The sequence below is a fragment of the Bacteroides sp. 519 genome, assembly GCF_010500955.1.
Taxonomy (GTDB): domain Bacteria; phylum Bacteroidota; class Bacteroidia; order Bacteroidales; family Bacteroidaceae; genus Bacteroides.
On sequence record NZ_QVMJ01000001.1, the window covers coordinates 57672 to 115342 of the forward strand.

The window sequence follows — 57671 nt, forward strand, 5'->3', positions numbered from 1 at the left end:
GAACCGGACATTCGGACTTGGGCGATGTACTGATAATTCCTACCACCGGCGAACTTAAATTAAATCCCGGAACAGCCGATAACCCCAATAGCGGGTACCGTTCGCGTTTCTCGCATAACACAGAGAAATCGACTCCCGGATATTACGAAGTACAACTCGATGATTACGGAGTGAAAGCGCAGCTTACTGCAACCCAGCACGTTGGCGTGCATAAATACACATTCTCACCAAATGCGGATGGACGCATCATCCTTGACCTCAATCATGGAATATACAATTACGATGGCAAAACACTATGGGCCACATTGCGTGTAGAAAACGATACACTATTAACCGGATACCGCATAACCAACGGTTGGGCACGCACCAATTACACTTATTTTGCCATCTCCCTATCTCAACCTATAACTAACTACGGGTATAAAGATCACCAAAAGATATTGTACAACGGATGGTGGCGTAAATTTCCCGTAAACAGCAACTTCCCCGAAATGGCGGGACGTAAACTGGTATCATACTTTGAGTTTGATACAAAAAACAATCCCGAGCTCATTGTTAAGGTGGCATTATCGGCCACAAGTACAGAAGGAGCATTAAAAAACTTACAAGCCGAAGCGCTTGCAAAAGACTTCAATCAGTTGGTAGCCGAAGCCTCAAATCAATGGAATACCCAACTTGGTTCTATCGAAGTACAGGGTACGGAAGATCAGAAGGCAATGTTTTACACCTCTTATTACCATACCATGATTAACCCCTCTGTTTACATGGATGTAGATGGTAGCTACCGCGGACTGGATCACAACATTCACAAGGCCAACGGCTTTACAAATTATACTATCTTCTCTTTGTGGGACACCTACCGGGCCGAACATCCTTTTCTTATGCTGATGAAACCACAGCAAGCCACGGATATGGTGAAATCAATGATTGCACATCAACAACAAAGTGTTCACGGAATGCTTCCGGTATGGAGCCACATGGGCAACGATAACTGGTGTATGAGTGGATACCACGCAACCTCTGTACTGGCCGATGCCATTGTTAAAGGTGCAAATATAAATAAAGAAGAGGCGTTGCGTGCCATGGTTGCCACCTCTAATGCTGGCTATTACGATGGTATAGAAGATTATATAAAGTTGGGATATGTTCCTCTTGATAGAAGCGGAACAGCAGCTTCGACCACATTGGAATACTCGTATGATGACTGGACTATTTATCAAACAGCCCTATTGATGGGACAGGAAGATATAATAGCACAATATAAAAAACGAGCATTAAACTACCGTAACATTTACGATACAGAGTTAGGCTTTGCCCGTCCACGTTATAAAGACGGTTCATTCAAAAAGGAATTTGATGTGTTACAAACACATGGCGAAGGATTTATTGAAGGCAACTCGTGGAACTTCTCATTCCATGTTCCGCACGATGTTTACGGAATTATGAACCTGATGGGTGGCGAAAAAGAATTTATCAAGAAACTGGATGAACTATTCAGCATGCACCTACCCGAGAAATACTATGCCGATAACGAAGACGTTACAATAGATTGTTTGGTAGGAGGATATGTACATGGAAATGAACCCAGTCATCATATACCTTATCTGTATGCATGGACTTCAAACCCATGGAAAACCCAATATTGGGTGCGCAATATTATGAACAAGATGTACAAAAACAACATCCGCGGATTGGGTGGGAACGACGATTGCGGACAAATGTCGGCATGGTACCTTTTTACAGCAATGGGATTCTATCCTGTGTGTCCGGGAACAGACCAGTACATATTGGGTGCTCCGTATATGCCTTATCTGAAATTAAATCTTCCCAACGGTAAAACTTTCGAGATCAAAGCACCCGGAGTGAGTGATAAAAAGCGATACGTAAAATCGGTTAAGCTAAACGGCAAACCATATTCTAAACTATACATCACCCACAACGATATCGTAAACGGTGGCGTTCTGGAGTTTGTTATGAGTGCTTCACCCAATCAGAAGAGAGGACTGGATGCAGTAGATAAGCCTTATTCAATGACACATTGTTCGGAATGATTATACTATAATTAAAAAACAATATCGATATGAAAAAATTGACTTTACTTAGTTTTATATGTTTATGTGTAATCATGGTTTCATGTGCACTAACATCTTCAAAAGCAGAAAAAGAGGTTTCTACAGCGAATAAAGAAACAGGCAAGGATGTATGGAAAGATTATTTTGTGGGCAATATTCTTTTTGAAGACAAGGCTCCCGAAAGTGGTGGTTCTAAAATATATAAGAGTATAATATCCAACCCTGATGCTTATATCTCCGAACAGGCCCGTACAGTATTGAATACCTTATATTACAGTCCGGCCGATAGTATTGTACCGGTTTATAATCTGCATTACACCCTCGAAGATACCGACGGAATCTCTGCCAAAGGCGGTAGCGCAGGCGAGATTGCTATTTTCTACAGTACCCGCCACATTGAAAAATCGTTTGCCAACAAGGATACTGCCAAAGTGTTTTTTGAAACCAGAGGCGTATTGTTGCACGAGTTAACCCATGCTTATCAATTAGAGCCGCAGGGCATTGGGTCGTATGGTACAAACAAAGTATTTTGGGCATTTATTGAAGGAATGGCAGATGCTGTACGTGTAGCAAACGGCGGATTTAATGGCGAAGCCGACCGCCCTAAAGGAGGTAATTATATGAATGGTTATCGTCATGCCGGATATTTCTTTGTATGGCTACGCGATAATAAAGATCCGGAATTCCTGCGTAAATTCAATAGAAGTACATTGGAAGTTGTACCTTGGTCGTTCGACGGTGCCATTAAACATGTACTGGGAGAAAAATATACGACCGACGAATTATGGGAAGAATACCAAATTGCTGTAGGAGATAAATAGGCAATCTTTATGCAAAAATATGTTTTTACTCTATTGTTAATTTTTCTTTTCACGGCTTGCGAAGTAGCCGACAAAAAAGACAATGCTGTTGACACACAGTTAAACAGTTATGTCAATCCTTTTGTCGGCACTTCCGGCTTTGGAAATATTTATCCGGGGGCGCAAATACCATTCGGGGGCATACAGATGAGCCCCGACACCGACCGCGATTACTATGATGCTGCCTCCGGATATAAGTATGATCACCCCACCTTGATGGGTTTCAGCTTGACGCATCTTAGTGGTACAGGTATTCCCGACTTGGGCGATTTTTTGTTTATCCCCGGCACAGGTACCAAAAAGCTTATTGCCGGCACACACGATAACCCCGACGAAGGCTATCGGTCGCGTTATAGTCATGACAGGGAGTGGGCATCGCCCAATTATTATGGCGTTGACTTGCTCGATTACGGTGTAAAGGCAGAGATGACTTCGGGCGTACGTTCGGGTATATTCAAGTTTACGTTTCCCAAATCGGAAGAATCATTTGTAATGATTGATATGGATCATGTACAATGGTTTAAAACCGCATGGTCACAGCTTCGTATTGAAAACGATTCGGTTATATCGGGCTTTAAACTGGTTAACGGATGGGGACCGGAACGCTATGTGTATTTTGTGGCCGAGTTTTCTAAACCGTTTCTCCGTTCGGGCATTATGCAGGAAGGTAAACCGGTTATTTATGATACGAAACGTTTCCGCAGCGACAGAGTAGCTTATGGAAATAAAATTATGGGATGGTTTGACTTCAACACTTCGGCTGGTGAAGAAATAGAAGTGAAGGTAGCCATTTCTTCTACAGGAACAGCCGGTGCATATACAAACTTTAAAGAGCTGAACAACCAGACCTTTAACAGTTTAAAATCGGCAGGTGAAGAACTGTGGGCTAAAGAACTGAATAAGTTTAAAGCAAAAGGTACAAAAGAGCAATTGGAAACATTCTATACCTCTGTTTACCATGCTGCATTACATCCTTTTATCTATCAAGATAGTGATGGAAAGTATAGAGGACACGATTCTAACCTACATTATACAACCAACTTTACCAATTACACCGTTTTCTCTCTTTGGGACACTTACCGGGCGCATCATCCGTTACTGAACCTGATTCGGCCTGACCAGAATGCCGACATGATAAATTCAATGCTGGCCCATTACGATCAGAGTGTGGAACGGATGTTACCTATATGGTCGTTCTACGGAAACGAAACCTGGTGTATGATTGGCTATCATGCCGTATCTGTTATAGCAGATGCAATAGTGAAAGGCATTCCGGGTTTTGATTACGAACGCGCTTTCGAGGCAATGAAAACAACTGCAATGAATCCGCATTACGATTGTTTACCCGAATATACAACGATGGGTTGGGTGCCTTTTGACAAAGAACGAGAGTCGGTATCTAAAACCTTAGAGTATGCTTATGATGATTATTGCATAGCCATGGCAGCTCAGGTGTTGGGTAAAGAAGAGGATTACTACTATTTCCTCAACCGGTCATTGGCTTACAAAAATCTTATCGACCCGGAAACTAAATTCATGCGTGGCAGAGACTCACAAGGCAACTGGCGTACTCCTTTTGACCCAACTGCTTATACGGGTCCCGGTTCTGTGCACGGGTGGGGCGATGTTACCGAAGGGTTTACCTACCAATACACATGGTATGTACCACATGATGTACAAGGATACATAAGTGCTATGGGCGAGGATGCATTTATTCAACGGCTCGATTCGATGTTTACCATTGAACTTCCCGAAGATATTCCGGGAGCACACGATATACAGGGACGTATTGGTGCATACTGGCATGGAAACGAACCTTGCCATCAGATTATCTACCTGTACAATTACGTGAAACAGCCGTGGAAAGCTCAGGAGAAAATACGTTATATACTCGATACATTCTACGGTAACGCGCCCGATGCACTGAGCGGTAATGATGATTGCGGACAGATGTCGGCATGGTACATTTTCAATTCCATGGGATTTTACCCTACCTGTCCTTCGAGCAACATATATGCAATCGGATCTCCTGGATTGGAGGCTGTAGAAATGACGTTGGGTAATGGAAAGAAGATAAACGTAACAACCGAGAACTACAGTAAGAGTAACGTGTACATTCAGGCAATGTATCTGAATGGAAAAGAATACAACAAAACGTATATTACTTATGATGATATAAAGAATGGAGCGGATATAAAATTTGTTCTGGGTCCCAATCCTAATACCTCTTGGGGCGCTGTTAATGAATCGGTGGCACCATCGGGAGTAGGATTAAGAAGTAAATAATGATACTACTTAAAAATACTTAATTTTAAGCGTTTCATAAGTAGATAAATATCAGTTAATGATTACTTTACATTATAATTATAGAGCAAAGAGACACATAGGCACTGAGTTTTTGTATTAGAATTTATAGACAGGTTTAATTAAAAAAACTCTGTGCCTCTGTGTTTCTGTGTTCTAAAAAAATAATAAACAATGAAAAAACTACAACTAATTGTATTAAGCATCTTTTTGAGCATAACCTACAGCTCCGCACAAAAGCCGGAATTGATAGATTATGTAAACCCATTAATGGGTACTCTATCTAAAATATCGTTATCCACAGGTAATACTTACCCGGCTATTGCTATGCCTTGGGGAATGAATTTCTGGATGCCCCAAACCGGAAAAATGGGCGATGGATGGGCGTATGTGTATACAGCCGATAAAATCAGAGGGTTTAAACAAACTCACCAACCAAGTCCGTGGATAAACGATTACGGACAATTCTCCATTATGCCTATTACCGGAAAAGTAATATTCGATCAGGAGAAGCGGGCCAGTTGGTTCTCGCACAAAGCCGAAGTTGCCAAACCTAATTACTACTCTGTATATCTTGCCGATTATGATGTAGTAACAGAAATTACTCCTACCGAGCGTGCTTCCATGTTCAGATTCACTTTTCCCGAAACAGACAAATCGTATGTAATTGTTGATGCATTCGACAGAGGATCTTACGTGAAGATTATTCCCGAAGAGAACAAAATAATTGGTTACACCACCCGTAACAGTGGTGGAGTACCTAAAAACTTTAAAAATTATTTTGTTGTAGTGTTCGATAAACCTTTTACATACAAAGCAACTGTTGGCGATAGCGAGATACGGAAAGGTGAAACAGAAGCCCAAGAAAACCATACAGGTGCAATAATTGGATTTAGCACAAAAAGAGGCGAAAAGGTACATGCCAGAGTGGCTTCCTCTTTCATCAGCCCGGCACAAGCAGAACTAAATCTGAAAGAACTTGGAAACAATACATTTGATGAACTGGTACAGCAAGGTAGGAAAAAATGGAATGATGTTTTGGGCAGAATAGTGGTTGAAGACCAGAATATTGATAATTTACGCACATTCTACACTTGCCTTTACCGTTCAGTATTGTTTCCTCGTGGTTTCTACGAGATAGATGAACAGGGAAATACTGTACACTACAGTCCTTATAACGGTGAGGTTCTTCCTGGTTATATGTTTACTGATACTGGTTTTTGGGATACATTCCGCTGCTTGTTTCCTTTTGTAAACCTGATGTATCCGGAAATGGGTGCAAAGATGCAGGAAGGTTTGGTTAACACATACAAAGAAAGTGGCTTCTTGCCGGAATGGGCCAGTCCTGGACACCGTGGATGTATGGTGGGTAATAACTCAGCATCTGTAGTTGCCGATGCATACCTGAAAGGTTTAAGAGGTTATGATATTGAAACACTTTGGGAAGCAGTAAAACACGGAGCCAATGCCGTACACCCCAAAGTTAGTTCTACAGGCCGGTTGGGTTGGCAGCAGTACAACGAATTGGGTTATGTACCTTATGATGTGCGAATCAACGAAAGTGCAGCCCGTACCCTTGAATATGCGTATGACGACTGGTGTATTTATCAACTGGGTAAAAAACTGGGTAAACCCGAAAGTGAAATAAACATATACGCTCAGCATGCAATGAATTACAAGAACCTGTACGATCCTACTCATAAACTGATGCGCGGTAAAAATCAGGATGGTAAATTCCAGTCACCATTTAATCCTTTGAAGTGGGGCGATGCATTTACCGAAGGAAACAGCTGGCATTATACATGGTCGGTATTCCACGACCCTCAGGGATTAATCAATTTAATGGGAGGTAAGCAGGGCTTTAATCAGATGATGGACTCTGTATTTAATGTACCACCTCTTTTCGACGATAGCTACTATGGTGGAGTTATTCACGAGATTCGGGAAATGCAAATCATGAATATGGGTAATTATGCACATGGCAATCAACCTATTCAACACATGATTTACATGTACAACTACTCAGCCGAACCTTGGAAAGCCCAATATTGGACAAGAGAAGTTATGGATAAGTTGTATGCCGCTACTCCCGATGGTTATTGTGGCGATGAGGATAACGGACAAACATCTGCATGGTATGTGTTTTCTGCTCTTGGCTTCTATCCGGTTTGTCCGGGAACAGATGAGTATATTATGGGCTCTCCATTATTTAAGAGTGTAACCTTGAATTTATCAAATGGTAAGAAGGTTATTCTTAAAGCCGATAATAATAATGTAGGCAACCGGTATATTGAATCTGTACGGATGAATGGCAAGAATTACACCAAAAACTATTTCAAACATGGTGATATGCTGAAAGGGGCAGTTATAAATTACAAAATGTCTGATAAGCCCAACAAGCAAAGGGGAGTACAAGAGGCCGACTTGCCTTATTCGTTTACCAATGAACTAGAGGCTGGGAAGTAGAGGCAAACAAAAAAAACTCTGTGTTTTTCTTTACTTTAATACAACGTTCTCTTTTTCTTCCTCTATACTCTTTATTAAGGGAGACGTGCATCTCACCATACCCGAGATGCACATCTCCCTATTGCCGAGATGCGCATCTCCCTTATGCTGAGATGTGCATCTCCCACAACCAAAACGCCGGTTCTTTATAAACAAAAGACCGGCGTTTGATTTGGAAAAGTTTGTAGAAAAGATTCTTTATTTAAAGCAACGTATTCCCGTTGATATTAAGTTTAAACTCCAATCCAAGAAATCCGGCTGCTTTGCGCGATAGCAACATTCTTTCCAAAAATATTTCGAAGTAATCCATCACTGGGCAGATGTGGGTATCAATGGTTAGTACCAGCGTAACAGTTTTATCTTGTTTGTTAAAACACACATCGGCTTTCTCAACAGCATAGTTTACACGGTCGTGTATATCAGTATAAATGGTTTCTTTATTACGTACCCTGCTGCGGCGCACATCTGTTTTATCGGCAATGATAAGGGCAGCGGCAATGGCATTTACCGGGAAAGCAGTCGATTCATCATGATTGCCAATAGCGGTAACTACGGTTGCAATATCTTCGGGTGGCATTCCCATCTTATCCAGTAAACGGAAAGCCATAACAGCACCGCTTTGTGCATGGTCTACACGGTTAATAACGTTTCCTATATCGTGCATGAAGCCAGCAATCATGGCCAAATCTATTTCATGGTCACTATATCCCAGTTCTTTTAAAAGTCTGCCTGCAACCTCGGCGCACTTAGTACCGTGTGCAAAGTTATGTTCGGTAAATCCCATTGCTTGCATGGAAGCATCGGCCTGTTTGATATAGGTTCTTATCTCAGCAGACTCCTTTATGTCTTTAAATGTTATTGGAGAGCGCATTTATTTCTGGGTAATATTTATCAGTTCTTCCGGCGAAACAAGATTTTGTTCTCCTGTTTCCATATTTTTGAGCATCACTTTGCCTTCGTTCATTTCATTTTCGCCAACAATAGCTACATACGGTATTTGCTTGGTGTTGGCATAGCTCATTTGCTTTTTCATTTTAGCAGCATCTGGATAGATTTCAACGCTAATTCCGGCAGTTCTTATCTTCATTAAGATAGGAAGAATATAGCTCATTTCCTTTTCTCCGAAATTTACAAAGAGCAATTGTGTACCGTTTACCGCTTCTCTGGGATAAAGTTCCAATTGGTTAAGCACATCGAATATACGGTCGGCACCAAAAGAAATACCTACTCCCGATACACCCGAAAGTCCGAATACGCCTGTTAGGTTATCATAACGGCCACCACCAGTAATGCTACCTATTTGTACATCACGGGCTTTTACTTCGAATATAGCACCTGTATAGTAATTTAATCCACGGGCAAGTGTAAGATCAAGCTCTATCTCGTTGTTAAGCTGCATATTCTGCAAGGTGTTGAGAATAAACTCACATTCCTCTACTCCCTTCAGGCCGGTTTCGCTGGCTGCCAACACTTCTTTCAAGGTTGCTATTTTCTCCGGATTGCTTCCGCTTAACAGGATAATAGGCTGTAGTTTGGTTATGGCTTCTTCGCTTATTCCTTTTTCCCGGAGTTCATTGTTCACATTATCCAAACCTATTTTGTCTAGCTTGTCAATGGCTACGGTAATATCTACTATCTTATCGGCCTCACCAATAATCTCGGCAATGCCTGTAAGTATTTTGCGGTTATTCAGTTTAATAACTACACGCACATTGAAACGAGTGAACACAATGTCCACAATCTGCATAAGTTCCACCTCGTTCAGTAGCGAATCGCTTCCCACTACATCTACATCACATTGATAGAATTCGCGGTATCTACCTTTCTGCGGACGGTCGGCACGCCATACCGGTTGTATCTGGTAACGTTTGAAAGGGAATGTCAATTCATCGCGGTGCATAACCACGTAGCGGGCAAAAGGAACAGTTAAATCATAACGTAAACCTTTCTCGCAGAACTTGCTTGCTAGTTTGGCAGCATCCCTATTTAGGAGTTCTTCATCGGTTATACCTTTAAAGTAGTCTCCGGAGTTTTGTATTTTGAATAGTAGCTTATCTCCTTCTTCGCCATACTTCCCCATCAGGGTAGATAACATTTCCATAGATGGAGTTTCTATTTGCTGATAACCGTAGAGACGGAAAACTTCGCGGATTGTATTGAATATGTAATTCCGTTTTGCCATCTCGATGGGCGAAAAGTCACGGGTTCCTTTGGGTATGCTTGGTTTTGCTGCCATAATATCATGTTTTAAAAAGAAAGTGCAAATATAAGCGTTATTTTTGTAAATCGGTTTAGTTGACTTATATTTGCGTGTAAGAGTTTTACTAACCCAATTTATAACATGAAAAAAAGTTTATTTTTAAATCTCTATGTAACATCATTGTTACTACTAACAGCGTGTGGATCGCCACAAGTTAACAATGCCGACTATAATGTAGTTCCGTTGCCGCAAAAAACAGAGCCGGCTCAGGGAGCATCCTTTATAATGAACAGCAATACAACAATTGTTTATCCCGAACAGGATGAAAACCTTAAACGTATTGCCAACTTCCTTTCAGATTATATCAAGTTTTCAACAGGTTACTCTCTTCAAACATCCGATAAAGAAGGTGCAAACAGTATTGTTTTGCGTAGTAACTTAACTCACACTAACAAAGAAGCCTATACACTTACAGTAAATAGTGAACAAATAGTTGTTAACGGAGCTTCCAGTGCAGGTACTTTTTATGGTATTCAAACATTGAGAAAATCAATACCGGCAGCCTCTGATGGGTGTGCAGTTTCGTTCTCGCCTGTAACTATTGAAGATTATCCCCGTTTTGGCTATCGTGGTATGATGCTGGATGTAGGACGCCACATGTTTCCTGTTGAATTTATCAAAGAATACATTGATATTATTGCCTTGCACAATATGAATACATTCCACTGGCACATAACTGATGACCAGGGATGGCGTATTGAAATTAAAAAGTATCCGGAGTTAACAGAAAAAGGTGCTTTCAGAAAGAAAACGGTGATAGGACGTAACACCGGCGAGTATGACGATAAGCCGTATGGTGGTTTTTATACTCAGGAAGAAGCCAGAGAGATTGTAGCCTATGCCAAAGACCGTTTTATAACCATTATACCCGAAGTAGATTTGCCCGGACACATGCTGGCAGCACTGCATGCTTATCCGCATTTGGGATGTACAGGCGGTCCGTACGAAGTATCTCCCGAATGGGGAATATTTGATGATGTACTATGTCCTGGCAACAGCGATGTATATACTTTCCTTGAAGATGTATTTACAGAAATAACAGATATATTCCCCTCCGAATATATTCATATTGGTGGCGACGAATGTCCGAAAGTACGATGGGCTAAATGTCCGAAATGTCAGGCCAAGATTAAACAGTTAGGCATTAAAGCAGATAAAGAACACAGTGCAGAGGAAAAACTCCAAAGTTACGTGATGTCTTATGTAGAAAGCTTCCTGAATAATAAAGGCCGGAAGATTATTGGTTGGGACGAAATTCTTGAAGGAGGTTTGGCACCCAATGCAACTGTTATGTCGTGGAGAGGTACCGAAGGAGCTATTGCAGCAGCCAAACAAGGGCACGATGCTATTATGGTTCCAACATCTCATCTCTATTTCGATTATTACCAAACAGCAAATGTTGAAAGTGTACCATTGTCGATAGGTGGTTATGTGCCATTGAGCAAGGTATACAGTTTCAACCCTATTCCTAAAGAATTAAGTGAAAGTGAAGCCAAACACATACTGGGTGTACAAGCCAATCTCTGGACCGAATATGTTACCACCACCCAACAAGTTGAATTTAAAGTATTGCCTCGTATGGATGCATTGGCCGAAATACAATGGTGTTTGCCCGAAAACAGAAACTATGATGCTTTCTTGAAACGTTTATCGAATATGATTAAGCATTATAATAAGAAAGGATATAACTATGCCAAGACGGTGTACGAAATAAATGCAAAAACAAATTCCAACAGCGACAAAGGCGTAATAGAGTTAACCCTCTCTACTATAGATGATGCTCCTATTTATTATACACTTGATGGTAGTACCCCTACACAAGAGAGTACAAAATATGCAGGTACATTATCTTTCTCGGAAGGAACAACAATTATGGCTAAAGCTATACGGCCCGATTTTGAAACACCTGTTTATACCAATACCTTCAGTATTAATAAAGCTACTATGAAGCCTGTTACTATCAGTCAGGAACCGCACAGATCGTATACGTTTGGTGGCGCGCCGGTGTTGGTCGATGGTATGTCGGGCAACAAAGGAAATTACAAAGATGGTTCGTGGCTTGGTTTCAGTCGCAGCGATTTTGAAATAGATATTGATTTGAAAGAACCAACTTCCTTTTCGGAAGTATCGTTAAACAGCTATGTATGTACAGGCGATTGGATTTTCGGTATAAAGGAATTAGCCATATTGGTATCGGAAGACGGAAAAGTGTTTAAACCTGTTGCCACACAAACGTTTCCCGATCCGGCAGAACATACCGAAAAAGTATTTGAGAATAAAGTAACTTTTGATACAACTCAAAGCAGGTATGTGAAGATACTGGTTAAGAAGGAAAACAGTATGCCCGCATGGCATGGAGGGGCAGGTAAGCCCGCATTTGTGTTTGTTGATGAGGTAAGTATAAACTAAATTTTGCCCTCCAAAATAAGGAGGGCAAAATAACAAATCTTCTGGCAAAATCTCTTGTGTTAAATTCTTGTACAAGTGCTTTTTTATTTTAAATAGTCTTACCTTGTACAATTAGTGATACTGAATTTTTCGAGTGTTTTATAGTAAATACGATATTTGTATACAGTTCTTGATTAGAATTATTATTATTTTTGCGATTGAATTCTTTTTAGTAACGATAGAATATAGCATAAAACGACATAATAAATGAATTTAAAAAAAACACATCTTTTCTTTGTTGCAGTTTCTTTTTTATTTCCATATTCAATTTTAGCACAAAGTAATACACAATCTCAGTCTTCTGATGAAAATGTGATAGCCCAAATGAATTACTGTATCACAACATTGACTAATATACTGAACAATAAATCAATGGTTGTTCTAGAACATGAATCTGATCAGATTGTGAATAATTTAACAATGAAGCAAATTGTTGGATTAGACGAAATAAAGGATTTTAGAATTGAACTGCTGGACGCTATAAGTAAGTTTGAAATTACTGAAGAAGAGCGTGCGCTTATGAGAAGAATACAGTCTATAAAAAAGGACAATTTGAAGTGGAATGCTCTTTCAAATGCTTTAAATCCAACAATGTTATTAACGGGGAAAGCAGGACCAGGAATGATCTATCAGATGGCATTTCAAGTGTTGCTAACAGCTGCTCGTTCAGTCGTTGAATATAAATCCATGTCAGGCGAACAAAATATAGAAGAACTTCGTGCGATGTGGGATTTACGAAAAGAAGATTTAAGAACAATAAATGAGGTCCGCAAATCGGCTCAAGATATTATATTCAATCTTTACAACAAATACGATTTAGATGAAGATGACCGCTTGACTGAAGCTACTGCTAATTTGTTTAGTAACTATATATCCGAAATAGATGCTGCAAAAAGAATCCGGTTATTAGAGGATAATTATGATACATATAAAAAAGTAGCTGCTTATTATTATTATTTAGGTATGGCATATATTGATTTGGGACAATATGCGAAAGCCAAACCCCAATTTGATATATACTTAAACATGTATCAAACTGCACCAATATTAAGATGTGACGAAAAAAGTGGGTGTATAGCATTGACGGTATTATTATACGAAAAGCATCTTTTAAATTCGGAAAAAGAGAATTTAATAAATATTGCTATAAAGAATTTGCCCGGAAATAGTGCTGCTGTACTTCAATGTGTTATGGTGTATTTGTATGAACTTCAACAAGAAGAAAAAGGTTTGCAATTACTCCGTTCAGGGATAGATGATCCTAAAGCATCTGATCGTGATTTGTTATTCATGGCAGCAGCTAATCTTTTTGAAATAATAGAAAAATATGATGATGTTAGTACAAGCATCAAAAGTTTATTTGCTCAAAATACACAAATGAATATTTGTTCTTATGTAACATATCTTTTGAATTCTCAAACTGAATATATATGGGAAGAGTTAGTTGATATTATTTCTTTTAGCAAAGTGACATATAAAAAGTGGTATAAATTATGGATTGGTTCAAGTTTTAATGATGCTCTTCATATCATTTTTCCAGAACGATTTTCCTGTAATAATGAAGAGTTTAATCTTTATTTTGAAGAACATTCGAAAGATAAAGTGTTGATTAAACAAATGAATATTAATTATGCGAATGGTATATTAGCTAAGAAAGTTGAAAAAGTCAATTGTTTTAAAGCAAATAAGAATCTTAAATATCTGTTTTTAGAAGTTCTTATACCCAATAAAGTATTTACAGTTAAATCTAACTTGAATTATGAAAAAATCAGAAATAGTGACTGGCCAAGAATGAGTGAGTTTATTCTATCAGAAGATGATATAGATGATATTATAAAATTTTGTAAAAAGTACACTCCAAAAGAAAACAAAACAATTTTAGAATGTGAGAATATTGATAGTAAATATGTTGAATTGGATTCCTTAAATGGTGCCGAAGTCACGTTTTTAGGTGATACCTTGAAATACCAACCTCATCATTCTGTAAAGCAAATAGGTCATTATTTACGAATGGTATTTCCTAATGCAATCAATATTATATATAAGTACGATGAGGAAGCAAAAGGAATGAAGCCTTATTTATGTGAGAAAGCTGAAAAGACTATTTATTTTGATGATATATGTAAGAATGAATACGAATATATGGAAATATCTGTAGAAGAAATAGAAACAGAAGAAATAGAAACAGAAGAAATAGAAACAGATCCATGGTGGATACGTTGGTGGACTGCTATCACGAAATTTATAAAAGGACTGAAATTATAAAATCGCTTTTACTTGGATTATTCATTGGTTTTGAAAGAAAGTTATTCAGGTTGTAAATGTTCTTATGGTTTAAATCTAATATGAGCGATAAATATTTTGAGTATGAATCTAAATTATAATAGATGAGAATAGTACATTATTTGGTAATATTTGCATTTTTGAAGATAAATGTAGCTGATATATATGCTCACAAAAAATGTGCAGAACATGTAGACGATATGATTGCCGTCTTTGGATTCGAAGAGAATAATAAGCTAAAAGAATGGATGCAGTTTATCAGCTCTGACATGATTGATAAACATGAACCATTTTATTCTACATTATGTAATAATCATTTGGGATTTAAATGTAAACACCGCCTTTTATTTCATTGGGCATACAATGCGCGACCCTGGAGTTCTGAATTAGAGAAACGAATAAAAAAATATTGTGAAGAATATGATTTAAATGTAGAATCTAATTTGAGGATATTTAAATCTGAAATTAAATCTGAACAGATAAAAAGAAATAGAAAAATAAATGAAGAAACAGAAAAAATGTTTGGATTTGCTCATGGAGGACGAGATGCTGCATATGCTCGTTTTTTTGCATCTATTGCTTACAATGTACATCTGATTGGAGACTATACTTCAGATAATACTGACTTGGATGGACTACAAAGTCTAAATGAGATTATTAGTTCTATAATAATTGAATTGAGAAATTTGGATAATATTAAATGTAAGAATATCATAAGAGGAATTACCCAGATAAATAATTGCTATTCTGATTCTCAAAAAAAAGCAGATGCATTAATGGAGTATTTGAAAAAAAATGTCCCTACATTTATAAAAGAAGCACAAAATGGAAGCATTAAGCGAAGATTATCCAAACATGGTTTTATTTTGAAATAATAACTCATCATATTATTATCACATGAAGCACCCCATCCTGATTTTATTATTAATCTTGTTTCCGTTTGCATTAACTGCAAACGGACAAGATAAACCGCTGAAAGTTATTGAGCCCACACTTAGGGGTACACCCATTCTGAACGAAAGTGTGGTTAAAAAGGAATTGAGCAAAATAGAAGAGATCTATGCAACCTACAATGATGCCTATGAACGTTTAACCGAACGGCAAAAACAAATTTGGCATCATGATTATCCTGATAGAGAGAATATTTGGGATGTTAGTGAACTTGGTGACGGTTGGTACAATTGTGGATGGGTAGAGCAAGTTTCGGCAAGTTCGGAGTTAAAACCTGTAAGCAGTAGTTTGGACTATAAAGCAGAAAATGCACACGATTTTAGTTTATATACTGCATGGGTCGAGGGTGTTGATGGATATGGAATTGGAGAAAGCATAACATACCTGTTTCCCGAAGGTAATCCACCTGTTACTCTTGTCGAAATATATAATGGTTATATGAAGTCTGACCAAGCATGGCAGAACAATTCAAGGGTAAAACAGCTGAAATTTTATATCAATGGAGAACCTTATGCTTTATTGAATCTGAAAGATACCAAGGCATTACAAGTTTTCGAAATTGGCACCCATCATGTAGAAAAAGGTCGGCTTTGCTTTAAATTTGAAATTACCGATGTGTACAAAGGCGACAAATACGATGATGTTGCTATCTCTGAAATAGAATTCTACGGAACAGGTTGTCTTTGCTTTGCCAAAGGAACAATGGTTAGTACCCCCAGTGGAGAAAAACCAATTGAACAACTTCGGGTTGGCGATAAAGTGTTGAGCTTAAATACACAAACCAACCAACTGGAAGAGGCCACCATTTTGGAACTAGCAAGTAGAAAACATCATTTGTATGAACTTGATTTTAATACAATAAAGATTGAAACAACAGCAGATCATCCTTTTTATTTCGATGGGCAGTTTTATTCGGTTACAGCAAATAGCACTTACGGTGTTAACAGTAATGTGTTTTCGATTGGACAAACTATTAACTATTTGCACAATGGAGCTCTTCAAACAATAACACTGAAAGGGATACAACAGCTCAACAAGTATGAAGAAACATATACAATTACAAAATTAGATAGGAACAGCTTGTTTTTTGCAAATAAACTTTGTGTATCAGTAGAAGAGATGTATGCTAAATAGTTCAATTGTTATCCGTATCGTTTTATATATTGTTACAATAGTAGCATATCCTATGTGTTATTGGGTGTTTGCTTTTATATGTTGGTTATTGTTTTATCCTATTCAAGAAACCGAATATGCAGTAGTTGGAAGTAGTATAGTTGTTTTCGCTGGAGGAATATTGTTATCTAAATCACTTCTGTCTGATACTTTTATGAAAGCGTTTATTATTAATGTTGTAATTCTTGTTATATGTCTTTTTTTATATCGGTTTGAGTTTGGGATATGGGACATTTATAAGTATTAAAAGTAATTTCATTGCTTCTACAAATAAAAGAACTATTTTTGTAATAACGAAAAGATTAATTTTATGCGATACCTTGACCCTAAAGCCGACTTAACATTCAAGCGTGTGTTTGGCGAGCATCCCGACTTAGTGATGAGCCTCTTGAATGCACTTCTTCCTCTTAACGAAGGCGAAGAGATAACCGATATTGAATACCTTTCTTCCGAATTGGTTCCTGAAAACCCTTTGCGCAAAAACAGTATTGTAGATGTGCGTTGCAAAGACAAACAAGGCAGGCAGTTTATAGTAGAAATGCAAATGATCTGGTCGCCCGAGTTTAAACAGCGCGTATTATTCAACGCCTCCAAAGCATACGTACGCCAGATAAAAACTGGTGAAGAATACGAACTGTTACAACCGGTGTATTCGCTCAATTTGGTAAATCAAGTATTCGAGCCGAATTTGGAAGGTTATTATCATTACTATAAAATGGTACATATAGAACACACCGAAAAAGTAATAGAAGGCCTTCATCTGATATTTGTAGAACTTCCCAAATTTACGCCGCAAACTTACGCTGCAAAGAAGATGCATGTATTATGGCTTCGCTATCTCACTGAGATAAATGCAAGAACATACGAAGTATCACAAGATCTATTGGATAATCCTCAAATCAAAAAGGCTCTTAACACATTAGAGGTATCTGCTTTTACCGAAGACCAACTGTTTGAATATGAAAAGTTTTGGGACATCATTAGCGTAGAAAAAACACTTTATAATAGTGCAGAGCGGAGAGGAATAGAAAAAGGAATGAAAGAAGGAATAGAAAAAGGAATAGAAAAAGGAATAGAAAAAGGCCTAGAAGAAGGAATAAAAATAGGACGTGAAGAAGCTAAAAAACAAAATATAGCTAACGCACGAAATCTTAAACAACTTGGTGTGCCGATTGATGTAATTATAAAAGCAACCGGCTTGTCAATTGAAGATCTGGAGAATTAGTTCAGCTATCAAGTTACAAATAAAAGCCTGTTTAGACATCATCAACAGTCTAAACAGGCTTTATGTTTTTTGCAAGTTACGATTTTACTTAGCCAGTTCGTAAATAACATCCATAATTTTCTGTGCAATCTCTTCAGCCTCTTCAACAGATGCGGCTTCGCTATATACACGGATTATGGGTTCGGTGTTGCTTTTGCGTAAATGTACCCATTTGTCGGCAAAGTCAATCTTTACACCATCTATATCGTTAATATCTTCGTTACTATATAGTTCTTTAACTTTGGCCAGAATAGCATCTACATCCGTATCGGCAGTAAGATCTACTTTGTTCTTAGCCATGTAGTAAACCGGATAAGTAGCCCGAAGTTCACTTACTTTCTTTCCTTCGTGTGCAAGATGGCTCAGGAACAAAGCAATTCCTACCAATGCATCACGACCGTAATGGCTTGCAGGATAAATAATACCACCATTACCTTCGCCACCAATCACTGCGCCTACTTCTTTCATCTTAGTAACCACATTTACCTCACCTACAGCAGAAGCATAATAATCTTTACCATATTTGCGGGTAACATCGCGTAAAGCACGGGTAGAACTTAAGTTTGAAACAGTATTTCCCGGTGTATGTTTCAATACATAATCGGCAACAGTAACAAGTGTGTATTCTTCACCATACATGGCACCGTCTTCGGATATCATAGCCAAACGGTCTACATCCGGATCAACCACAAACGCAACATCTGCTTTACCGCTCTTCATCAGGTTCATGATGTCGCCCAGATTCTTTTCCAACGGTTCGGGGTTGTGCGCAAAGTTACCGGTAGGGTCGCAGTATAGCTTTTCTATTTGTGTAACTCCAAGTTTTTCCAGCAATTCGGGCAGAATAATACCACCAACAGAGTTTACCGCATCAATAGCTACACGGAAGTTAGCTTTCTTAATAGCATCCACATCAACCAAATCTAATGCCAGAACACTATCTATATGTTTTTGGTTATAAGTTAAATCCAAACGATACGAACCCACATTGTCTACATCTGCATAAATAAATTCTTCGGCTTCGGCAATGCGTAGAACCTCTTTACCTTCGGCGTCATTCAGGAACTCGCCATGTTCATTTAATAATTTAAGCGCATTCCATTGTTTGGGGTTGTGCGAAGCAGTTAGAATAATACCGCCACAAGCTCCCTCCATAGTAACAGCAAGTTCGGTAGTAGGGGTAGAGGCCAAGTCAATGTCTACTACATCCCAACCCATTCCCATGAGTGTACCGGTTACTACATTTTTTACCATTTCGCCCGAAATGCGTGCATCGCGTCCTACTACTATCTTGTTAGAAGATGATTTGCAGGTTTTGCGAATCAGGGTGGCATAAGCCGATGTAAATTTAACTATATCAAGTGGGTTTAATCCTTCCCCAACAGGTCCGCCAATAGTTCCGCGAATACCAGAGATAGATTTAATAAGTGTCATATTATTATTAGATTAGTGATTAAGCGAAGTAATCGTTTTTATCTGATTTGGATTTTATGAATGTCGTAATAATATGGATAAACATACTGCATTGCATAAGAATGTCCAAGTTTGGAAGGCACAATGATTTTAACGTGTGCACCATCTTTAATATAAGGTAATATATTAATGATACCATTAGGCACATCTAAAGTTCCTTGCGACAACAAGCTACTGTACACGTATGGAAAATATCCATTATAGCTGTCATACACAAATAATGTAGACGAGGCTGTTGGATTGTAGAAGAAAGAATCGGTAAGAACATCAATGTCTAAATTCGACAGTGTATCTCCAACCTCAGTATCAATCTCTGCCATTACATTGTATTCTACCATACGTACGATAATTTCATCACGTGTTTTAATCGTATCGCCATTTCCTCTATCAACAATATTCAGATATAGTCCATTCGAAAATTGAACATATTCATTTTCGCCTGTAATGGTATCCTTTTCAAACTCTTCTTTGGAAATCGTTTTGATATTGTGCTTTTTTACAAAAGCATTGACAGCCTTTCTCTCATCCTCAAGCATTTCTGCATAGGTTTTGGAGTTATCACACGCCTGAAACATGGTTCCAAAAGCCCCGAAAGCTAAAACAATCAGAAATAAAAGTGAAAGTTTTTTCATTTGTTGTGTATATTTAGCGCAAAAATATCTTATTTCATTTAAACATAAAAGAAGGGTAGTATAAAGTTCTGAACCTTTAACCTTTCCCAATTAACTTTTAACCTTTAGCAGATGTTCGTAAGCTTTGAGCCCTTTTTCGAACAGAGAAATGGCATCTTCTATAGGGCCAACAAATTCACCTCCGGATGCATTGAGGTGTCCGCCGCCACCAAAGAACTCGGCAGCGAATTTATTGGTAGGGAAATCACCAACCGAGCGGAAGGATATTCTAATAATATCTTTTTCTTCATCTTCTCTGAGCGAACAGGTAAACATTACGTTCTTAATAGACAGCGGGATGTTTACGAACCCTTCGCTATCGCCCCGCATAAAATTAAATTGTTTCTGTTCTTCTTTGGTAAGGGTGATGAGGGCTGCGTTATATTCATTATATACCTTCATGTTGGTAAGCACATGGCCCATCAGGCGTAAGCGGTTTTCGGAGTAGGTGTTGAAAACCTTTCGGTATATTTCGTCTTTATCAATGCCTTTGGATAGTAACTCGCTGATAATGAAATATACTTCTGAGTTATTAGAGTTAAATGTAAATCCGCCAGTATCGGTCATCATACCGGTATAAATACATTCTGCACCTGCTTTGGTTATATCTTCGAAATAGCCCATGCGGCAAATTAACCTGAATACAAGTTCGGCTGTCGACGACATTCCGGGATGAGAGATGGTGATATCGCAAAAGTCTTCCGGTTGTAAGTGGTGATCAACTAGTATTTTGCGGGCGGGCGACGCTGCTACAGCACCTGCCATATTATCTATGCGTTTCAGTGCATTGAAATCGAGACAGCAAATAACATCGGCTTCGCTAATTAATTTATCAGCAAATTCCTGATAACGTTCATAGATTAGAATATCCTTGCTGCCCGGCATCCATTTCAGGAAATCGGGAAAAGCATTGGGTACAATAACATTTGCATTTTTTTCTTGTGAATTAAGAAAGTGCCATAATCCGAGAGAGGAACCAATTGCATCACCATCTGGAGCAACGTGCGATACTATAACTATATTCTCTGCCCGCTCAAACCATTTGATAAAACGATCAATATTGCTTTGGGCGATAATCTTTGTAAGCATGTTTACTAATTTTGAATTGTGAATTCATTTAAATAGGTCACAAAGATAGAGGAATATATTTAATATTGAATGATGAATGATGAATTTTCAATTCTCCCTCGTGTACCAACTTTTAAACTCTGTAGCACGTGCTTTACTAACAAGAATTCGTTCGGGCACATTCACATTGAGATTAACCGACAATTTTCCGGCAAACCAGATAGAGATATCATTGATGGCTTTGTGAGCCACAATATATTGGCGGTTTACCCTGAAAAACAATTCGGGATTGAGATGTTTCATCAACTCTTCCAGTGAATAGTCGAGCGAATAGCTTTGCGAATTGAAGCATACTACACGGGCAATTTTCAATTCGGAATAGAAACAGGCTATATCTTCTACAGCCAGGGGGATGAGCTTATCCTTATGTGGTATAAGGAAGTGAGTTTTATAACGGTTTTGGCTTTTATTAATGGTAGATATAAAATCATTAATCAATTGAGTATTATCTTTTTTATAAGTGAAATTGCCAAACTTTAAAATAGCTTGTGTAAGGCGTTTCTTATTTATGGGTTTAAGCAGATAATCAATGCTGTTTACCTCAAATGCATCGAGGGCGTACTCGTTGTATGCAGTAGTGAAAATGATAGGACAGTCTATCTTTACATGATTGAATATCTCAAAAGAAGAACCATCTGCCAAATGAATATCCATGAATATTAAATCGGGCATGGGGTGTTGCGAAAACCACTCTACACTATCCTCTACACTTTGAAGCACAGTAAGAATTGTAAAATCGGTCCTGATTTCCTGTATGAGTCTGCTTAATGTTTGAGCAGCAACAATCTCATCTTCAACAATAACAATATTCATCTTTATATGATTTATCAATTGAATTATTCATGTTTTCTACTTTCTCTATCAAAGGAATTTCTACAATAAAAATACCTTCTTTGTTGGTGATGGAGATAGATTTATGAAATAGAATAGAATAACGGTTGGTGAGGTTGGCCAGTCCTACGCCTCCACCTCCTGTGTTGTTTAGTTTGGGGTTGATAATATTTTGTACAATAACAGAATTCCGGTCGGTTGTTTCTATCAAAATAAACAGTGGCTTTTTATTGCTGATAATATTGTGCTTTATAGCATTTTCTACCAATAGCTGAATGCTTACGGGCATCAGATAATAATGCTTGTACTTTTCTTCGATATTATAATGTACAACAAAGTTGTCGCCATATCTTATTTTCAGCAAATCAACATAAGCGTTAACAAACTCCACTTCTTCGCTTAATTTGCAAATGGTTTTACTGTGAAGTGTATAACGGAATACAGACGAGAGATTGTCTACATAATCGTGTGCTTTTTCATCATCAATTCCAATTAAACCATTGAGTGTGTTTAAGGAGTTAAAGAGAAAATGAGGATCGAGTTGGTTTTTCAGTGCCTCATAACGGGTTTTGATGTTCTCTCTCATTAAACTTTGGTTAACCAGCAGTGTTTGATGTGTACGGTAGGCAGAAAACCTGATTCCGGTTTCAAAGAGCATCATTACTCCCAGTATAACGTCTTTTATTAGGTTGAAGCTTAAAAAAATATTGAAACCAGTACTGTGAGTACCCATATCAATACACCACCATTGGATTTGTGTAAATACCGGACTTAAGAAACCGCAGATTAAAAATGTGCCAACAATCATTTTAGTGGCTGTTTTGCGCTTTTGCTTGTCTGTTTTAATAAGCCTGTTACTAAAAGTATATAGTATATACAACAGGATAAAATTGCATGCAAAATGACAAATAAAGTACACAAATAGTTCGCCTGTTTTAATCTTAATAGTTGGATTAAGACGAAAAGAGAGGAATATAAAACAAGCAATAAGTATGGCATTTATCAAAAAGCTTATGCTTAATGAGGAAATAATTGCTTGCCTCTGGCCGAATGGGGCTTTGGCGAAATGTTTTTTCTTGCCCATATTGATGAATTTGTAATTCGTATGTAAATATAGTATCTTGTAAACTCCAGATGCCGTATTTAATTACTCAAACAGACAAAAGTACTACTGAAATGTTTTATTCGGATACTGAAATTGCAGAGTCTTTTCTGCATTCTTATTCTTTAAATACTCGTAGAATGTGTATTGGGCCCTTACCGCAGGTGCATCATTCTTTTTGAATATATTGCATAACTGTTCATCAACAAAACAGGCTTTCTGGTTATCATTTAGTTGAATATGCAACATGTCGATGATTTCCTGTTTCAAATCTGCATCTTTTATCGGGGTAACAGCTTCAATCCGGCGGTAGAGGTTACGCTTCATCCAGTCGGGCGAACCGAAAAATACTTTAGGGTTGCCATTGTTGCCAAAGTACAGAATACGTGTATGTTCCAGAAAACTATCTACTATACGGGTAATTTTAATGTTCCGGCTGTAAGGCTGTCCGGGAATAACGCAGCATATACCCCGGATAATAAGGTCAATCTCTACCCCTTTTTCGGAAGCTTCGTATAGCTTATTTATCATTACAGGATCTTGTATGCCATTGAGTTTAATTATAATTCTTCCTTTCTTACCCGATTGTGCCAGTTCAATTTCTTTGTCGATCAGTGTGTTTAGCGATGGAATTAAATTGTGGCGCGCCACCAGCAGGTGTTGGAAACCCGAGTTGCTTTTACCTTGCAATGTAAGGAAAATATTGTGTACCTCTTCTACCAACTCCGGTCTTGCAGTGAATAGGCCTACATCTGCATACACTACAGCTGTTTTTTCGTTAAAGTTGCCGGTGCTTATGTACGCAAAGCTGTGTTTGCTTTCGCGTAATATCAAGGCTACTTTGGCATGCACTTTTAATCCGGGCAAACTGTAGATGATGTTGATTCCTGCTTTCTTCATCATTTCGGCTGTGGCAAGGTTGTTTTCTTCGTCGAACCGGGCTTTCAGTTCTACAAATACGGTAACCTTCTTTCCGTTTTCGGCAGCTGCTATCAGTTGGTTAATAACCTGTGAGTTTTGGGCTACCCTGTATTGAGTAACCATAATTTCGCGGGTCTTGGGGTCGTGAACAGCTTCGTACAGGAAATGCGTAAAATGATCGAACGAATGATAAGGATAATGAATCAATAAATCCTTTTTACGTACATAACTGAATATAGATTCCTTTTTATTGAGGTAGGTTAACCTCATAGGAGTTGGCTTCAGACTTCCTTCTATGGCTTTGTTCAGGGTAGGGAAATATTTCAGATCTTCAAGGTTGAGATGTTTGTCGCCAGGTACCAGCTCATGCTGATTGATGTTAAACGCATCAACCAGAAAAGCCAGAAAATCATCGGGCATGTGCCTGTCGTACACAAAACGGCTTACAGCACCAATTTTACGCTTCTTTACCTTTTTCTTTAACTGTTCCACTATTTCGTTGGAGGCAACATTCTCAATCAGAATATCGGCATCGCGTGATATCTTGATGCAGTAACTGCAATCAACATCAAAACCGGGAAAGATTACACCAAGATTGGCTTTGATAATATCTTCAATAAACATTAGGTAATAATTACCCTCATGCTTAGGCAATTCAACAAAGCGGGGTACCTTGCTGTAGGGTATCTTCATTACAAAATATTTACTGTAATCGGGGCTGTTGGGTGAGGTGTTTTTCCGCAATACACGCACTGCAAGGTATAGGCGATTGTCGCGTAAGAAAGATACTACTTCGTTTTTGGCTACCGGTACAGGTTGCAGATAGGGAAATATTTCTTCGTGAAAGAAATTCCGGACAAACTGCTGATGAAAGGGTTCTACTTCGCTTCGGCCCTGGTAAAAAACAATATTGTTTTGGCGTAGGGTAGGGAGGATGCTCTGTTCATAGATTCGTATACGGGTTTCCAGTTGTTGATTTACAATATTGGTTATTGATTCGAGTATTTCAATGGCCGACTGGGTGGTTTCTTCATCGCTTTGGGCTATGCCCGATGCAATGGCTTTATGATCGGCCACCCTCACTTTATAAAACTCTTCCAGGTTAGAAGAGTATATAGAAATGAAATTAATGCGTTCGTATATAGGTAAACGTTCGTCGTCGGCTTCGAGTAACACCCTGTAATTGAACGACAACCAGCTAATATCGCGTTTAAAGTAATTATATTTGTTCTCCATGGATTCTTAGTTTTGCTCAAATATAATACTTTAAAATAAACTTTCTTAGAAAGAGTAATAAATTATTCACATTCCAGAATGGAAGGAGTTAAAGGGAGTTATTGTTTATTGTATCATGCCTGTGGTACAAAAGTGCCACGCTTGTGGTACAAAAGTATCTTAGGCGTGATACTTTTGTCTCATGCTGCATGATACTTTTTTCTCACACTTAAAATGATCGGTGATACTTTTTTCTCACGCTTAAAAAACAAGTGGTACTGTAATTTGTTGATTGTCAATTGTGTTGTGGCTTTGGTTTACATTTTCTATACTATGCCTTTTGTGAATGCGGACAAAAACAGTACTTTTACAGGAAGAAATCAAAAGAAAAAATGATTAGAATTGGATTATTATCGGATACCCATGCCTGGTGGGACGAAAGATATCTACAACATTTTGAACAATGCGATGAAATATGGCATGTGGGTGACTTCGGCTCGATGGAAATAGCGGATAAACTGTCAGCATTCCGCCCATTACGTGGGGTTTATGGAAATATTGATGGACAAGACATTCGCCGGGTGTTTCCTCAGGTTAACAGGTTCACTGTAGAGGGTGCCGAAGTATTGATGAAGCATATTGGTGGATATCCGGGCAAGTACGATCCTTCTATTGCCGGCAGCTTATATGCGCGCCCACCTAAACTTTTTATAAGTGGACACTCGCATATATTAAAAGTGAAGTATGATAAAACATTGGGAATGCTCCATATAAATCCGGGTGCTGCCGGAAAATATGGTTTCCATACTACACGTACATTGGTGCGGTTTACAATAGATAACGGGGTATTTAAAGATTTGGAGGTTATTGAATTAGCCGAATAATATTACACAAACTTTTCCCTTCTCTGTAAGTTAAGTAACCCGATAAGCAACCAAACTACCGAAGCAACAGCCAGAAATATACGGCTCTTCAACAAAACGCTTTGCCATATTAATGGGTGAAAATCGCGCGGAACATCAAACGGATTGAGAAATACATTCCAGAATGTATGTTTCATATTGGTGGCATTCATAAAAATCATCAATACAATGCCCAATACAATCATTATTACCGCTGTACCATTGCCACTACGGGTAATGGTGGAAAACATAAAGGCCATATTCCCAAAGAAAAGAACCGGAAACATTAACTGAGCCGACATTTCGAGTTCGTTAACAGGCCATAACAACAGTGTGCCAATGTATGAGAAGACGAGTAGAATGACAAACACGATCAGATAAATCATCAGCAACCGCACACCCCAAACTTTGTAACGGTAGTTGGGGATGCCAAAAATAATTTCCAGTATACGGCTGTCTTCATCATTCTGGATACCGAAAACCGTAGGGTAGAAAATAAGTAGCATACTGGGAAATATCAACATACCGTAAATGGCTCCTTCGTTTACCATCTGCCGGTTCCATGCCGAATTGAACATGAAATAGGCAAAGAACCCAAAGGCCGCCAACAGAAACCAGAAGAACTTACCCGCAAATATAATCTTCATATTATACTTCACGAGCTTCGGTACAAGACTTATCAGTTGTTTTGGCGTCATATATAGCTAAATTTATATTATTGAACACAGAGGTACAGAGGCACAGAGTTTAGTATAAATCTCTGTTTATGAAAACTATTTAAAACTCTGTGCCTCTGTGTCTCTGTGTTCTATTAAAATCGTAAATCAATTTAATTCATATTTTTAAGCAGACACAAATATGCATCTTCTAAGTTCACTTCAACAAGTACAGCATCCGGATGTGGCTTTTCATATGAGAGATAGCGTACCTGAATGATATCTCCATTCTGCATGTGATGAATAACCATTGATTTATCCAGTGTTTCGAAAGCAGACTTATCAATGTGGAACTGCCATACCTTACCTGTAGCCATGTTAACCATATCCACCGGATCGCCAAAGTATTTCAACTCACCTTTATTGATAACTACCACCTGACTGCACGAGCTGGAAATATCCTCAATAATATGCGTGGAGAAAATAACGATGCGCTCTTTACTGAGTTCAACCAGCAAATTACGGAAACGAATACGTTCGCGCGGGTCGAGACCGGCTGTAGGTTCGTCTACAATAAGAATGCGTGGCAGATGCAACAGGATAAGGGCAATACCGATACGCTGTTTCATACCGCCGGAGAAAGAACCGATCTTATCATCTTTGCGTTCGTACATGTGTACGGCTTTGAGTACATACTCTATGCGCTCTTCACGTAGTTTCTTATCGGTAAGACCTTTCAGGATGGCTTGATAGTCAAGAAATTCCATAGACGTCATGTGCTCATACGTACCAAACTCCTGTGGCAGGAAGCCAATAAGTCCCTGCAATTCCTCCCGATACTCACGGGCATCCAGGTTGTTGACATAGATGCTTCCGTAGCTTTGTTCCAGGATACCGCAAATAATACGCATCATGGTAGATTTACCTGCACCGTTAGGCCCCAGCAAACCAAACATTCCCTTGTGAATAGTGAACGATACACCACGGAGTGCCTTGAACGGTTTCTTTTGCTTACCAATAACCGGAATGCTTTTCACAAACCGGTAATACGATCTGCGTAGACCGGCAAACCGGCCTGTGACGCGTTCAATGTTAATATCTTTTTCGTATAACCGCCTCGATGTTACATAGATAGCAATGCCTGCTGCCCATAATACACCCACAAAAAAGCTGAAGCCAGTATTATCCATTCTGCTGGACATCATAAACCACACAACAGGCGGAATACTCCAGAAGATTATACGGTTCACTATTTTTATTACCCGGCTACCATCGAACCGGTAGAAGAGGTATTTACGGAGTTTACGCCAGAGCAACAAAACCATGGCATAGATGGCAAAGGAGAGCAGGAATATCCAAAGCTTCTTTTCTATGTGGAACCAGGCCAGGTATATAGTATACACCAGCACCACTATCAGCCAAATGTCGTTCAGGAAATCGCGCAAAGAATGATAGTCTTTGCTCTCTCCCAAACGTTTACGAACAGCATCTCCGCTTGTAAGGTCGCGACGGATTTTACCAGGACGCTCGTACACTTTAACAAGGTTACGCACAGTGATTTGTATCTCTTCATCAGGATCAATAATGCCTTCACTGGCACGTCTTAAGCTGGCTTGAATAAAGAAAGTGATGCCTGGAATAAGAATAACAATTGCTATCAAACAGATGCTTTGCCACAATAATCCATCGGCATAAAGGTAGATGGCTGCAACTCCTATAACAAAGAGGATTGCATGGGTAATCCACAATTTAGGTGAAAGCCCTCTGTACCAGGTGAGTGCATTCTCTAATCCCAGACAAACGGTTGGAATATACACCAGCGTTAATATGGTAGAGAAAGCCAGACCACCAATAACCGTAATGGCAAACGGTGCTCCTATGGCTCCCGAGTATTCGGCATCGCCCATGGCCAGCGGCAACATGGCTACAATGGTAGTGATAGAAGTTATCAGGATGGGGCGGATACGCGAAAGCCCTGCCATCATCAGCGCCCGATTGCGTCGGTAACCGCGGTTACGCAGAATGTTGGTATAATCAATCAGTATGATACCATTGTTTACTACTACTCCCAGTAGAATGAGAAATCCCATTAAGGTATTGGCATTGAGCAGGCTATTACCTGTGAGTATCAATGCCAATAGCGAACCAATAGCGGCCAACGGTATAGAGAACAGAAGTACGAATGGTGTAGTAAACGATTCGAATACAGAAGCCAGGATCATAAAGATTAGAATCAATGCAGCCAGAATAAGGAACTTAAACTCTGCAAACTCATCTTCTTCATGGATCACTTCGATAGCCAGTCCGGATGGTAGATTATAACCTGCTACCAGTGCATCAATATCCGACCGGTAGCTTTCCAACAACTGTTTCGATTCTTCCGCATTACGACCGAAACTGTAGTACAAATCAAGTTGCTTGTCCTGATTAACACGCATAATGCGTGCCCGGCCGCGCGCTTTGTTTATGGCAGATACCTCATCGAGTCTGTGTAACCCGCCTTTAGCGCTTTTAATTTGCACAGCCTTAAGGTCATCAATCGTTTTATCTTTAAACTCCAGTTCTTCGGCCAATACAGTTGGCATGGGTTCCGGAGCAGCAATAGAATCGGTTGCAACTCCTGTTGTATCGGCAATAGCAAGAAGCGAATCAGTACTTACCCCTGATGTGTCGGCAATTGCCAAAGCGGTATCAATGGTTGCCACCGGATTTACAGTTTCAACAATAATTGTATCGGTTGTTGCCTCTTCTTCTATATCTGTTATTTCAAGCTTGTTTTTATCTTCAGGAATTTCGGTGCGGATGATAATATCATAAGTTTCTTCACCTATCTTAAAACTTGTTCCCGATGAAAATTCCGGGTTTAATGACATAAGCCCGTTTGAAATATCTCCTCTGTTTATTTCGTATGAGGTAAGGAGTATCGGATCGAAATTCAATAACAGTTCTGCCTGACGTCCGGTGTACGAAACCCACGAATGAGCAACAAAGTCCTGTTCGTTCAGATGATAGCGAAGGTCTTCGGCTACCTGAAACATCATATCATAGTCCGAACCTTTGATAACAATACGTTCCTGTTGCTGCCCGATACCCATAAGCCGCATAAAGCCCATAAGCCCACTCATGGCACCGCCTCCCTGATTAGCCGATGCTTCGTTTACACTAACCTCGGAGCCTTGAATATCCTTCACTTTGTTAAGCACATCCATTTTAATTTCACTAATCTTTCGTTTGCTGGTTTTCTTAAAGTTTTCTTTCAAAACCAGTGTAAGCACAGCATCCTGTTCACGGATACGACAGATAAGTTCTTCTTTTTCGGGCATGCTTTCAAGGCGGTCTTCCATCAGTTTTACTATCTGGTCGGCCTTTTCAAGCGTGCTGCCGCGTGGCATGGTTACGTAAATATTAAAGCGGTCGGACTCAATATCCTGCATCGACTGTATATTGAGGGTTATAGCCCCAATAAGGGTAATGAAAAAGAGTACGATTGAGCCGATAATGGTTACTCCCGGATTGCGCATGGCAGCCTTGAGGAACACAAGGTAAATCTGTATAGGGCGTTGGGTAACTGATACTTCTTCGTAGAACACCGACCGACGGTTCCTGAGTCGCAGAATGACGTATGTAACCATCGGAATGAAGATCAGTGCCACCACCAGCGATACGGTAAGGGTAGCCACAATAGAAACGCCAATGTGTTCACCAATAAGTTTTATCAGGAAGTTATCCGAAAAAACAAATGGTAAAAACACGGTTACCGTAGTAAGCGTAGCAGCCACAATGGAACGCCAAACTTCCGTGGTTCCTTGTGTTACCGATCGTTCGGGTGTTATTCCATTACCGGATAACCGGTAAATATTCTCCAGTACCACTACACTATTATCGAGCAGCATGCCCACCGCCAAGGCCATACCAATGAGTGTTAAACTATTAATGGTAATACCTGCGGCATAGAAAAAGTTGAAAGCAGTATAAATAGAAATAGGTATGGATAACCCAATAAGTACCACCAACCGGATGTTTTTCAGGAAGAACCACAAAATAATAATGGCCAGTAGCCCACCTGTAACAGCCAGATTGATAATGTCTTTGATATTGTCCTCCATTACCTGTGCACTGTTCTGCTCCACGAAGACTTCTACATCGAGGTGCGAAATGCTGGCATTTAACCGGTCGATACCCTCTTGCACCTTGTGCGACAGTTCGATAAGGTTGGTCTGTGAGTCGTTGGTGAGCGATACAGACACAGCATCTTTTCCGTTTACACGGCTGTATGAGGTTTCTTCTTTCAGGTCGAAGAAAACAGTTGCAACATCTTTCAGGTGTACTGGGCCGGGGGCTACAACAATATTCTCTAACTCGGATACATGTGTGTAAGGTGAGCTTACATGTACAAAGAACTGTCCGTTAGGTTCTACAGCAAAGCCTGCGAACTCTTTGTCGCGTGTGTTTTGTGTAAGAATAGCACTGATGGTTGAAGGGGTAAGGTTGAGCGCACGGCACATCTCATTGTTGAGTTGTACTTCAATGGCTCGTTCACGACCTCCATATACATTGACTCCGGCTACACCGTCGATGTTTTCCAGTTCGGGACGTATTTCCTTGTCTACTACATTGCGTACACGGTCCACTCCGCCCGATCCACGTACCTGCAACACCATAAAGGCGTTTGCCATTTGCTGTATATCTACCTTTTGCACCTGCACATGGAAACCGTCGGGGAACGTAGATGCCAGCTTGTTGATTCGTTCTTCGAGTTTGAGTGCTGTAATCTTGAAGTTTCCACCTGCTTTAAAGTCGACACGGATGGTTGACTGCCGGCTGTCGATGGACGAAGAAATCTTTTCCACTCCACCCTCGGAACTGATTGCTCCTTCAAGGGGAATGATGATTTCCGATTCCAGGTATCCCGGGTCCATCTCCTGATTGGAAGAAACCATGACAAACAACGAGGGTAACTCGGCATTGGGCAGCAACTCTACCTTCAACTGCCGGTACGACACGTAGCCCAGCATTGTAAGTGCTATAAAAAGCATGCTGATGGTTATACGTCTATGCAGAAGGAAGTTCATTGCGCTTGCGTTTTAGGTTTTGTTTAGCATTTTCGAACAGATAGTAAACGCAGGGTATTACAGCAAGACTCATCAGTGTTGAGGTAACAAGACCTCCTACCACAGCAATAGCCATGGGCGAACGGAGGGAAGCTCCTTCGCCAAAGCTGAATGTCATAGGTAACAATGCCAGAATGGTGGTGAGACTTGTCATAATGATGGGTCGTATACGTTGCTTACCTGCCTGTACAATGGCTTCGGTAAGCTCTGTACCACTGTCTTTTATCTGATTAATCCTGTCTACCAGAATGATGGAGTTGTTCACTGCTATACCTACCAACATCACCATTCCGATAACTCCCATGATGTTGAGGGTGCTTCCGGTGATGAAGAACAGCAATATGGCTCCAACCACTGCAAGCGGTATAGTAAGCAGAATGGTAAACGGATGCAGTAACGATTCAAATTGTGAGGCCAATACCATATACACCAGTATTATGGAAAGTACAAGTGCAAGCACCAGGCTGTGCATGGACTCCTGACGTTTTTCTTCGTCGCCCGCTACGGTAATGGAGTAATTGGGCTGCACTTCGATATCATTCGTAGCGGCTCGTACTTCGCGTGCGGCTTTATCGAGCGAAGTATGACTGTCGATTCCTGCCATCACTTTACTGATACGTGCCTGATTGCGACGCAGTATTTCTTTGGGTGCCTGTGAATATTTCAGTTCTGCAATTTCGCGTAAACGGAAGCGTTGGTCACCGTTCTTTATTACCACTTCGCCAAGAGTAGCCAGATTGATGTCGGGCATACGAATCAGTATTTCGCGCATTTCGCCACGGTATTCCATTTTTCCTGTAGTACGGCCACTTAGTTGCTGTTTCAGTTGTTCAATAACTGTGGCTACAGAAAGATTATTGATACCAGCCACGGTGCGGTCTACTGATACAATGATTTCCGGTGCACCATCTTCAATGGAGGTTACAACATTGAACACGCCCGGAACAGTTAACATCCGTTCTTTAACCAAAGCGGTTATGCGGGCTATTTCTTCCAGTTCCTCGCCTTTTACTTCTACTACCAAAGGAGCTTCATCACTTCCCAACAGGCTACTCAAAGAGTTTTCTTCGCGGGCAATGGTAATTTCCATTGTACCGGGGCTTTGGGCAGATTCAACGAAGCGGGTAATCACATCATCGGTATTTAACGCCGCTTTGCCGGAAAGCATTACTTTCATGGTTGCTGTGTTTTCGCCTTCGAATATGGCATTCGCCGAGTTGCCACCCGGACCAACGTGTGTATAGATAGTTGCAAGCGAATCGGCTGAAATGTCGTAGACCAGTTCCTCGAGGGTGGCTACGGCTGCTGCTGTGCGTTCCAGTCGGGTACCTTCCGGAAGTTTCACTTGTACAGTAAAACTTTTCGATTCGGCCTGCGGCATATATTCTGTTCCGATAAAGGGCAAACAGGCCGCAGCAATTACAATCATTAAAACTCCTATGCCGATAACCATCCACCGGTGGCGGAGGAAAATCCTGAGTAAATTGTCGTATCCTTTAATTTCCAGTGATTTGTCTTCGGTAAATGTTTTCTTCTTGCCGGATAGCTTCAAATAAAGCATCGGTATAAGCAGGATGGCTACGAACAGCGATGAAAGAAGCGAAAATGTAACTGTCCATGCCTGATCTTTAAACAACTCGCCTGTAGCACCATGCAGGTAAACAATGGGCAGGAACACTACAATGGTAGTAAGCGTGGAGGCAATGATGGCTCCACCTACTTCGCTGGTGCCTGTAATGGCTGCATCTTTAATGGATAACCCGCGACGATGGTTTCGGAAAATGCTTTCTATCACCACAATGGCATTATCTACAAGCATACCTGCACCAAGTGCCAATCCTCCCAACGTCATGATGTTAAGGGTAAGACCAGTAAAGAACATCAGGTTAAAGGTAGCAACAATAGATATGGGAATGGCAAGGCTGACAATAAGCGTTGTTCCAATGCGACGAAGGAAAACGAATAACACAATTATAGCCAGAATAATACCCAGTATAGCCGAATCTTTTACCTCACTAATAGCACTCTTAATGAAAAGTCCCTGGTTGGTAATCACTTGAAAGCGATATCCCGGCAAAGCATTTTCCATAACAGTGAGTTGGCGATTAATGCCATCGACTACTTTTACCGTATTGAACCGCATTTCTTTATAAACAGACAGGCCGAGGCTGCGTTCACCATTGATGCGCACAATATTCTCGGGACGGTCGTTTTCAAACTGTATATTGGCCACCTCGCGCAAATACACCGGAGCACGAACGGCTGAGGGATCTTGTTGTCCTGCAGCATTGGTGAGGGCATCTACTGTTTTATATCCTACTATCAGATTTTCAAAGTCATTTGGTGCACCAAACTGGCTGACACTCTTTACCAAATACTGGATTCCCATTTCGCTTACCCGCCCACCTGAAATGGTTTGGTTGTTAGCTTCAATACGTTGGGCAATTTCATCAATGGTAAGGCCGAAAGCTTCGAGCCGGTAGGGATCGGTACGTATGAAAAGCGATGTTTGTTCAGTGCCCGAAAGTGTAACTTCGGCTACTCCTTCAAGGCGTATTAACTCGTTGCGTACATAGCTTTCGGCTACTTTACGCAGTTCGGCCATATCGGTAATGGTTTGATGCGAAAAGCCGATAAGTACCACAGGGGCCGTATTAGGGTCGTGTTGCGTAATGCGTAGCTCCTCAAGTCCATCAGTTTGGGAAAAAGGATTCATAGCTTTCTGTAAATCCAGGTAAGCCTGATCCATGTCCTTCGTCCATGTGTACTCTACCGTGATGCGGGCCGATCCGGCTTTAATGACTGATGATACCTGAGTAACATCAGTTTGTCGGATAGCCATGGCCTCCATATTCTTAATGTACAGCTTTTCTATTTCTTCGGGTGGCCGTTCGCCTGCCTTTATTTCGACGAATAGCTTGGGGTTATTCAGGTCGGGAAGCAAATCTACGCTCAGGCGGTCGTATGATATCTTACCCAGCAACAGGATGGCCAGAATAATCATGCTGACCGTTACCGGGTTGCTTACCGCGAAGTTGACTATTTTCTTCATAATTGTTTTAAGTTTTGAGTTATGAGTTATGAGTTTTGAGTAACGATGCCGCATGGACTCATAACTCACCACTCATAACTCATTACTTTTCTATCTCCTTACCTTTACCCGGCTATTATCACGCAATGTCTCATAACCCCGTACCACCAGATTATCATTCTCGTTTAATCCTTCCAGTACTTCGACATTATTTTCATCTTCCAACCCTGTTGTGATGCGTCGCTGATAAGCTGTGTTCTTTTCAACTACATATACATACTTGTTATTCCATTGAGACTGAATGATATTCTTTGGTATTACAATGGAACTTTCGGCACGACTAACCACAATATCTGCTTTCACAAACATTCCGGGACGCAGCTTCAACTCTTTGTTATCAATATTCAGTTTCCCTTTAAATGTACGCGTTTCCATACTGATGGCGGGAGACAGTTCGGCTATGGTACCTTTCAACGTATCGTTCGGCAATGTGTAGTGAGTAATATGTACCGGTTGCTGTGCACTAACGCTGCCAATAGCGCTTTCGGGCAGGTTGATATCCATGTACATTTGCGCATAATCCATGATTCCTACCATAGGTTTGCCTTGCTCTACCCGTACACCGGATGTATAATGTGGCAGGTTTACAATAACACCTGTAAATGGTGCACGGATGCTCATCTTCTGTATACCGAGGCGGGCGTTTTCTACTTCGTGCCGGGCGTTGGTTACATTCACATCGGTGTTGCGCATTTCGCGTAGGGTAACACCACCTTTCTCATATAGTAACTTTTGTTTCTGTTGCTCCTGTTCGGCTATTTCCAGATTCAGCTCCTTGCTATCAATGGCAATACTGTTTTCATACTCAGCATCTTCCAAACGGATAATTACCTGGCCTTTGGTTACACGGTCGCCCATTTTAAAAGGCTTGCCGGTTGCAGGATTGTTCATCAGGCGATAATCACCAGTTATCTGTGAGTTAATTTCTACGCCATACACCGGATTGGCTGTTCCTGTGGTATTTACAAACTGGCTGATACTTTTCTTTTTTAACTCCATTACAGATACGGGAGTGGCCACATCATTCTGATTACCTTGTGGCTGGTTGTTACATGCAGTCAGCATAAATGCGCTTATACATGCGGTAGCCATTGTTTTGTACATATATGGTTTCATGGTTTGTTATTTTTCGGTGTTTATATTCTTCATTGGTACAATAGCCATATTCTTTTCAAAGTCGTAGAGAGACAAGATCTTCATGTTCAACAACTCTGTTTTGTAGTTGATAAGTGCCTGCGAATAGGTTATCTTTTTGTTCGATAACTGAGTTTGGAATTGGCTCATTTCCATACCTGTGATATCGCCTTCGCGATACTTCGTTTGGTTAAGGTCGTACGTTAACTGTGCGTTTGTTACATTCTGTTCGGCAATCTTTATCTGTGTTTTAAGTGTTTCCAGGTTTCGCCATACCTGGCGGATATTCAGTTCAATGTCGATGCGGTTTTCTGACTGTTCCAAACGGTTGATATTCCGTGCTACTTCCTGTGCACGTATCCGTGCTTTCTTTTCGCCCCAATCGAAGATAGGAACAGAAAAGCTGATGGAGATGCGGGGATTCTGTGTAGGATTGTCATAGATCTTGCCAAACTTCGAGTTATCACCCATTACCCCAAGCGAAAGAGAAATATCACCTTTGAATTCGTTCAGCGCCTTGGTGCGGATCAGTTCGAAGTTCAGCTCTTCACTCTCAATCTCGCGTTGGCGTAACTCTAAGCGGGAAGCAAGGCCATGTTTGATCGCCATTTCAGGATCTATTTCCAGCGGAGTTATATTCACTTCGGCCCATACAACAAAGTCTTCGGACAGGGGCATGCCCAGCGTACGCTTTAACTCGTCCTTGGAATTGGCCAATGCCAGTATACGCTCTTCAACGGTAGATTGTGCAGTGGCAAGATTCAGCTCGGCCTGGTATAATTCTTCGCGGGCAGAGAGGTCGGCATCTACTTTGTTTTTAATAATCTCGAAACTCTGTTCGGCATTGCGCAACTCCTCCTTGCTTATCTCCAGATTGCTTTGAGCCATATAAACCGAATAATATTGATTGGTAATCTGCCGTTCGGTTTCAAGTCTTTGCAATGCATAGCTGATGTTGGCATTTTCCAGATCGTACTCAATTTGCTTGAGTTCCATCTTACGTTTATTGTATGTAAAGATGGGCTGCGATATCTGAAGATATAAGTCGTTACTGAATGATTTGTTTGTGTAGCGTCCACTCTCCGTCTCCGATTCGTTGTTCTGCCAACCAAATGTGTTGATAAGTGACACTTGTCCATCCGTCAGCAAAATGGGTTGATCTATACGGAACGTTCCGCTTGATGAAAACGTTTCGTTGGTGTACCACTGCGACAGGCGATTTTCGAAACGGCGGTTCTTATTATACTCCACCGGATTAAGGTTAAGCGAAAACTTCGACTTAAGCGAAGCCCGTTGGGCTATGAGTATCTGCTTGTACCGGTCCAGATTCATATAAGATCGGCGCAATGCCGGGCTGTTCGTAGCCGCGATGTCCATAGCTTTCTCTATAGTCAGTGGCTCCTGACTATGTACCGGCCAAATAACAGCTGTTAGCAGAACTGCAATGCCAATGGCTCGTTTAAAGGAGGGAACATTCATTGTATTTTAGTTTATAGTTTTTTAGTTTATCCTCATCTTTTTACCAATCTCACAGCATCCGCATTCACCATCCTTAGCTTAAAATCATTGGAGAGTACAATGCGTACCGTATCTGTATCGAAATAATAATTACCCAGATGTCCCCATTCTTCACCTGCATGGCGCAGATTGAGGAAAACATCTTCCGATTCATTTCCATACTGTATGCGGAAGTGATATTCGGCATTATCATTGCGTTGCCAGCGTAACTCTTCATTGAATGACCAGGCATATACCTCATAATAACCCGGTTCGGGCAGAGGTACTTTCCAGGTAGCAGTTTTGCTACCATCGCCACTGCGTACAGCATGAGCCGAGCGGACATATTTGCCAAAGAAGCCCTGATGTGTGGTAGGAGTCCATTCAATAGGCGTTTTCCACATCACACCTTTGTATTTAAAGCTGGTATCTTCTATCTTATCCAACCACTTGGGCAATAGCCCTGTAACAGTGGGTTCGGAAACAGAGAACAAAGCATCCTCATTATCAACAATAATTTCGTTGCGGTCGGTATTTTGTATGCTTTCAACATTGAATATACCTTCTACCTCATGCACAGCTCTGTTTTCCCGTCTCACATTGCGGATGTACGTGCTAACTGTTGCCGGTAGGTTTCCCGAAATAAGCGTATTGATATGGATTTCTCCCGGTTGCTGATCCCAGATAGATACCAGTTCCTTTGTTTGCCGGGCAGGAATAAAGAGGTTGAATTGTTCTTTAGGTGTAGGTGTGTTACCCCACCAATAACCTGTGCGGATGTGTACATTGATCATACCATCGTGATCCGAATCGTTAGCAATGCGGAATTTCAATACAAAGTTTTCTTGTCCGCGGTTATTCACATGGATAACCTCGGGCATGCTGATGGTATAATACGGCAAACCGATAGGAGCGTTCCATTTATCTACCTCCGGTCGAAGGTTGGATTGACTTATTTGTCCCAGTGTATCGAGCAATAACTCGAAGTTCAGATTGCGGAATACATTTCGGTTAAGTACTGAATATACACTGTCAAGAAAGGCTTGTACACCAATGTTCAGTTCACCTTGCGACAATAGTTTCCGGCCTTGCAAACCTACCATGTTGTCCATAATATCCAGTTGATTCACATCAACAAGCAAGTCGCGGAAAGAATGCTCTGCAAAAAGAAGACTGGCTTTCTCGTTATTCGATACACCGTTTATCTGACGTTCCCATCCTTGATCGCCGCTCTTGTTTTGCAGGTATAGTTCGAACAACCGATTACTAACCGGCCATTCGGACGAGAATATATTGTACTTAAAGTTATATAGCTGCGGGAAAACGAAGTAGGGGCTGGGTTCGGATGTGAGTTGTGCCTGTCCACGGCTTCCCTGCGAGAAGTTATAGCTCATCTCTGTACGGAAGAAGAAGTAAAGGAAATCGCGGAAGGTACGGAGCTTGGCTTCGTAATCGTCAATCTCCTGATTCTGCCACTTAGCCCAGCGTTTCTGATCTTTCTGTCGCTGCTTAATATCCATATCCCAGGCTGTCCATCCCTTCTCCATAAAGAGTATTATTTCAGGTTGCATAGCTTCCTGTGCCTGAGTCCATGCCCTGGGATAACTGTGGAACTGTGCCGGAACCTCGACTATAGAGAAACGCTTGAATGGATATTGCAGTTTGTAATTACGCTCGAACTGTTGTCTCACTTCGGAAAGAATTGTAGGAATGGTATCACGTATTGTATCCAACTCAGCACTGAAGTAATCGTGTTCTTCCAGATAATAAATACTGAACCTGATGCTATCAGACAAGGCACTGACTTGGCCATACCGCCCAATAATCAATGTTGCCGATTGACTACGGTCGTTAGTTGCATAATTAAATGTTCCTTCTTCGCTTTCTTCCTCCAACTTGCCTTGGGTAATACCTGTGAGTCCCGGTAAAGGACGGATATTAACATTGAAGTGGCTGAAGTAGACTTGCTGCCAGTCTGGGTATTTATCACTGTATGCCACACCTGGGCGGGGATACCAGTAAGTTTCGGGAGTGAACAGTACATAGTCGTCTGTTTGGAAAGCATATTTCTTATCTACATTAATAAGTAACTGGCGGCTTTCTTTTTCCAATACCTCATTGTTTATGTCCAGGTAACAGAAGTTTTCGTCAATACGCCCGTGATACTTCACGGAAAGAGAAACTGTATCTCCCTTTGTAATCTGCTTGCCCATATCAGCCAATAGAATTTGTTTGTCGCGGCTAAATTGTAGGGGTGTTCCACTGGCAGTAACTTCCTGAACAGCCATTCCCGGGTTTAAGCAGAAAGCAAATTCGCTTGCTGTGGTCAGGGCAACAGCTTTCATTTGTACTTCGGCAATAATTTCATCTGTAGTTTGTTGTACATCAATCACGTAATTTTCTACAGCCATACGGGGATGATGGGCATACGTGTTGTTTATTTCCGTGTACATCTTCCGGTTATTACCGGCATTCAGTATGGAGTGTACATGTCCATATCCGCAGGTGGCACTCAAGACTATGAGGCAGATTCCCAGTACAATCCACGGAATACTGCTGCGGCGTGAGTTAGGCAAACGGTTGAACAACGAAATTGTAAAGCATATAAAAGCAAGCCCCGCAAACAGGTAAATGGCACGGTGGTTAAATATGGTTGCATAACTGGTAAACCCTACAATGGACGATTTCATTAACGGCAAACTGTAAGCCATATAATCGAACAGGTAATAAAACTTATTGCCGATATAAAATACAGTAAGTGCAATGTAACCCAGCAGAATAACAAAGGTAAGTGCCTGATTTTTTAATATAAGCATCAGGAAGATGGAGAACCCGATGATAAACACCAATGTGGGGATACTGATAAGCAGAAAATAGATAATATAAGCACTCCAATCAACATCTACCCGCGAGGAAATAATGTTGAAAATCAACACAAGTCCCATAATAAGGATGTTGAGTATCAGAAAAGCCCGCAGATTACCCCATATTTTCCCGAATACATATTCGGCATTACTAAGCGGATGCACATAGAACACTTCGGAGGTGTCCAGTTTCTTATCACGTTTCAAGAAGTCCGAAGCCAGAAAAATAGCCACCACAGCCTGACCTGTATTGAGCAGCAACATGCTGAAATAAGGAATGTTAGAGGGGATAGCCAATAATGGCCATATAGAATTGTCTTCCTGGAACATAATCATTCCATTAAAAAGTCCCAAAAGAAGAGCAGCCAGTATAGTAAAGATACGGAAGAACCAGCTTCTAAGCAGAAGCTTACTTTCATATTTTGCAACCGAACGTATATTGGTAATAAATGACATGCCTGTGTAAGATTTAGGTTAACCGTTAGTCCAAAGATTCAGTCTGCTCTCCATGTGATACACATACGCGTGCTCCAGATTAGGCGGATAGGGCTTGGCATCGTATCCTTTAATTTCGTTGGCTACTACCTGTACTTCCCAACCTGTACCCGACGGTATGGTGGCAATCACCGGATAACGCTTATCTACTTCGTGCAGCTCGTCGGCCGAAACCTGTATACGCCACACCTTTCCTTCGGCTTCGCGAAGCATATCTTGCGGCGCACCGTAGAATGAAACTTCACCTTTATTGATAAGAGCCATACATTTACATGAACTGGAAATATCGCCCACAATGTGGGTAGAGAGTATAATAGTTACCTCGTTTTCGCTGATTTCGGAGAGTAGGTTTCGGAACCGGATACGTTCTTCCGGGTCTAGTCCGGTAGTAGGTTCATCAACAATCACTACTTTAGGATTGTGTATTAGTGCCTGCGCAATACCCAGACGGCGTTTCATACCACCGGATAGTTTGTTGGCATAACGTTCGCGCACATCAAAAAGGCCTACACTTTCAAGCATGGCATCTACAGCTTGTTTTCGTTTCCGGGTATTGTTCATGCCAGATAGCCGGGCGGCATAATCAAGAAACTCGTGCGTTTTGTATTTAGCGAAGAAACGGAAATCCTGCGGAAGATATCCCAACAGAGAACGTACTTTTTTGCGGTCTTTCATTAGGTCGTAACCAAATACATCTACTTTGCCTGCTGTTGGTTCCATTAAGGCAACCAATATACGCATCAGTGTAGATTTTCCTGCTCCGTTAGGTCCCAGCAGCCCGAACATACCTGTTGGAATCTCCAGGTTAATGTTTTTTAGAGCGTGGTTTCCATTAGGGTAGATTTTGTCTAGTCCTTTAATTGATATGCTCATTTGGCACTTGTGTTTTGTGAAAGTGCCAAATGTAGTGTTTTATTTGGGAGATTAAGGAAGTGGAGGAGTTAAAGGGAGTTAAAGGAGGTAAAATAAAGGAGACCCCTCACTTCCTTTTCCTATAATTGCCACTATACTTCCATAACGGGATGCTTATTCCTACCTTAATGCTTAACAAATTTGGAAGAGATGCTTTTTGGCTTTCCTCTTTTATTTGTTTACCTGTATATCCGTCTGTTACGGTATGGGTAGCTTTATAGGAACCAAAATGATGGATGTAACTGACGTCGCCAAAGAAATGTATGCCTGTTCCAACTTTCCACACAAGGTTTAAACCTGGCGAAGCACAGAAACTTGTTATCTTTTTATCGTTCATGGCATATACCGATTTCAGTACTTCATTATTGCCCTTTCCTTTCAGGTCGAACGAATGAATATCGGTTTTTACCTTAGATACCCCAATGCCAAAATACGGGCGGATGCTGAAACGGCGAAAATCTATCCGGTATATTCCCCCTGCCAGGTAATTTTCACTGCTTCCTTTATTTGCCTCATAGCGATTATTAACAGTATAATATTTATCTCTATCAGGCTGAATCTTTTGCGGAAGATCGTAGTAACCATCTGATTCATAAAATTGTGCAGTTAGAAAGTATCCCCAATTATCACTCAGGAAATGTTGAATTCTCAGCAAAACGCCGGCGTCTCTGTTTCCGTCTTTCAGCAGAAAGCCTGCCAGGTTATTTGCCGAAGGCGACGAAACGGTTGCTTCTCCGCCAATAGCAGCTTCAATAAAGAATTTACCTTTGGGAGGTTTTTCCTGGGCTTGTATGTAAGTTGAAAGAATGAGGCACAAGCAAATAATATAAATTTGTTTCATTGTTCTGTTTTTTAGTAAGAATGGAAGCGATAACTCTTTCCATTCTATATTGGTTAAACAAAGATTAATTCTTCAGTTTCGGCAGTGAATAGTTTACCACTTTTAAGCTGTATTTCTACTTTAAACTGATGGGCTCCGGCAGTAGGTTGCATGAGCAATGCTTTATAGAAAAAACCATCCAGGTAATCAATGCGTTCAATGTGTTTTCCTCTCTCAAGCGTATCATCAAGATTATTGTTTATATATAAAGGATATTGCTTAAACAGTGAACTAATATCCGAACCGGCAGGGTACGAGTCGTTGAAGTTATTGACAGAATATACCCGGATTGCTGTTATGGGGTCCGGTAAATCAACAGCGGTTCGTCCATAACCAACCCAAGCTTCCGAGTCGGTGGTCAGCTTGATGGCTAATACAAATGCTTCTTTGGGATATGTTTCGCTAACAGCAGGTGTTAGCCCTCCGTTGTTTAGCGGTTGAAGCAATATGCCTTTAACATTTCCTTGAATGATGTGATCAGTACCGTTGTGGTCGTCGCTACCACATGCTTGTAGTAATAGTATCACCATCAGTGCTAAAAATTGAATAGTTTTTTCTTTCATATAGTTCAAAGTTTAAAAAATAACAAAAATACGTTATAGCTTATAAACGGCAGTTAAGTAGAAATACTGCATACTTTTTTATCTTTTTATTTTGTAACATGAAAAAACTTTCCGTTCTTTGCTTTTTATCGATTAAACCGTAATAAAAAATCTTTTGGATTAAACTAGCATGAAAACTTATTTAGTAACCGGTGGAGCCGGATTTATTGGTGCCAATTACTTGAAATACATCTTAAATAAATATGATGATGTTTTGGTAGTTGTGCTCGATGCATTGACCTATGCCGGTAACTTAGGCACAATTGCAGAAAACATTGACGATGAACGTTGTGTTTTTGTGAGAGGAAATATTGGTGATCGTGATTTGGTTGAACAGTTGTTTGGGAAATATAAATTTGATTATGTGGTTAATTTTGCTGCCGAAAGCCATGTAGACCGCAGCATCGAAAATCCTCAACTATTTCTGGAAACCAATATTCTGGGCACTCAAAACCTATTGGATGCTGCACGGCAAGCATGGGTGATGAGTAAAGACGAACAAGGATATCCTGTTTGGCGCAAAGGCGTACGTTTTCATCAGGTATCAACCGATGAGGTGTATGGATCATTGGGTATGGAGGGGTTCTTTACCGAAGAAACTCCGCTTTGTCCGCATAGCCCATACAGTGCATCGAAGGCAAGTGCCGACTTCTTTGTAATGGCATACCATGATACGTATAAAATGCCGGTTACCATAACCCGTTGTTCAAATAACTATGGTCCTTACCATTTCCCGGAAAAGCTTATCCCACTGATTATTAAAAACATTCTTGAAGGTAAGAAACTACCTGTTTATGGCGATGGTAGCAATGTGCGCGACTGGTTGTATGTTGAAGATCATTGCAAAGCCATTGATATGGTGGTAACAAAAGGACAAGCCGGACAGATATATAATGTTGGTGGGCATAACGAGAAAACAAATCTGGAGATAGTAAAACTTACCATAGACACCATTCATTCTCTGTTTACCACACATCCCGAGTATCGTGATGTGTTAAAGAAAAAGGAAACCAATGCCAATGGAGAAATAAACATTGATTGGATAAACGAAAGCCTTATTACTTTTGTGAAAGATCGTTTAGGACACGATCAACGTTATGCTATTGATCCAACCAAAATATCGAATGACCTGGGCTGGTATCCGGAAACTAAGTTCGAAGTAGGTATTGTAAAAACCATCGAATGGTATTTGAATAACCAAAACTGGGTGCAGGAAGTAACCAGCGGCGATTATCAAATGTATTATGAGCGGATGTATGGGAAGCGGTGAAAGATGAAGGACCTGTTATGATTAAAAATCATTGTCTTTATTTCTTTGTTTTAAGAAAAATTGATAAAGCTTTTTGCCTATTTTATCTTTAGTGAAGGTTCGTTCATGCTCAATAGGTATGGTGGATAGCCGTACCTTTGCGATACCTTTTTTAAACAATTCAAATTGTGCTGGGCTTATTCTGAATTGTGCTGTAGAACTAATCTCTGTAACTGGGATAACAAGATTTCCAGAGATAATGCCTGCTGATTCTGAGCCACTTCTGATAAGATTACCATGAAGTTTTAGAATCTCTCCGTCGAAGTTTTTTAGCAACATGGTTGATTCTTTTAAAAAATTCAGTCGATCAGATTTTACTGTTGCTATAATATAATATGATGTATCTTGTTTTGCGATGCTATATTTTATGTGGCATCCTTTAACTGTTAATGGTTTGTATGTATAACCAACTGTTTGGGCATTAGTAAAGAAACTATGTGTCAAGAATATGGTGACGAACAATATCTGTATTTTATTTTTCATGATTTTATTGTTAGTATTTTATATGAACTTATGCAGGTAACTCTTCCATCTCCACCATCTCCCAACCGCGGAACACCACAGTAATAAGCCTCAGTTTTGCATTGCCAATAGTGCTTGCAATAATTCCATCCGAAGCATACTTTTGTAGTTGAGCACGAGCAGCCGCTTTCAGGGTATCTATGCGACTATCGGGCTCGTCTCGTTTCAGGTATTTTACTTCCAACAGATAAGCAAACTCCATATCAGTGAGGCGTGGATTAGGTTGAAAATAAATATCAGCATATCCTTTTGCTAATTCATATTCGGGAAGCAGAATGTAGTAATTGGTTAGTCCCAGGTAAGCCAACAGGAAACCTTTGATGTGGGCCTCACCTTCAATAAATTCGCGCACACGACTCTGTTTCTCCAATTCGGAAGCGATGTAAGAGAAAACAGGTTGCCATTCGCCTTCATAGGCCATATTTACCATCAGTTTTCTCAAATGATGGAAGTCGATACGGAAAATATTAGAATCAGCAAGGCCTTCAGTCAGATAAGAATACATCTGTTCGCGAACAGTATGATTGGGGATGCCCAGCATAACCTTCCCACGTCCTGCTCCTTGTGTTGTTAACAAACCGAAGTAATAAAGCAACGACTTAAAATTATCCGGATTAGTCATTTCCTCTACCGAAAAGGAATCGTTGAGCATAGCTGGTACTTGCCCGTTTTCAATAATCTCGCGGATAACTGAAAAGTTCTCGCCCAGTTCATTGTCTACTTTTATCAGGTGACGCAGCTTGGCATAATCGGTACGGATGTTTTTATCAATCATTTCGCGTGGAGGGTTACCGGTACGCAGGTGATTGCTGAGATAATAAAGCGCCATGTCAGAGTTGTACATGCTTTCGTTTAAACACTCTTCGGCAAAACAATAATTGTCGTACCAAGGCTTCATTTCATTTATCACTTCGTTTACATCTGCTTTCAGTAATCCTTGCTCGTAATAGTATTCCAGCATTTGGCGCAGCTCTGTTTCCGAAAATCCTACCAAACCATTAAACTGAGCATCAATAGTGAAATTGGTACCAATATTGAACCCCGAGGTTACATCGTCTAATGTAATAGGACTTACTCCGGTAATGAACATACGCTCTAATGCCATACCATTACCTGTAGTCAAGCCTTTGAGTACATTAAAGAAGTAGCGGAAGAAACCTTCGCCATGGGTAGCATCCTGATAGGCCTTTTTGCCCATAGTGGCCAGAATGGAATTGGTAAAGTTATCATACTCGTCGATAATGAGGTAGATGCGTAGTCCTAGGTCACTGGCTTTACCATTAATGTATTGCAATTTATCTGTAACAGTAACACGCTCCATTAACTCCTTGCGGAATCCGGGACGAAAGAGGTGTTCGTACCGATCGGTAAACTCTATGAAGCGTTCATTGCAATGACTATCGAATGATGCCTCCAAACGGTCCGGACGTGAATCGACAAACGAGAAGTTGAAGCGAAGTATCATGAACTTAGCCCGTAAAGGAGTGGGATGCTGAAAAATCCATCGTTCGCCAAAAAGCTCTTCAAAGCGGTCGGCGTTATTAATATCGTAATAAGCATCGAGCACATTAAGCAGCAAGCTCTTACCAAACCGGCGGGGACGGATAAGGAAAAAGTAACGTGCAGCTTGCTCTATTAAGGGGATAAAGTGAGTTTTATCCACATAATAAAGATTGTCGCGGGTAAGCACTTCGTAATCGCTTAACCCGTATGGTATGCCTTTAACTGTTGTAGGTATCATGATTGAAACTTTTTAACGTACACAAATTTAAAGAAAAATATGCCACTAGCCAAGAACCAATCCTAAAGATAACAAAAAAACCATAAGCAGCATATTCCGTGAAGTTTCGCCCAGTATGCTGTTTAATTTTTTACCCGAATGTATCTTTACCATTTTCTTCCAAGTACCAACATGCAATATTAAATAGAGCTGAGGCAGCAGAGCAGCATACCAGTGCCCATCTTTTAAAAACCACAAACACAGTAAAGTAGCAATAATTCCAAGTGCAAGATAAAGATATCTTCCAAATGGTTCGCCAAATCTTACAATAACCGTACGTTTGCCACTTTGCTTGTCGGCTTCCCTGTCGCGATAGTTGTTTACTACCAGTAATGTATCAATAATAATTCCGCAAATAAGCGAAACAATAATTACATTCGGAGTAAGTGTCAATGCCTGTACATAATAAGTACCACCAACCGGTACAAATCCGAAGAAAACAAGTACCAGAACGTCTCCCCAACCATTGTACGAAAGAGGGTAGGGGCCAGTGGTGTAAAAAAAGGCAAAAGCAACACAAAGTACTCCAACGATAATTAACTCCCAACCACCCCACAACAAAAGGGTGCACCCCAAACCACAAGCCAGTAAAACAGTAAGTAATATTCCTACTTTCATAGCAGCAGGGGTTATCCATCCTTGCGCACAAGCACGTTCGGGTCCCAAACGGTCTTCGCGGTCGGAACCTTTCAGGTGGTCAAATAAATCATTGATAAAGTTGGCTGCTATTTGCATCAGGCAGGCAAAAATAACACAGATTAGTGCCGGCATCCACTTGAACTTATCGTCCATATATGCCAGTGCACTACCTGCCATTACAGGTATTATGGCTCCTGTTAATGTTTTTGGGCGAGCTGCAAGTATCCATGCCTTTGCCGAGTTTGGTTTTATAGTGCTCATTCGTTATTATTATTGGTTTTGAGGGTTTTGAACCGCAGAGTTACGCGAGTTGCGCAGAGTTTTAAGTTTTCTTGCGGCATCGAAATAAAAACTCTGCGTTAATCTGCGTAACTCTGCGGTTCAAAATTTTATTTTTTCGAGAAACCTTTGCCGAGTTTGGTTTTATAGTGCTCATTCGTTATTATTATTGGTTTTGAGAGTCTTGAACCGCAGAGTTACGCGAGTTACGCGGAGTTTTAAGTTCTCTTGCGGCATCGAAATAAAAACTCTGCGTTAATCTGCGTAACTCTGCGGTTCAATATTTTATTTTTTCGAGAAATAAATGCGAAATTACTTGTTTTGTTATAATCTAAATTACGATATTTGCAACGAGAGATTTGTTGAATCCGGAAGCAAAGATAGGAATTATTTGTTGATATTCCATAAATAATCCCTATTAAAAGCACGAGTAAAACAAATAAATAAACGTATTAACAAACTAATTGAACTAGAATTATGATGAAAACAAAATTCATTCCTATTGAGTGCGGTATTTTAAACGATAATCGCATGAGTGCCTTAATAAACAATATGGGTGCAACAGGTTTTGGCATTTACATGCTCTTATTAATTGAACTGCGCAATCACAAAAATTATTGCATTGATGGCGAATCATTGAAGATAATTATGCGCACATACAACTTAAAACGAGCCAAAATTGAAGCAGTTTTGTACAATTACGATCTCTTTACGATCAAACAAATGGAAAATAATAACCTGCTAATTTCGTCTGAATATGTTACACGGGTTATGCGTAATTACGACCAGAAGGTATTGCAATGCAGTGAAGCCGGAAAGAAAAGTGCCGACAAACGAATGAGTGCCCAAAACTAACGGTCGTTGAATTTCGTTGCAACAAAAGAAAAGAAGAGAAAAGAAAAGAAAACAACAGCAGAAAAAGAATAAAAAGAGACTGCTGCTGTTGATGATGATTAAGGCGTAAAGGCGCGAAGGCATGAAAGCGTGAAAGCACGAAGGCGTGAAAGCGCGAAGGCACGAAGGCATGAAGGCGCGAAACTTCTTTCATCCATTGATGCTTTCGTGCTTTCGTCCTTTCGTGCTTTCTTCCTTTCGCGCCTTCGTGCCTTCGTCCTTTCGCGCTATATAGACCCAAGCCCCGAAGCTATATAGCATTACCCCCTCGGTCTATATAGCATTGACCCTCAGAGCTATATAGCATTAAACGGCAAAGCTATATAGCACCAATTAACAGCAAGATTTAATCTGTATTTAATCCGTGTATTTAAAATCCGTGCAATCTGCGTTATCCGTGGCTAAACATAATAACAGCACGCTTAATTAACTTCTTTTAAATCATTGCTTGGGCATTTCTTTCCATTTCTCGCCATTTCTCGCCATCTACAATTTTCGGTGTCGTATCTTTGTAGCACAAACTTAAAACTCAAAAACAATGAAATTTATACTCAATATTTTCATAATCCTAATTCTAGCCTCCTGTGCTTCCGGAAAAGGCGTAGGAAGAATTAAGAAATACGATTTCTCCCATCAGGATATCCCCCAAGCTTTCGATGGGTACAAGATAGCCTTTATCTCCGATTTGCACTATAAAAGCCTTTTCACCCAAAAGCGGTTGAACAAGTTGGTAAACACATTGAATAAACTTGGGCCAGATGTATTGTTAATGGGGGGCGACTATCACGAAGGCTGCCGGTATGTGCCCGAATTATTTGAAAAGTTATCCCAGGTAAATGCCCCCGATGGCATTGGAACCGTTCTTGGAAATAACGATTACGAAGCCTGTTACGATGAAATTCTGGCAGCAATGAAACGCAACAATATTCGTTTACTGGAACACACACTTGATACCATTAACCGAGGCAATGAAAGCATAATCATTGCCGGAGTACGAAACCCGTTCGATTTAAAACAAAACGGTGAATCGCCCACCGGGATGCTTCGCGACGAAGATTTTGTGATACTTCTTGTTCATACTCCCGATTATGCCCAGCAGGTGCCCATTGATAACACAGACTTGGTATTGGCCGGACATACACATGGCGGACAAGTTACACTTTTTGGACTCTATGCACCGGTTATCCCCTCGAAATACGGACAGAAATTCAGAACCGGATTAAGGAATAATTCACAGGGAACCCCAGTTGTAATTACAAATGGAGTAGGAACATCTAACAAAAATATGCGTATATTTGCTCCCAGCGAAGTGGTGCTTGTTAAATTAAAAACGAAGACTAAATAATAACCCCATGCTAAGTAAATTAAAATTAAACCAATTATACTTTAAAGATACCCAGTTTGCCAATTTAATGACCCGGCGTATTTTTAACATATTGCTCATTGCCAACCCCTATGATGCTTTTATGTTGGAAGACGATGGTCGTATTGACGAAAAAATCTTTAACGAATATACATCGCTTTCGCTTCGTTATCCGCCTCGTTTCTCGCAGGTATCAACCGAGGAAGAAGCATTGGCGCAACTAAGCGAAATATCTTACGATCTGGTAATCTGTATGCCGGGAACCGGCGATAATGATAGCTTTGATATTGGTAGGCGCATTAAAACCTTGTACGAGCATATCCCCATTGTAATTCTTACCCCTTTTAGCAGGGGGATTACTGCCCGCATTGCCAACGAGGATCTTACTGCTTTTGATTATATTTTTTGTTGGCTGGGAAATACAGACCTGTTGGTGTCGATAATAAAACTGATCGAGGACAAGATGAATCTTGAACACGATGTTGAAGAAGTTGGCGTACAGCTTATTTTGCTGGTTGAAGATAGCATCCGTTTTTACTCGTCGAGCTTGCCCAACCTCTATAAGTTTGTGCTTCAACAAAGTCAGGAATTTTCGACCGAAGCATTAAATGCCCATCAGCAAACATTGCGCATGAGGGGGCGCCCCAAAATAGTACTGGCACGTACTTATGAAGAAGCATTGCAGATTTACGATAAATATAAAAACAATGTATTAGGAGTAATATCTGATGTGCGCTTTCCGCGCGAGGGGAAAAAAGATTCGATGGCGGGTATAAAACTTTGCGATAAGATACGTAAAGCCGATCCCTTTGTTCCTATAATAATACAGAGTTCCGAAGTTGGAAATGTTGCCTATGCCAATAAGCTAAGCGCATCTTTTATTGATAAGAACTCTAAAAAGATGGATGTAGACCTGCGCGAAATAGTGCGCGATAACTTTGGTTTTGGCGATTTCATCTTTCGCAATCCAAATACAAGAGAAGAGATTGCCCGTGTAAGAAACCTCAAGGAGTTACAAAATGTAATCTTCTCACTTCCGGCCGAGTCTTTTCTTTATCATATTAGCCGCAACCATGTTTCCCGGTGGCTGTATTCGCGTGCAGTATTTCCGGTTGCCGAGTTCCTGAAACCCATTACCTGGCAAAGCTTGCAAGATATAGATGCGCATCGTAAAATTATCTTCGAGGCTATTGTGAAATATCGGAAGATGAAGAATCAGGGGGTGGTTGCTGTTTTTAAGCGCGACCGTTTTGACCGTTACTCCAACTTTGCCCGTATTGGCGAAGGGTCGTTGGGAGGCAAAGGGCGTGGCTTGGCATTTATTGATAACATGGTGAAACGACATCCCGAATTCGATGAGTTTGAAAATGCACAGGTAGCCATTCCTAAAACAGTGGTACTTTGTACCGATGTTTTCGATGAGTTTATGGAAACCAACAATCTCTACAAAGTAGCCCTTTCGGATGTTGCCGATGATGTTATACTGAAACATTTTCTGAAAGCCAAACTGCCCGATAGGTTGATCGAAGACTTTTTTACTTTCTTTGCTGTAGTGAAGTCGCCCATTGCCATACGCTCGTCGAGCATGCTCGAAGATTCACATTATCAGCCATTTGCCGGTATATATAATACATATATGATACCCTATCTGGACGATAAATACGAAATGCTCCGTATGTTATCCGATGCCATTAAAGGGGTGTATGCTTCGGTCTATTTTCGCGACAGCAAGGCATATATGCAAGCTACTTTTAATGTAATAGACCAGGAAAAGATGGCAGTAATATTGCAGGAAGTAGTTGGTACACAGTATGGCGACCGTTATTACCCATCAATGTCGGGGGTGGCACGTTCGCTCAACTATTACCCATTGGGAGATGAAAAGGCCGAAGAAGGAACTGTTAATCTTGCTTTGGGGCTGGGCAAGTATATTGTAGATGGCGGAATGACCTTGCGCTTTTCGCCCTATCACCCCAATCAGGTTTTACAAACCAGCGAAATGGAGATGGCTCTGCGCGAAACCCAGACACGCTTCTATGCCCTCGACCTGAAAAATATCGGGCAAGACTTCTCTATAGATGATGGCTTCAACCTGCTTAAACTACATGTAAAGGAAGCCGAGAAAGACGGTGCTCTGCAATATATTGCTTCTACTTACGATCCATACGATATGATTATTCGCGACGGCTTTTATCCCGGTGGGCGCAAGTTGATAACGTTTGCTAATATTCTGCAACACGATGTTTTTCCGCTTGCCCGTATCCTTCAACTGGTGTTGCAACACAGTCAGCAAGAAGTTCGGCGTCCGGTAGAAATAGAGTTTGCTGCCAATCTGGATAAAGAGAACGGTCGTAGCGGCACCTTCTATTTGTTGCAAATCCGTCCGATAGTGGATAGTAAGGAGATGCTCGACGAAGATTTAACAGTAATCCCCAACGAGGAAGTAATATTACGTTCCGAAAACTCGCTTGGTCATGGCATTATGGACGATATCTTTGATATTGTATATGTTAAGACCGATGGGTACAGTGCCTCAAACAATCAGATGATTGCTTATGAGATAGAGAAGCTGAACCGTCAGTTTCTTGATGCAGGCAAAAACTATGTATTGGTTGGGCCCGGGCGGTGGGGAAGTAGCGATACCTGGTTAGGTATTCCGGTTAAATGGCCACATATTTCGGCAGCCCGTGTAATCGTTGAGGCTGGTTTAACCAATTATCGTATAGACCCCAGTCAGGGAACTCACTTTTTTCAGAATCTAACTTCGTTCGGGGTAGGATATTTCACCATTAATGCGTTTATGAATGATGGTGTGTACGATCAGGAATATCTCAACTCATTCCCAGCCGAGTTTGAAACAAACTTCTTGCGGCATATACGGTTTGAAAAGCCAATAGTGGTAAAAATGGATGGTAAAAAGAAATTAGGAGTAGTCCTGAAATAGTTGAGAATTGAGAGTTGAGAGTTGAGAGTTACGATGCCGCATGGTAACTCTCAACTCTCAACTCTCAACTAAACAAGGTGTGCAATCAACTCGTCCCTATCCCCAAACAACAAATCAATAACCGGAACCTCGATCATAGTATAACATCCCGGGCGTTGTTTCATTGAAGCGCGAGCTGTGCAAACCAACACCTGTGCAGTAAGGGCAGGGTTATTGATACGCATATTGAATTCGAACAGTTGATTCTGTGTTTTGCCCGATACCCCTTTGCGGGTGAGGTTTACCCCATGTCCCATATCCAGTAGATCGTCAACACAAGGAACTTGGGTAACATGCGTTTCGTCTTTCACAAAGTAAGCATCCGCTTTAATAGCAGCAGCTACATCTTCGAATTTATACCCTTCTTCAAGTTCAATGTAAACCATGCGGCGGTGAATACCTGTACCTGTAGGAATAGTCATTGACAATGCAGCTTTCACTCCATCAATGGCTTTTACGGCAACGGTGTGCCCCATGCTCATGCCCGGGCCGAAGTTGGTGTAGGTAATTCCTTTGGGGGCAATAGCCTCGAGCAATGTACGTACTACCGAGTCACTTCCCGGATCCCATCCGGCCGAAATAATTGCTACTGCATTGTTTTCCTGTGCTACTTTACTCAATTCTTTGCGTAAATCAACAATACCTGTATGAATATCGAAGCTATCAACCGTATTAATACCCATAGCAAGGTATTCTTTAGCATATTTTTCTACGCTGCGGGTAGGTGTACACAGAATTGCTACATCAATATCCTGTAATTCTTTTATGTTTTTTACAACCGGATAATCATTAAGTTCGGTAGGTTTATTCTCGGCTCCGTTACGACGTACCACACCTGCAAGTTCAAAATCGGGGGCTGCCTGAAGCGCTTCCAATACATATTTTCCAATGTTGCCATATCCAACAATGGCTGCTCTGATTTTTTTCATTCTTTTGGATTGTTATTTAGATTGTTAATACTCTATTCTTTCAGTCACAAAAATAATCAAAAAAACAAAGAAGGGGGTGGTTTGGTTGTCGTTATCCCATTTAAAATATCTATTAACTGTTAATTAATTACATAAATATGCTTTGTTTGTTGCAAATTGAATCCTGTTTCTTTGTATACGAATGAAAGTGTAAGTATAAAATGTTAGTGTAATTAATACATGAATTCAATAAAATCCGTATTTTTGTAGAAATCAGATAAACATACGTTATATGAAGTATACAAAATTTCTTTTATTCGCACTGCTCTGCATCTTTTTTGTAGCATGCAAAGACAATGATAAAAAGCCCAAAGATGAACGGCCCGAAACATTAGCATGGGTAGAAGACACCATGAAGGAGCATTACTATTGGGAAGGTACCACAAAAACACCAAACTATTTTTCTACTCCCGAGTCTTTTTTTAAATCATTATTATCTAAAGAAGATGGCAAATGGTATGATGGTAAGCATTATCCTTATTCTTATATTACTGACTTAACAAATAAATCTCGCGGGTTTATTCAAGAAACAACTTATGGTTTTGAGTTTCAAACGGTGCGTTTCAGTGATGGAAACATTGGGGCTTTTATTCTATATGTACTTCCAAATTCGCCAGCTTCTAAAGCAGGATTGGAACGAGGCGATATGATATTAAAAAATGATGGTAAAGAAATTATTACCGATGATGATGTATATTCGCTGTATGGAGATGGTGCCACAACATTTACCATTTATAATTATGATGCAAAGACTGATAAATTTGTGGATGAAAGGCTTGTTGACATAGCTGCCGCCCGCAAGGTAGAAAACAATCCGGTTTTTTATTCGGATGTAATAACCCGGGGGAATAAAAAAGTGGGTTATCTGGTTTATAATCAGTTTAATGATGGTAATGATGAAGATACTGTTTATGATGATGAACTACGAAGTTTATCAAGCAGTAAATTTAAAGGAGTTGATGAATTTATTTTAGACCTTCGTTACAACAATGGTGGTTTCTTAACTTGTGTTCAAGTGTTATGTTCTATCCTTGGACCTCAAAGTAAGTTAGGTAGCACGTTAGGATATTTGCAATACAAATCGGGTAAGAAAGCTTCTTTCTCAATGAACAAAAATATGTTGGAAATTCCCAAAAAGCCAAAGGGTGAAAATCTTAATATGACTACATTATATGTATTGGTTAGCAGTACAAGCGCTTCGGCATCCGAGGCAGTTATTAATTGTCTCAGACCCTATATGAACGTTGTTGTAATTGGACGGCAAACCGAAGGTAAAAATGTAGCCTCACAGCCATATTTTAATGATGATGAAACATGGGAAATGCATCCTATTGTAGCTTTAATATCTAATTCGGAAGGCTTTTCGGATTACAAAAATGGCTTTGAACCCGATTATGATCAAGGAGATATATTTGATTACGATGACAAAGGCTATGTTAGCTTTGTAGATATATTGCCTTTAGGTGATCCTAACGAACGTCTTCTGAAAGTTGCTTTGGAATTGATTGATGGTACTTATAAAGGAAGAAGTGTACGTTCGGTAAATAATGCGGCACTTTATAAAGTTGGTCCGGTTAATTCTTTAGAAAGGAAAGCTACTAATGGAGTAGTGATTAATAATAATTGAAAATTGAAAATTTCACCACAGATGACATAGAGAAAAAATAAAACTCTGTGTCCTCTGTGGTGAAATTTTCAATTTAAATAAGTTCTAAGTTTCTTTTAGCAATCTCGTCACCCACTTCGGCTGCCCAGCTTAACCATTTACGGGCTTCGACAAAATTACCTAGCATCATATAGCAGCTACCAATTGCGTTCCATGAGCGTGAATCATCCTTAACACTCATCAGTATTTCTAAAGCAGCATTGTAGTTGTTGGTTTCAAATTTAGCTATGGCACTGTTTACAATATCGGGTACCAGGTCGGGTTTGTCGGAGTACCATACAGCAATGTGGTGTGCGCTACGTAAACGTGGATATAACACTTCAAGTAAGCTTCTATATGGGCGACCCCCATCCAGCATTTTTAAACGATTGTTTCGTTGTTCCTCCGGAGTTTCTTCCACAATCTTCTTGATTTGGTCTTTATGCGATATACCCATTCTTTCGGTCAGTGAAGTCAGGTCGTGCCAGTTTTCGCCACCGGCTTGTACTTCGAACATTTCTTTAGGTATACTCATTTGTTGTTCCAATAACTGGGCAAGCGCATTAGCACGGTTGGCCGACAGTTCTTCATTGAATCCATGATTACCTTCGGGTGAAGCATATCCAATTATGGTTATCTTTTCTAATTTGGTGTATTTGTTGTTACGTATCAGGTTAATGGCATCCATTATTTTCTTGATACTGGCATTGTTGGAGAACGAATTCAGGTCGATAGTAGCATTGGCAACATCAAACTGAATGGTTGTTGATTTGTCCATTGTTGGTGTTTTTCCAACTTTCACCAGGAAAGGATAGCTGGCAAGTGTAAGCGGATCGATTCGTTTTGTATCGGGTGTTGCAGGAGTTACAATCGGATTATCCGGTAAAGGAAGCTCAATCGGACCGGCAATAAGTGATGTTCCTAAACTTTCGCTGGTACCATATATGGCTGTGCCTTCGCCTGTTTTATTAATACGCAGGCTGAGGTTGTTTTCCATCCACGGTTCGTATTTTACTGTCATGGTGTACTTAAAGGTGGTACCATTATCTATATTTTGGTTATCCCACATACTTTTTTCCTTCACAGTTCTTTTTCTTTCGCGTTTCTGGTTTTTACCTCCTGCTATGGTAAACGTCTTCAAATCCATGGATCCGTTGTCGTTATAAAGTTGAGGCGTAACAAACAAACGGAAATCTCTACGAACCGTATTACGGGGTATTTTAACAGTGAACTCAACCGAAACTTTATTTCTTTCCCTCTCTAACTTTATATTTTTTATACTAATCTTACCCGAGTAGGCTGGTAAGGATAATACCATAAATAGTATTACGGTAATAACATGTTTCATAATTGACATTGCTTAGTAGGTGTTGTTATAATTCGCTCACACAAAAGTAAATATAAAAACCTTAAAAACAAATAAATGATGGGGTGGTTTTTTAATATCTTTTTTATTCTGAATTTATACAATTAAACTTTTTAGCAAAGCAATCTCCTCTTTCCACCTTGTTTCGTCGGGAGTTTCCAGTACCAGTGGCATGTTATCAAACCGCGGATCGTTCATCATTTTACGGAAAAAATCTACTCCCAGTAGTCCTTCTCCAATGCTTGCGTGTCTGTCGGAGTGGCTTCCCACAGCCTTTAGAGTATCGTTAAGGTGGATGGCCCGCAGATAGTTGAATCC

General features: G+C 40.3%; 38 protein-coding genes (2 of these 38 cut by a window edge). 15 read left to right on the top strand and 23 right to left on the bottom strand.

The window, feature by feature from the left end:
• The 4 genes from D0T85_RS00270 to D0T85_RS00285 form a co-directional block, all read left to right on the top strand.
• A protein-coding gene (locus D0T85_RS00270; RefSeq protein WP_163209061.1) for a GH92 family glycosyl hydrolase crosses the window boundary here: on the top strand, positions 1-2051 show its 3' portion. The gene continues 286 nt to the left of window position 1, outside the view; 2051 of the gene's 2337 nt are visible here — the last part of the coding sequence; its start codon lies beyond the left edge, outside the window; its stop codon occupies positions 2049-2051.
• Between the two features lie 29 nt (positions 2052-2080).
• A complete protein-coding gene (locus tag D0T85_RS00275) occupies positions 2081-2893 on the top strand; it encodes a basic secretory protein-like protein (RefSeq protein WP_163209063.1) in 813 nt (270 codons plus the stop codon).
• Between the two features lie 9 nt (positions 2894-2902).
• Positions 2903-5218, top strand: coding sequence for a GH92 family glycosyl hydrolase (locus D0T85_RS00280; protein WP_163209065.1), 2316 nt, complete (start codon positions 2903-2905; stop codon positions 5216-5218).
• Positions 5219-5410: 192 nt separating this feature from the next.
• On the top strand, positions 5411-7702 hold the full coding sequence (locus D0T85_RS00285; protein ID WP_163209067.1) for a GH92 family glycosyl hydrolase: 2292 nt from the start codon (positions 5411-5413) through the stop codon (positions 7700-7702).
• 241 nt (positions 7703-7943) lie between these two features.
• Here D0T85_RS00285 and D0T85_RS00290 read toward each other — a convergent pair whose 3' ends face one another.
• Together D0T85_RS00290 and hisS are read right to left on the bottom strand one after the other, a co-directional pair.
• Complete coding sequence (locus D0T85_RS00290; RefSeq protein ID WP_163209069.1) at positions 7944-8612, bottom strand: HD domain-containing protein; 669 nt, start codon at positions 8610-8612, stop codon at positions 7944-7946.
• Positions 8613-9977 carry a histidine--tRNA ligase gene (gene hisS / locus D0T85_RS00295; RefSeq protein ID WP_163209071.1) on the bottom strand — a complete coding sequence of 455 codons (1365 nt, stop codon included), beginning with the start codon at positions 9975-9977 and terminating at the stop codon, positions 8613-8615.
• A 105-nt stretch (positions 9978-10082) separates the two neighbouring features.
• Here hisS and D0T85_RS00300 point away from each other — a divergent pair, with 105 nt between their 5' ends.
• The 5 genes from D0T85_RS00300 to D0T85_RS00320 all read left to right on the top strand — a co-directional run bounded on the left by D0T85_RS00300 (position 10083) and on the right by D0T85_RS00320 (position 18081).
• Entirely contained in the window at positions 10083-12410 is a 2328-nt protein-coding gene (locus tag D0T85_RS00300) for a family 20 glycosylhydrolase (RefSeq protein ID WP_163209073.1), read from the top strand.
• Between the two features lie 246 nt (positions 12411-12656).
• The gene (locus tag D0T85_RS00305; RefSeq protein ID WP_163209075.1) at positions 12657-14714 is read left to right on the top strand and encodes a hypothetical protein; all 2058 of its coding nucleotides are present in this window, start codon (positions 12657-12659) and stop codon (positions 14712-14714) included.
• Between the two features lie 122 nt (positions 14715-14836).
• A complete protein-coding gene (locus tag D0T85_RS00310) occupies positions 14837-15607 on the top strand; it encodes a hypothetical protein (protein WP_163209077.1) in 771 nt (256 codons plus the stop codon).
• Between the two features lie 22 nt (positions 15608-15629).
• Positions 15630-16817 (top strand): Hint domain-containing protein, encoded by a 1188-nt coding sequence (locus D0T85_RS00315; protein WP_163209079.1) that lies wholly within the window; start codon positions 15630-15632, stop codon positions 16815-16817.
• A 349-nt stretch (positions 16818-17166) separates the two neighbouring features.
• Positions 17167-18081: an Rpn family recombination-promoting nuclease/putative transposase gene (locus tag D0T85_RS00320; protein WP_163209082.1), complete on the top strand. Its 915-nt coding sequence runs from the start codon at positions 17167-17169 to the stop codon at positions 18079-18081.
• 84 nt (positions 18082-18165) lie between these two features.
• On the opposite strand, the gene glmM is transcribed toward D0T85_RS00320, so the two are convergent.
• The 6 genes from glmM to D0T85_RS00350 form a co-directional block, all read right to left on the bottom strand.
• Positions 18166-19554 carry a phosphoglucosamine mutase gene (gene glmM, locus D0T85_RS00325; protein WP_163209084.1) on the bottom strand — a complete coding sequence of 463 codons (1389 nt, stop codon included), beginning with the start codon at positions 19552-19554 and terminating at the stop codon, positions 18166-18168.
• A gap of 38 nt (positions 19555-19592) precedes the next feature.
• Entirely contained in the window at positions 19593-20225 is a 633-nt protein-coding gene (locus D0T85_RS00330; RefSeq protein ID WP_163209086.1) for a DUF4827 domain-containing protein, read from the bottom strand.
• A 90-nt stretch (positions 20226-20315) separates the two neighbouring features.
• Positions 20316-21353 carry a bifunctional oligoribonuclease/PAP phosphatase NrnA gene (locus D0T85_RS00335; protein ID WP_163209088.1) on the bottom strand — a complete coding sequence of 346 codons (1038 nt, stop codon included), beginning with the start codon at positions 21351-21353 and terminating at the stop codon, positions 20316-20318.
• A gap of 87 nt (positions 21354-21440) precedes the next feature.
• Positions 21441-22205, bottom strand: coding sequence for a LytTR family DNA-binding domain-containing protein (locus tag D0T85_RS00340; RefSeq protein WP_163209090.1), 765 nt, complete (start codon positions 22203-22205; stop codon positions 21441-21443).
• Complete coding sequence (locus D0T85_RS00345) at positions 22186-23307, bottom strand: sensor histidine kinase (RefSeq protein WP_163209092.1); 1122 nt, start codon at positions 23305-23307, stop codon at positions 22186-22188. Before D0T85_RS00345 ends, D0T85_RS00340 begins: the two co-directional genes overlap by 20 nt.
• An 84-nt stretch (positions 23308-23391) precedes the next feature.
• Entirely contained in the window at positions 23392-25482 is a 2091-nt protein-coding gene (locus tag D0T85_RS00350) for an RNA degradosome polyphosphate kinase (RefSeq protein WP_163209094.1), read from the bottom strand.
• Positions 25483-25853: 371 nt separating this feature from the next.
• On the opposite strand from D0T85_RS00350, the gene D0T85_RS00355 reads away from it, so the two are divergent.
• Positions 25854-26345 carry a metallophosphoesterase gene (locus tag D0T85_RS00355; RefSeq protein WP_163209096.1) on the top strand — a complete coding sequence of 164 codons (492 nt, stop codon included), beginning with the start codon at positions 25854-25856 and terminating at the stop codon, positions 26343-26345.
• A gap of 2 nt (positions 26346-26347) precedes the next feature.
• On the opposite strand, the gene D0T85_RS00360 is transcribed toward D0T85_RS00355, so the two are convergent.
• The 9 genes from D0T85_RS00360 to D0T85_RS00405 form a co-directional block, all read right to left on the bottom strand.
• Positions 26348-27061, bottom strand: a complete 714-nt coding sequence (locus D0T85_RS00360; protein ID WP_163209097.1) for a hypothetical protein — start codon at positions 27059-27061, stop codon at positions 26348-26350.
• A 131-nt stretch (positions 27062-27192) separates the two neighbouring features.
• A complete protein-coding gene (locus tag D0T85_RS22655) occupies positions 27193-32091 on the bottom strand; it encodes an efflux RND transporter permease subunit (RefSeq protein WP_239060606.1) in 4899 nt (1632 codons plus the stop codon).
• The gene (locus D0T85_RS00375; RefSeq protein WP_163209099.1) at positions 32072-35182 is read right to left on the bottom strand and encodes an efflux RND transporter permease subunit; all 3111 of its coding nucleotides are present in this window, start codon (positions 35180-35182) and stop codon (positions 32072-32074) included. The genes D0T85_RS22655 and D0T85_RS00375 overlap by 20 nt, the downstream gene beginning before the upstream one ends.
• A gap of 90 nt (positions 35183-35272) precedes the next feature.
• Positions 35273-36337, bottom strand: coding sequence for an efflux RND transporter periplasmic adaptor subunit (locus D0T85_RS00380; protein WP_163209102.1), 1065 nt, complete (start codon positions 36335-36337; stop codon positions 35273-35275).
• A gap of 6 nt (positions 36338-36343) precedes the next feature.
• A complete protein-coding gene (locus tag D0T85_RS00385; protein WP_163209104.1) occupies positions 36344-37834 on the bottom strand; it encodes a TolC family protein in 1491 nt (496 codons plus the stop codon).
• 32 nt (positions 37835-37866) lie between these two features.
• Positions 37867-41172, bottom strand: a complete 3306-nt coding sequence (locus D0T85_RS00390) for a xanthan lyase (RefSeq protein ID WP_163209107.1) — start codon at positions 41170-41172, stop codon at positions 37867-37869.
• An 18-nt stretch (positions 41173-41190) separates the two neighbouring features.
• Positions 41191-42084 (bottom strand): ABC transporter ATP-binding protein, encoded by an 894-nt coding sequence (locus D0T85_RS00395; protein ID WP_163209109.1) that lies wholly within the window; start codon positions 42082-42084, stop codon positions 41191-41193.
• 106 nt (positions 42085-42190) lie between these two features.
• Positions 42191-42964: an autotransporter outer membrane beta-barrel domain-containing protein gene (locus D0T85_RS00400; RefSeq protein WP_163209111.1), complete on the bottom strand. Its 774-nt coding sequence runs from the start codon at positions 42962-42964 to the stop codon at positions 42191-42193.
• 53 nt (positions 42965-43017) lie between these two features.
• The gene (locus tag D0T85_RS00405; protein WP_163209113.1) at positions 43018-43566 is read right to left on the bottom strand and encodes a DUF5034 domain-containing protein; all 549 of its coding nucleotides are present in this window, start codon (positions 43564-43566) and stop codon (positions 43018-43020) included.
• 169 nt (positions 43567-43735) lie between these two features.
• Between D0T85_RS00405 and rfbB the strand changes: the two genes are divergently transcribed.
• Positions 43736-44875: a dTDP-glucose 4,6-dehydratase gene (rfbB, locus tag D0T85_RS00410; protein ID WP_163209115.1), complete on the top strand. Its 1140-nt coding sequence runs from the start codon at positions 43736-43738 to the stop codon at positions 44873-44875.
• A gap of 21 nt (positions 44876-44896) precedes the next feature.
• Here the strand turns inward: rfbB and D0T85_RS00415 are convergent, their stop codons facing one another.
• From D0T85_RS00415 to D0T85_RS00425, 3 genes are read right to left on the bottom strand one after another with little or no spacing between them, the layout of a single operon-like run.
• Positions 44897-45397 (bottom strand): hypothetical protein, encoded by a 501-nt coding sequence (locus D0T85_RS00415; RefSeq protein WP_203558385.1) that lies wholly within the window; start codon positions 45395-45397, stop codon positions 44897-44899.
• A 28-nt stretch (positions 45398-45425) separates the two neighbouring features.
• Entirely contained in the window at positions 45426-47177 is a 1752-nt protein-coding gene (locus D0T85_RS00420) for an ATP-binding protein (protein WP_163209117.1), read from the bottom strand.
• 45 nt (positions 47178-47222) lie between these two features.
• Positions 47223-48116 (bottom strand): 1,4-dihydroxy-2-naphthoate polyprenyltransferase, encoded by an 894-nt coding sequence (locus tag D0T85_RS00425; RefSeq protein ID WP_163209119.1) that lies wholly within the window; start codon positions 48114-48116, stop codon positions 47223-47225.
• 495 nt (positions 48117-48611) lie between these two features.
• Here D0T85_RS00425 and D0T85_RS00430 point away from each other — a divergent pair, with 495 nt between their 5' ends.
• The 3 genes from D0T85_RS00430 to D0T85_RS00440 all read left to right on the top strand — a co-directional run bounded on the left by D0T85_RS00430 (position 48612) and on the right by D0T85_RS00440 (position 53335).
• Complete coding sequence (locus tag D0T85_RS00430; RefSeq protein ID WP_163209121.1) at positions 48612-48989, top strand: Lin1244/Lin1753 domain-containing protein; 378 nt, start codon at positions 48612-48614, stop codon at positions 48987-48989.
• A gap of 577 nt (positions 48990-49566) precedes the next feature.
• A complete protein-coding gene (locus D0T85_RS00435) occupies positions 49567-50373 on the top strand; it encodes a metallophosphoesterase (RefSeq protein ID WP_163209123.1) in 807 nt (268 codons plus the stop codon).
• A 7-nt stretch (positions 50374-50380) separates the two neighbouring features.
• Positions 50381-53335, top strand: a complete 2955-nt coding sequence (locus D0T85_RS00440) for a PEP/pyruvate-binding domain-containing protein (RefSeq protein ID WP_163209125.1) — start codon at positions 50381-50383, stop codon at positions 53333-53335.
• Positions 53336-53403: 68 nt separating this feature from the next.
• On the opposite strand, the gene D0T85_RS00445 is transcribed toward D0T85_RS00440, so the two are convergent.
• Positions 53404-54303, bottom strand: a complete 900-nt coding sequence (locus D0T85_RS00445) for a diaminopimelate dehydrogenase (protein WP_163209127.1) — start codon at positions 54301-54303, stop codon at positions 53404-53406.
• A 271-nt stretch (positions 54304-54574) separates the two neighbouring features.
• On the opposite strand from D0T85_RS00445, the gene D0T85_RS00450 reads away from it, so the two are divergent.
• Positions 54575-55969 carry a S41 family peptidase gene (locus D0T85_RS00450; protein WP_163209129.1) on the top strand — a complete coding sequence of 465 codons (1395 nt, stop codon included), beginning with the start codon at positions 54575-54577 and terminating at the stop codon, positions 55967-55969.
• Positions 55970-56042: 73 nt separating this feature from the next.
• Here D0T85_RS00450 and D0T85_RS00455 read toward each other — a convergent pair whose 3' ends face one another.
• Together D0T85_RS00455 and nfo are read right to left on the bottom strand one after the other, a co-directional pair.
• The gene (locus tag D0T85_RS00455; RefSeq protein WP_163209131.1) at positions 56043-57335 is read right to left on the bottom strand and encodes an OmpA family protein; all 1293 of its coding nucleotides are present in this window, start codon (positions 57333-57335) and stop codon (positions 56043-56045) included.
• 114 nt (positions 57336-57449) lie between these two features.
• Positions 57450-57671: the final stretch of a deoxyribonuclease IV gene (gene nfo, locus D0T85_RS00460; protein ID WP_163209133.1), read on the bottom strand. The gene runs 615 nt beyond the window's last position; the window shows 222 of its 837 coding nt (coding positions 616-837); the start codon falls outside the window, past its right edge; its stop codon occupies positions 57450-57452.

What these genes read in the sequence shown, in the direction of transcription:
- D0T85_RS00440 (WP_163209125.1), top strand. Translation starts at nt 50,381, where the DNA reads ATGCTAAGTAAATTAAAATTAAACCAATTATACTTTAAAGATACCCAG.
- D0T85_RS00275 (WP_163209063.1), top strand. Translation starts at nt 2,081, where the DNA reads ATGAAAAAATTGACTTTACTTAGTTTTATATGTTTATGTGTAATCATG.
- D0T85_RS00435 (WP_163209123.1), top strand. Translation starts at nt 49,567, where the DNA reads ATGAAATTTATACTCAATATTTTCATAATCCTAATTCTAGCCTCCTGT.
- D0T85_RS00400 (WP_163209111.1), bottom strand. Translation starts at nt 42,964, where the DNA reads ATGAAACAAATTTATATTATTTGCTTGTGCCTCATTCTTTCAACTTAC.
- D0T85_RS00405 (WP_163209113.1), bottom strand. Translation starts at nt 43,566, where the DNA reads ATGAAAGAAAAAACTATTCAATTTTTAGCACTGATGGTGATACTATTA.
- D0T85_RS00330 (WP_163209086.1), bottom strand. Translation starts at nt 20,225, where the DNA reads ATGAAAAAACTTTCACTTTTATTTCTGATTGTTTTAGCTTTCGGGGCT.
- D0T85_RS00450 (WP_163209129.1), top strand. Translation starts at nt 54,575, where the DNA reads ATGAAGTATACAAAATTTCTTTTATTCGCACTGCTCTGCATCTTTTTT.
- D0T85_RS00360 (WP_163209097.1), bottom strand. Translation starts at nt 27,061, where the DNA reads ATGACGCCAAAACAACTGATAAGTCTTGTACCGAAGCTCGTGAAGTAT.
- D0T85_RS00335 (WP_163209088.1), bottom strand. Translation starts at nt 21,353, where the DNA reads ATGCTTACAAAGATTATCGCCCAAAGCAATATTGATCGTTTTATCAAA.
- D0T85_RS00340 (WP_163209090.1), bottom strand. Translation starts at nt 22,205, where the DNA reads ATGAATATTGTTATTGTTGAAGATGAGATTGTTGCTGCTCAAACATTA.
- D0T85_RS00310 (WP_163209077.1), top strand. Translation starts at nt 14,837, where the DNA reads ATGAGAATAGTACATTATTTGGTAATATTTGCATTTTTGAAGATAAAT.
- rfbB (WP_163209115.1), top strand. Translation starts at nt 43,736, where the DNA reads ATGAAAACTTATTTAGTAACCGGTGGAGCCGGATTTATTGGTGCCAAT.
- D0T85_RS00385 (WP_163209104.1), bottom strand. Translation starts at nt 37,834, where the DNA reads ATGAATGTTCCCTCCTTTAAACGAGCCATTGGCATTGCAGTTCTGCTA.
- glmM (WP_163209084.1), bottom strand. Translation starts at nt 19,554, where the DNA reads ATGACACTTATTAAATCTATCTCTGGTATTCGCGGAACTATTGGCGGA.
- D0T85_RS00395 (WP_163209109.1), bottom strand. Translation starts at nt 42,084, where the DNA reads ATGAGCATATCAATTAAAGGACTAGACAAAATCTACCCTAATGGAAAC.
- D0T85_RS00390 (WP_163209107.1), bottom strand. Translation starts at nt 41,172, where the DNA reads ATGTCATTTATTACCAATATACGTTCGGTTGCAAAATATGAAAGTAAG.
- D0T85_RS00375 (WP_163209099.1), bottom strand. Translation starts at nt 35,182, where the DNA reads ATGAAGAAAATAGTCAACTTCGCGGTAAGCAACCCGGTAACGGTCAGC.
- D0T85_RS00300 (WP_163209073.1), top strand. Translation starts at nt 10,083, where the DNA reads ATGAAAAAAAGTTTATTTTTAAATCTCTATGTAACATCATTGTTACTA.
- D0T85_RS00345 (WP_163209092.1), bottom strand. Translation starts at nt 23,307, where the DNA reads ATGGGCAAGAAAAAACATTTCGCCAAAGCCCCATTCGGCCAGAGGCAA.
- D0T85_RS00280 (WP_163209065.1), top strand. Translation starts at nt 2,903, where the DNA reads ATGCAAAAATATGTTTTTACTCTATTGTTAATTTTTCTTTTCACGGCT.
- D0T85_RS00290 (WP_163209069.1), bottom strand. Translation starts at nt 8,612, where the DNA reads ATGCGCTCTCCAATAACATTTAAAGACATAAAGGAGTCTGCTGAGATA.
- D0T85_RS00285 (WP_163209067.1), top strand. Translation starts at nt 5,411, where the DNA reads ATGAAAAAACTACAACTAATTGTATTAAGCATCTTTTTGAGCATAACC.
- D0T85_RS22655 (WP_239060606.1), bottom strand. Translation starts at nt 32,091, where the DNA reads ATGAACTTCCTTCTGCATAGACGTATAACCATCAGCATGCTTTTTATA.
- D0T85_RS00380 (WP_163209102.1), bottom strand. Translation starts at nt 36,337, where the DNA reads ATGAAACCATATATGTACAAAACAATGGCTACCGCATGTATAAGCGCA.
- D0T85_RS00425 (WP_163209119.1), bottom strand. Translation starts at nt 48,116, where the DNA reads ATGAGCACTATAAAACCAAACTCGGCAAAGGCATGGATACTTGCAGCT.
- D0T85_RS00445 (WP_163209127.1), bottom strand. Translation starts at nt 54,303, where the DNA reads ATGAAAAAAATCAGAGCAGCCATTGTTGGATATGGCAACATTGGAAAA.
- D0T85_RS00455 (WP_163209131.1), bottom strand. Translation starts at nt 57,335, where the DNA reads ATGAAACATGTTATTACCGTAATACTATTTATGGTATTATCCTTACCA.
- D0T85_RS00320 (WP_163209082.1), top strand. Translation starts at nt 17,167, where the DNA reads ATGCGATACCTTGACCCTAAAGCCGACTTAACATTCAAGCGTGTGTTT.
- D0T85_RS00305 (WP_163209075.1), top strand. Translation starts at nt 12,657, where the DNA reads ATGAATTTAAAAAAAACACATCTTTTCTTTGTTGCAGTTTCTTTTTTA.
- D0T85_RS00420 (WP_163209117.1), bottom strand. Translation starts at nt 47,177, where the DNA reads ATGATACCTACAACAGTTAAAGGCATACCATACGGGTTAAGCGATTAC.
- D0T85_RS00350 (WP_163209094.1), bottom strand. Translation starts at nt 25,482, where the DNA reads ATGGAGAACAAATATAATTACTTTAAACGCGATATTAGCTGGTTGTCG.
- D0T85_RS00355 (WP_163209096.1), top strand. Translation starts at nt 25,854, where the DNA reads ATGATTAGAATTGGATTATTATCGGATACCCATGCCTGGTGGGACGAA.
- D0T85_RS00415 (WP_203558385.1), bottom strand. Translation starts at nt 45,397, where the DNA reads ATGAAAAATAAAATACAGATATTGTTCGTCACCATATTCTTGACACAT.
- D0T85_RS00430 (WP_163209121.1), top strand. Translation starts at nt 48,612, where the DNA reads ATGATGAAAACAAAATTCATTCCTATTGAGTGCGGTATTTTAAACGAT.
- hisS (WP_163209071.1), bottom strand. Translation starts at nt 9,977, where the DNA reads ATGGCAGCAAAACCAAGCATACCCAAAGGAACCCGTGACTTTTCGCCC.
- D0T85_RS00315 (WP_163209079.1), top strand. Translation starts at nt 15,630, where the DNA reads ATGAAGCACCCCATCCTGATTTTATTATTAATCTTGTTTCCGTTTGCA.